We start from the raw sequence: 57,671 nt of genomic DNA, 5'->3' as shown, positions 1-57,671 counted from the left end.
AATCGTTTTAACGCGAACATCAAAGATTTCGGTTGCATCCGTTCCAGTTCCTAAACGATCATATTTCTTTCCCTGTTCCCAAATATCTAGATGAACAATTAAATCGACCTTGGTTTCTGAGCGAACTGCCCCAGTCCCAAACAGGGTCATCACATTAATAATTCCAATCCCGCGAATTTCCAACAAGTGATTTAAAATTTGGGGGGCTTGCCCGATCAAGGCTTGTTCGTCTTGCTGATAGACATCAACTCGATCGTCCGCAATTAGTCGATGACCTCGTTTAACTAACTCTAGCGCTGTTTCACTTTTTCCGATGCCGGAATCACCAGTAATCAGCACCCCTAGTCCATAAACTTCTACCAATACCCCATGAAGGGATTTACGTGGTGCTAACCGTGCTTCTAGAAAGTCGGTCATATTACTCAGCACCCGTGATGTATTTAATTTAGATGTTAAGATTGGAATTTGCGCTTGCTGGGCGGCCTTCACTAGCTGAATTGGAGGCTCTAGACTTGTCGATATCACAAAGGCAGGTGTATCAGGCTGGCACAAACGTGTCATATAATCGTCCAATTCTTGATCAGACAAATGCTTGGCAAAAGAAATCTCTGTAATCCCTAGTAATTGGATTCTTTCTGAGGGATAGTAAGAAAAATAGCCAGTTAACTCCAGTCCCGGTCGAGAAATATCACTAGTTGGAATCGGGCGGTCAAGATTATCTCCACCGGCAAAAACACTCAAATGAGTATTTGCTACTAATTCTTTAACACTTACGCTCTTATGCATGCGAACCCCTCTTCTTTTAGCAGTTTAATTCTGCCATGATCCCTTAGTAAACAAGGTGGTACATAAAGACATCAATAATGAAATACCCACTAACGCTGTCAGTGACGAAAACTGGAATTTATCGCCGAGAGCGAAAGACGTCAACCATAGCATTCCCGCATTAATCACAAATGTAAACAAACCAACGGTTAACAAGTTTAACGGTAAAAACAAAAGTAAACACAGTGGTCTAACCAGTAAATTAAAAATCACCAATACGACCGCTGCCAGCAAAGCAGTTTGCCAATTTCTGACAAAAAAGGCTTCGGGAAACACTCCAGAAAATGCCATAAATAGCAAAAAATTAAGTAAGATCCGTCCAAATAACCACATAGACCCTCCTATTTTTCATCACTAGGAAAAGTAACAATCCCGATTTCATGGGGTCCACCAGCAAAGATCGAAGACTCTTTTAACTCCAAGTCCCCCCGACGATTCTTAATTTTTAGCCGACAGAAGGTTGGACTGGTCTGTAACGCTCGATAGAGGCTTTGTTCATCGGTAACGTGGATCCCATTAACCACTTGAATCAGATCTCCAATTTCCAGCTTCATTTTACTAGCTGGGGTTTGTGGTTTCACTGCCAACACTCGTACGCCATCCAAGGCCTCTTCCACCTGGTTTTGATCCTTGCGATCGACCTTGCGAAAATGATACATAATTAAACAATAAACAACTGCCAAACATCCGATTGCTAGTACTTCAAATAAAGGACTCTTCCAGAAAAAAGCATCGATGGTAATTCCCAGAGCAGCAAAGGCTAACCAACCAATTGCATTTGCTAACCGTTGCATAATTTTTGCTGGTTGTTCGCCAATGAATCGAAAGTTCAGTCCAATTAAGAATGGCACAATCAAAATCGAAAGCTTTACTCCAAAAATTTTGAAAACCGGCCAAAAAGGACTGGTGGTTTCAAATAAATCACCTGGAACTAATAGCACTAACGGTACCACCGAGACCTTATCAAACAAATAAGTTGCCACCCGGTTCTCCCGAATATTTTTCCCAATCACAGGTGAATTAACTGATTTACGGTTAAATTTAATAAATAGGTATTGTAGAAATAGCAAAATCGTCAAAAGTGCTAAAAAATCAATCCCTTCTGGTAAGGGATTTTGTAAAACCATGTGTTTTTTACCAATAAAAGACAGCGTGTAGAATTTATCTCCAAACAACTGCACAATTAACATAGGTAAAAAGAGCGCTAAAAAAGGAAGCGTCGTGCCTGGTAAGAACAAAGCTACTACTGCTAGCAGCTCATAAAAAACAATCCAAGTATATGAAACCTCAACCCCTACCGCAAGCGAACACAGTGAACCAACAATCCCTAATACTATCATCGCAATAAAAAACGTCCGCATTTCGGAATTTTTAGGATTAATAGCACTTTCATACAAGTGACGTTCCCGCTTAACTCGCTGACGGTATTTATATTGCGTATGAAGCAGTCCTAACCAAAAGAGCGGAGAAATTATAAAAAAACCAAAATTAAATATTTCTTGCATAATTATTCACCTATTTTAAATTTTTATGCTGTAAATTCCACTGTAGATATGCCGTGATAAATGGATTTAAGTCCCCATCCATAACTGCCTTTCCGTTGGCAGTTTCATAGTTAGTTCGATGATCCTTAACTAAGGTATACGGATGAAAAACATAGGAACGGATTTGTGAACCCCAACCAATTTCGAGTTGTTTCCCCTCTAGTTGCGCTTTTTCCTGAGCCTGTTTCTCCAGTTCCAGTTCATACAGCTTCGATTTTAACATATTCATTGCAGTGACTCTATTCTGTAATTGGGAACGCTGAGCCTGACTACTAGTAACAATCCCCGTCGGTAAATGTGTAATTCGAACCGCCGAGGACGTTTTGTTAATATGTTGTCCTCCCGCTCCGCTTGAACGAAACACGTCAACTCGCAAATCATCCGGATTAATCGTTACCTGTACTGTCTCATCTAACTCCGGCAACACGTCAACCGAGGCAAACGAAGTATGTCGCCGACCAGCCGCATCGAACGGTGAGATCCGAACTAACCGGTGAACCCCCTTTTCCGATTTTAGATAGCCGTACGCATTATGACCAGTAACGGTGAGCGTTACCTGACTAATACCAGCCGTTTCTCCGGGCTGATCAGCGACCACGGCAACTTGAAACCCATTTTGTTCCCCCCAGCGAGTATACATACGCAGCAACATGGCAGTCCAGTCACAGGCTTCTGTTCCCCCGGCTCCTGAATTAATTTCTACAATTGCATTGTTAGCATCGTACTTTCCATTTAATAATAAGCTGAGGCGGTATTGATCGACCGCTTCCTGTTCTGTTGCTAACTCTTTGTTAAATTCAGCCTCTAATTCTGCATCCGGAAGCTCCGCCAAGACCTCCAAAGTGTCTTGCAAACTATGCAAGTTCTCTGCTAAGGACTGCAACTGATTATACCGTTCTTTATCATGATTAGTGACAGCAATCAGTGCTTGCGCCTGGGTAGGATTCTCCCAAAAATCAGGTGTCGCCATTTTTGCTTCGTTGATTGCAATATTTTCTTGCAGCTGATCTAAGTCAAAGAGACCCCCTAAAACCGTCAATTGCGGTTTGTAATTTATTTAACTGTGCTTGAACTGCATTAATTTCCATTTTAATTACTCCTAACTAGTAAAAACGAAGAACCGAAGTCCTTCGTCGTAATTACCGTTGCATATTTTGTCGAATTTCTGCTTTCATAAATAAACGAGTTACATCATAATCCGTATCCGCAATCATTTCTTCAAACATTCGGTAGCCTTCCCGTTGGTACTCAACCAACGGATTAAGTTGACCATAGCCACGTAACCCAATTCCTTCTCGCAGACGATCCATCGCATCAATATGATCAGTCCAGTGGGAATCAACCACGCGTAAGACAACAACCTTTTCAAATTCTAGCAATTGTTGTGGATCGCCCAGTTCTCGACCCTTGGCATCATAATTTTTTTCAGCCAAGGAGTTCAGAAATTGCTTAATTTCTGCCGCACTCTTATTTTTAAGATTACTTAACCCAATTTCATTAGGACTCACTAAGGCACTAATAGAGAAATCTAAAATCGTATCTAAATCCCAATGCTTTTGGTCACCTTGCGTATGCAAATCAACAATTCGAGAAATCGTTCGTTTGATCATTGGCATAATTACCCATTTCAGGGATTCGTTCTCTTCAATGACCCGGTTTCGTTCTCCATAAATCACATCTCGTTGTTCTGACATCACATTATCGTATTTCAAAACATTTTTTCGAGAATCGTAGTTATTTCCTTCGACCCGTTTCTGTGCGGATTCAACCTGCTTGGTAATCATTCGGCTCCTAATCACCGCATCATCATCCTCAACTCGGAGTCGTTTCAAAATGGCCTTGATCCGATCAGAACCAAAGCGACGCATCAGATCATCTTCCAGCGATAGGTAGAATTGTGAGTATCCCGGATCACCCTGGCGACCAGCCCGTCCTCGCAGCTGATTATCAATTCGTCGGGACTCGTGTCGCTCGGTTCCAATAACCGCTAAACCGCCAAGTGCAACTACTCCTGGCCCCAATTTAATGTCAGTTCCTCGTCCAGCCATGTTAGTAGCAATCGTGACTGCACCCTTTTGACCGGCATTTGCAACAATATCCGCTTCTTTAGCATGGTTTTTAGCATTTAAGACCACATGTTTAATATGAGCCTGAGTTAATCGTTGTGCTAAATATTCTGAAGTTTCAACCGCAACTGTCCCTAACAAGATCGGTTGCTGGCGTTCGTGTAATTCCTTAACCCGATCGATCACCGCATCAAACTTAGCTTGTAACGTCGGATATAAGATGTCAGCCTCATCCAACCTAATCACCGGTTTATTGGTTGGAATCGAAACAGCGTTCATATTGTAGATCTCACGAAATTCTTCCTGTTCGGTTTTAGCAGTTCCGGTCATCCCAGCTAGTTTTCGATACCGCCGAAACAAGTTTTGATAGGTAATGTTGGCCATCGTTTTACTTTCTTCCTGGATGGTAACACCTTCTTTTGCCTCCAAAGCTTGGTGTAGCCCATCTGAGAACCGCCGACCGTCCATAATTCGTCCGGTAAACGAATCGACAATTAAAACCTCGTCATCCTTAACCACATAATCCTTATCCCGCTCCATTACATAATTCGCACGAAGCGCCTGATCAATATGATGAGTCAACGCCGTATTATCAGTATCATAGATGTTTTTTAGATTAAAGAACTTGTCGGCTCGGTTAATTCCAGCTTCCGTCAACGAAACCGTTTTCGTTTCTAAATCAACTTTGAAGTCCGTCTCTGGCTTGAGCGTCTTAGCAAATTGATCTGTTTGCTGGTATAACTGGTTAGACCCTTGCGCGGGACCAGAGATGATCAGCGGGGTTCTTGCTTCATCAATCAAAATCGAATCAACCTCATCTACCAGTGCAAAATTTAGCGGTCGTTGAACACGGTCTTCTTTGTAGACCACCATATTATCACGAAGATAGTCAAATCCAATCTCACTGTTTGTCGAATACGTAATATCAGCTTGATAGGCCGCCCGCTTTTCTTCTGGAGTTTGATCGGCCTTGTTAATTCCAACCGAGAGTCCCAGCCAGTTATAAAGTTGTCCCATTTGCTCGGCATCTCGCTCGGAAAGATATTCATTAACGGTTACAACGTGCACCCCTTTACCTGAAAGGGCGTTTAAATAGACCGGTAACGTCGCGGTTAAAGTTTTACCTTCCCCGGTCTTCATTTCCGCAATGTTCCCCTCATGGAGGACAATTCCCCCCATAATTTGAACACGAAAAGGCGTCAGTCCCAACACTCGACGAGCTCCCTCACGGGCAACTGCAAAAGCTTCTGGTAACAATTCATCTAGCGTGGTTCCAGCTTGGTAGCGCTGTTGAAATTCTGGTGTTTTGGCTTGTAAGTCAGTGTCACTGAGCTTTTGATATTCTTGTGAATATTCACTAACTTGATCAGCTAGTTTTCCCAGCTGCTTAATCCGACGCTGGTCACTCTCCACCCACTTCTTTAAAACGTTCGTTGGCATTCCTGAAATTCTCCTTGTTTAATTCTCATATAGTGATTATTAGCTTACCAATTAGCCGATTGATGACCTCTGCCTGAGATCATTAATTTGTGGTGACAAACATCCTGCTAGTTGGCTAACTATCAAATGTTTGTATTGATTCCAATTATTGCCATCATTATTTTCATTATAATGAATTATTCGCCAAATAACAATTACTCAGTGAGCTAGGGTTACACTTCGAATGTGCCGAGCCCCCGCTGACTGCAATAACCAGGCAGCTTCATGTAATGTTCGTCCAGTCGTATAGATGTCATCTACAAGACAAATATCGCGGTTTAAGCACGCTGGCCGCAATTTTTCATTGACGACAAACCGTTGGGGACCACTTAAACGGTCATGACGTCCCTTGGCAGCCTGCGGTCGATCTTTTGGCAGGGCCAGTAGCGCTGGAAACAGCTGGTTCGAGCCAAACCAACCGCTAACTTGGTTAAACCCCCGTTGTTCGATTGTCGTAGCTGTTACCGGGATAGGAACTAGCATTTCATTGGTTCGAGCTAGGTTTGAAAACAACGGTTCCATAATTAAGCGCAACCGATAGTCCCCTCGTAGTTTGTACTGCTTAATATATTCCTTGATCTGATCCTTATATGGAAAAAAAGCACGATTACTAATTAAAGAAGCCTTCATCCGATCGTTCCAATGCCGGCAGTCTGAGCATTGCTGCGTAGTAGCTTGAAACTTACCACATTTAGGACAATGCGGGGCGGCAACCGGTGTAAATTGATCCAGACATCCTGTACATAAGCGCGTAGGCGCTACGCTACTAAAACTGACTAAAAAGTGAACTGAGAAATCATAGTTCAACGACCGTTGACACCATAAACACTGAAGTTTATTCACAATGAGCCCCTTTTCGATTTAAAAATGCAATCTGGGCGGTCGCTTCACAAAGTGCAGTTGAGTAATGTCCCAACAAACAATGAACCATTCCAGTAGGACGACTGCTGCTCCGTCCCACTCGCCCTGCAATTTGAACTAGGGTGGCAGCCGTAAACACCCGGTCATCTGCACCCAAAATAATTACATCAATCCCAGGGAAAGTTACCCCGCGTTCTAAGATGGTAGTGGTAATTAAAAACAGAACTTGCTGTCTTCTCATTTTTTCTACCTTAAGCCCCCGCTCTTCATCATTGGCATAAACGGTCGCCCACTTTGCGGTCGTTTTCAAGCGCATTCGCAAAACTCGATCAACAACGCTAAGATCCTTAATTCGCGGGACGAATAGTAAAAACCGCTGTCCCGCAGCAACTTTTTCCCGAATCAGGCGCAACAAGCGGGCTGGAATCTTGTGGCGAGATAGACAACGATTCCAACCCCAGCAGAATTCTAAGTGTAGCTGCGGTAACGGTTTTCCATGAAAACGGCGTGGCAAATAACTAATGGATTTCTGCCGTTGCAGTTTGCGATTTGGCGTAGCTGTCAGCCATAATTGAACCCCGGTCGCTTTTAACGAGCGCTGAGCTGCTAGTTCTAACATGGTATTATTAGCAAAGGGAAATGCATCTACCTCATCTAAAATCAACAAATCAAATGCCGCAACAAACCGCATTAACTGATGAGTTGTACAAATCGTTAGCTGACAATAACGATACTTCAATGGACTAGTGCCATGAAGCAGTACCATTTCAATGGAACGAAAGGCGGCTTGGTAGCGCGGAAATAGTTCTATACATACGTCGACGCGGGGACTAGCAATTGCAATCCGCCATCCTTGCGTCATCGCCCAAGCAATTGTGGGAAAGGTGATCTCTGTCTTCCCAGCTCCAGTAACCGCCCACAATAAATGGCTTTGTCCCTGCTGAACCGCAGTTAAAACCTCTGTAGCCACGCGATCCTGGATTTTAGTTAGCTGCCCTGACCAACTCAACGGCTGCCGTGAACTGGTAAAGTGGTTTGGTTCAGGAATGGTTAACAATTGCATATGTGAATCAAGTCGTCCTAGTTGGATACACTGATAACAGTAATAAGCGCCGTTCGGCAATTGGGTAAGCTTCGTGTCGCTCGCTTGCTGACACCGATTGCAGTACACCGACTGCTGACTAACTTGTAGTGCCGGTTGCAACTGTACGTTTACCCAGTCAGCTGGAACCGTTCCTCGCCAAGGGACCAAACGACCATACGCCAACTCTTGTTCCATCTTTTTCACCTCGCACTATAATACGCAAAATAAAAAGGAGCTTATTATGAAATCAACGTTTTTAACGATCAGCCAACCCGCGCGTGCCAGCTACGTGATCAAAAAATCAAAGTTCATTGCTGACATTGCTCCCGTCAGCAATGCGGTAGCCGCAAAGGGCATGCTAGCGCAGTTAACGGCTGCCACTCCTAAAGCGAATCATCATTGCTATGCCTATCGTCTGGTCGAAAATCCACCCGCAGAACGCTTTAGTGATGACGGAGAACCGGTGGGCACTGCTGGCAAACCGCTGCTTGAAATTCTGCACCATCACCAACTAGAAAATACTTTGATTGTAGTAACGCGTTACTTTGGTGGAATTAAGCTGGGGGCTGGCGGATTAATTCGTGCCTATGCGCAAGCTGCTAACGTCGCCGTTGCTCAAACAACCCTATGCGAAAAAACCTTAGCTCGGCAACTTACCATCAGTCTGGATTATCCACAACTTAATAAATTACGTTCATTTTTAGACCAGCAACAATTACCGATTTTAAAGACTACCTATACCGAACAAGTGACGATCACTACTGCCGTTCCCGTTGCGCAGGTTTCAACATTTCAAGCCCGTGTCACCGAACGTTTAACCGGTCAAGCCCACTACCAACTGGGAGCGGAATGTTATCTAACCTCTCCTCCACAACCTTAAATCCGATTGTATTTTGCGGTGTTTCTGCTATAATACATAGTGAAAAACATCACAATATGGAGGTAATTTTTATGCACATTCAGTCAGATCCTCAGAAAAAAACACCTATTATCACTCAAATGGGGATCTTCGCCGTGATTTTATTCGTGTCATACTGCTTGTCAAACCTATTTCCGGCTACTTTCCCCGTTCCGGCTCCGGTAATTGGATTGCTAATCCTTTATTTCTTATTAACCATCGGTCTGATTAAACCACAACAAATTGAAACGCTAAGCAATTTTTTGATCAGCTTACTGGCCTTTCTCTTTGTTCCATCGGGAATTCAGTTAGCCACTTCTCTGGATATTATGAAGCACAGTGGCTTACAACTGGTGGTAATGATTATTATTTCCACCGTTGTTATGTTAGTTTCGGTAGCGCTGGTTGCCACCGGCTTAATTTGGTTACGACAACGATTCTTCCCAATTAAAGATCAGCAGCAGGAGGACTAAAATGCAGGTAGAATTATTGAAATTTTTGGGCACCCCAATGTTTGGAATTGCACTTTCCCTTGTAGTCTATCTAATTGGAACGTGGTTGTTCAAAAAATCACATGGTTTTTTTCTTTTTCAACCATTATTTGTCAGCATGATTTTAGGTATTTTTTTGCTCTGGCTACTAGCTAAGAGCAGTAACCTCCCAATTACTTGGATCTACAAAAATTTATATAAGCCTGGTGGCGACATCATCTTTTGGTTCCTATTTCCAGCAACCATTGCTTTTGCCCTGCCACTCTATCGGCGAAACGATATTGTCAAAAAGTATTGGCTTGAAATTCTTTTAGCACTGATTATTGGTCTCTTAATTTCACTCATAATTATGTACTACGTTTCAAAATTACTTGGACTAAATCATGCGGCAATTGCATCGATGTTACCACAAGCAGCAACAACAGCGGTTGCTATGCCGATCGCTACTGGGATCAAAGGGATTCCTGCCATCACTGCCATGGCCTGCATCTTAAATGCCGTCATTATTTATGCCGCAGCTGATTGGATTATTAAAATTTTCCACCTAAAAAATCCGATCGGGATTGGTCTTGGGCTGGGAACAGCTGGGCATACCTTAGGTTCTGCCAAGGCACTCGAGCGAGGACCTATTGAAGGTTCCATGGCTGCCATCTCCGTTGTAATTATTTCCATTGTCGTTGATGTCATCGTACCAATTTTTGCCAAGATTGTCGGTCTCTAGATTTTTTACCAAACAACAATAAAAGAGTCTCGATTAATCATCGAGACTCTTTTATTGTTGTTAATTAATTCATTTTTATGAATGTTTCCGTTTTCTAAAGCCGAGGTAAGAAGCCAGCGTGATGAATCCAGTTCCCAATAGTTGCCAGAGACTAGCCTGATTAGTTTGACCAGTCTGTGGTAAGTGCTGTTGTCCTGAAGCTGATTTTGTTGCTGTTGGAGCTACTAAGCGTTGATTTACCGGCAAACTAGAATTTATGGTCGCCGGTGTCGTGCCCACTACTGTAATCATAATCGTGAACACTTGACCATCAGCCGTTGTAATTATTACTGGATAGGTTCCTGGAACTAATGGGTTTACCTGAGAAAAGTCTGCGGTAAATCGAACCGGGTTCCCAAATTGATCGGTTACATAAATTCCCAGCTCACTAGCTGTTGGCACTCGACTTCCAACATTAATCACAGCATTATTACCATGAATAATCAGACCGTTACGATTAACATCATTCTTTTTGGGAAGCACCGTAACTATCACTGTCTTGGTTTGTCCATCTGCAGTTGTTAGGGTCACTGGGTAATTACCAGGTACCTGATTATTGACTTGCGAAGTATCTACCGTTACGTCGATCGGATTCCCAAACTTATCCGTCGCCGAAACACCTAGTTCACTGGCCGTTGGGATGCGATCGCCGACGGTAATTGTCGCATTATTGCCGTCAATTTTCTGTTTATTTGGCAACACTGTAATCGTGATTGTCTTGGTTTGTCCGTCCGCGGTTGTTAAAGTGACTGGATAATCCCCAGGAACCTGATTATTAACTTGCGAAGTATCTACCGTTACATCAATCGGATTCCCAAATTTATCCGTTGCTGAAACACCCAGCTCACTAGCTGTCGGGATGCGATCGCCAGCGGTAATTGTCGCATTATTGCCGTCAATAGTTTGCTCATTTGGTACCACCGTAACCGTGACCGTCTTGGTTTGTCCATCCGCTGAAGTAATCGTAACCGGATAATCGCCAGGAACCTGATTGTTAACCTGCGAAGTGTCCACCGTTACATCAATCGGATTCCCATGTTTATCAGTCGCGGATGCCCCTAACTCAGCAGCCGTTGGCACCCGATCGCCAACTGCAATCTTAGCATTATTGCCGTCAATGGTTTGCTCATTTGGTACCACCGTAACTGTGACCGTCTTGGTTTGACCATCAGCTGAAGTAATCGTGACGGGGTAATCGCCAGGAACTTGGTTATTGACTTGTGAAGTATCAACGGTTACAGCAATTGGGTTGCCCTCAGGGTCAGTCGCTGCTGCTCCTAATTCTTCAGCCGTCGGTACCGCATCTCCAACCGTAATTGTTTTATTACTACCGCTAATACTACTCTGATCTTCAATATACTGGACCTGCGTATCAGTACCGGGATCATCAATTGCAACTGGATAGGGATCACCTGGTTTTAAGTACGTTTTTCCTGACGGATCGCGAGGATCTAAGGCTAAGAAACCGGGAATGTTCGGAATTTTTGGTGCTACAATTTTAGTGCGATCATTTGGATCCGTTTCATAGAGAACGTCGTCATCACCATTGTTAAATGGCTCACCGGTCGCTTTATTCACTGGGACTAGCTTGGCCAGCCGATTTACATAATAGACGATGTCATTAGACTGGGGAACGTAAATTGATCGAACGTTAATTGGACCTTCCGGGGTATCATAGTAATAATTAGTAGTATCCCCATTCTTTTGGTAGTTAGCATCAATTCGATAGGTTTGCCCCACTTTATTACCGGCATCATCATACAAATTGACATCCATGGTTCCCTTGCTGTCAACTTCGGTGTATACCAACGTATACTTTCCGCCTACAAAGGTCTTGGTCCACTTAGTCCCTGGAATCCCAAAAGAAGACACTAACCCCTGATGATTATCAGGAATACTTACAACATAATCCTGCGCCACAATTTCTTTTGGAATCCCGTCAATCAAGTAATCCTGACCAGACATCCCCGAAATATCTCGAGTTGAAACAACTTGGTTCGTATCTTTATCGATATACGTAACTTTTTGATTAATTAGTTTAGGCACGAAAAAACCAATGTTACTATACTGCGGACTAATCACGTTATCATCATAAAACCAGTCTTTGGAAAACCGTCCACTCCCCGCTTGACTGGCAGTAACACTGTATTCACTATACTTCGTGTAAGTAATTCCAGGATTACTCTTTGAAGTGACCGAATCCTTTTCACCAGTTAATGTATATGAATTTAATAAATTATTTTGCGCATCAAATTCATAAATATAAACAGTTCCATCACCATTGCGATTGGTCGAAAAGACAACGTTTTCGACCGGCTGACTCGTACCATCAGTTTTTAAATAACCGAACGTATAATGATCTGAATTCGGATCCTGCCACTTTCCTGCCGGATAATCCGGATCGGTGACATTTGCATTAAAGGTTTCCCCATTTTCAGCTGCTAGGGTCATTGTCGACGGCATTACTGACTTCTCGCTGGCTTGTGGTTGCTGAGAAGTTACTACCTGCGAACCCGTCGCTTCTGACTGAGTGGCACTAGCAACTGAGGCCTGTGAACTCGTAGTTTGTGAAACCGGTGCTGCCTGTGCAGATTCTACCGGAGCATTTGAAACTTGTTCGCTTGGTTTGCTTGCTGACACGGACGAAGTCTCGGTACTAGTAGAGTTTCCAATCGAATCAGTCGTTTGTGAAGTAGTTGCTTCCGAGGTAGCTGCTTGGGAAGTGGTTGCTTGTGATTGAACCGACAAATTTGCTGAATCAGGTTCCGCCGCAACACTTGTGGATGCTAAACTATCATTGCTTACCGTGCTACGATCAGACTGATCTTGCTGGGTGGCAGTTGCTTGGTTAGCTTGATCGGCATGGACTTTGGCGCCCTGATTCAAAAACAGGAATCCACCAGTTACTACCATGGTAGTTATCCCGGCATAAACCCACTTACCTTTAGCTTTATACATTTTGTAATGGATTTTATCATTTTGAAAATTCATGTTTATCACCTCGAAAAAACAAGACATTCATAGTAACATTAATCTTTCTATAATTAAGGTCACTATACCATTACTACTAATAAAAAACAAGTAATCATTATTAAAAGGGGCTTGTTTAAACAGGATTACTGTTTAAACAAGCCCCTTTTAATTATCTACTTTTTAATTATCTAAATGATAGTTATACGTTGAAACAATAATGTCTTGGCGTGAATTTAAGGCTGCCCGCAACCGCAAAGCAGTTTGATTATGCAAAACATGTTGCCAGTGTCGTCTTGGAACAAACTGTGGCACCAAAACCGTTGTGGAATAGTTTTGCTCCGTATCCTTTCGTGAAATCACATCACAAAATCTCAACACCGGATCATTAATTGAGCGATAAGAAGTATGCAAGTTAACGAAACGAATGTCCGGATACTCATCCCGAAATCGTTGTTCAATTTTAACCTCATGCTCTGGATTGGAATCAAAAGAAACATGAACGGCAATTACCATGTCACCAATTGATTTGGCATAGCTAATCGCTTCACGAGTAACCTGCGTGACGTTGCCAACTAGAACGATTACCGTTGAACCATCGTAATGATGTTCTAACTGTTTACTATCCAAATTCCGAATTCGAAGCTGTGCGGCTACCAATTTATAATGATTATGAATCAAGTTAAACATGTAGAGAATCAGTGGCATAATGATCAAATAAGGCCACACGTTTACAAAATGAAGAATAAACAAGAAGACTACTAAAATTGCCGAGATGGCAGCTCCGACTAAATTAATCAGGGCTTTCCCGGGCCAAAAACCATCTCGATGATGCAACCAATGAACAATCATTCCCGATTGTGACAAAGTAAATGGAACAAAGACTCCGACCGCATACAACGGAATCAATAAATTAGTTTTCCCATTGAAGATTAAAATCAGTACAATCGCACCAATTGCTAAAGAAATGATTCCGTTGGAATAGCCCAACCGATCACCCTTATCAAGGTATGCGTGTGGCAGATATTTGTCCTTTGCCATGTTAAAAGCCAGGATTGGAAAAGCGGAAAAACCAGTGTTCGCAGCAACTGCCAAGATCAAAGCAGTTGCCATTTGCAATACATAGTAGAAAAAGCCGTGTCCAAAAACGCCCATCCCAATTTGAGATAAAACGGTATCTTTGGCACTTGGTACAATCCCCATGTAATAACTCAAAAACGTAATTCCAGCAAAGAAAAGCGCCAAAATAATTGCCATCAACGCCAACGTATTGGCAGCATTTTTTCGTTTTGGATCCTTAAAATTAGGAACCGCATTACTAATCGCTTCCACCCCAGTTAACGAAGCTGACCCCGATGAAAATGCTTTAAAAAAGAGTAGTAAACTCATTCCCTGGACAGATGAAGTAACTGGTGCAGTTGCCCGATAAGTAATATTTCCATTCAGAATGTTGTAACCACCCCAAACAATCATTACCAGGATCATTAAAATAAATAGATACACTGGAATCACTAGAAAAGAGGCTGAATCGCTCATTCCACGAAGATTTAAGACCATAATAAAGAGCACAATAAAAATGGCAATGGGAACCTGGTAAGCATACAACGACGGAATCGCCGAGGTAATTGCTTCCGTCCCAGAAGTCGTTGACACAGCAACCGTCAACATATAGTCAACTAGCAATGAACCGCCGGCTACCAATCCAGCCCCCTCACCCCAGTTCGTCCGAGCAACCACATATGCACCACCCCCAGAAGGATAGGCATAGATAATCTGTCGATAAGAAAGGGTAATGGCGGCTAACAAGATGAGCACCAGCAAAGCAACCCACATCTGATACATCAACGCCGCAGTTGAAAGCGTAATCAGCACCGCCGTAATCTGTTCAGTTCCATAGGCCACCGAAGATAGCGCATCAGATGATAATAATGCTAATCCTTTGAATTTAGTTAGTGATTGTCCCGAAACATCACTACTTTTGAGCGGTCTACCAATAATAAGTCTTTTTAAATATCGCCACATGAACCTTACTCCCATAACTTTAGCTTTAAATTGGGTTAATCCCTGTTTTCCATTGTACTATACTACGTTCATTTTGCGGCAACAAGCTTAGAAAATAAAAAAAGCCCGCCATTGCGAGCTTTTCTTAATTTAAATTACATCATTCCTGGCATTCCTTGTGGCATTTGTCCGGGAGCACCGGCATCTGCTTTTTCTTCTGGTTTGTCAGCAACTACCGCTTCCGTTGTTAATAATAATGATGAAACAGAAGCAGCATTTTGTAGTGCCGAACGACTAACCTTGGTAGGGTCAACCACTCCGGCTTTAATCATATCTTCATATTTACCAGTGGCAGCATTGTAACCAATCCCTGCTTGTTCTTTCTTCAGGTGATCAACCACGACTGCCCCATCAACACCAGCATTTTCTGCAATTTGTTTAACTGGTGCTTCCAAAGCTCGTAGCACAATGTTGATTCCAGTTTGCTCATCGCCAGTAGCATCAAGGTTTGCAACATCTGACAAGATGTTAATGAAGGAAGTCCCACCACCAGGAACAAAGCCTTCTTCTACGGCAGCTCGAGTAGCGTTCAAAGCATCTTCGATGCGGTATTTACGTTCTTTCAATTCAGTTTCAGTAGCTGCTCCCACTTTGATGACAGCAACGCCACCAGCTAATTTAGCAACCCGTTCCTGTAATTTTTCCTTATCAAAGTCTGAGCTAGAAGCGGCAATCTGATTCTTGATTTCTGATACACGCTGTTGAACAGCATCCTGACCACCTTTGCCTTCAACGATGGTCGTGTTATCCTTCGTCACGTTAACTTTGTTAGCCTGACCAAGCTGATCAATGGTCGTGTCTTTTAGATCTAGACCCAAATCATCGCTAATTACTGTTCCGCCAGTCAAAACAGCAATATCATCTAGTTGCGCTTTGCGACGATCACCAAAACCAGGTGCTTTAACCGCAACAACGTTGAAAGTTCCCCGCATTTTATTCAAAACTAAGGTAGGCAATACTTCACCACCAATATCATCAGCAATGAGCAAAAGTGAACGACCTTGTTCAACAACTGACTGCAATAGTGGCATGATGTCTTGCATATTATTGATCTTTTTGTCAGTCAATAAAATATATGGATTATCAAGGTTTGCTTCCATTTTTTCTTGGTCGGTTACCATGTATTGTGACATGTAGCCACGATCAAATTCCATTCCTTCAACAACATCAAGACTGGTCTCAACACCTTTGGAGTCTTCAATCGTGATAACTCCATCGTTACCAACTTTTTCCATTGCATCCGCAATCAAACTACCAACTCGTTCGTTAGCAGATGAAATCGAAGCAATCTGTGCAATATCTTCCTTGCTGGCAACCTGATGGCTCATTTTGTGTAATCCAGCCACAGCTGCTTCAGTTGCTTTTTCAATTCCACGACGAACGCCAACGGGGTTTGCACCGGCAGTAACGTTTTTCATACCTTCTTTAACAATTGCCTGCGTTAGCACCGTCGCTGTCGTAGTTCCGTCACCGGCAACATCGTTAGTTTTAGAAGCAACTTCGGAAACTAACTTAGCTCCCATGTTTTCGAAATGATCTGGAAGTTCAATTGCTTTTGCAATCGTTACTCCATCATTAGTAATCGTTGGATCCCCAGCTGCTTCCTCTAAAACTACGTTTCGACCCTTTGGTCCCATCGTGGTTTTAACCGTATCTGCTAACTGATCAACACCATCTAGCATCTTGCTACGTGCGTCATCAGAAAATTTAATTTCTTTAGCCATTTTAATTCACCTCATAAAAATTTATTTTGAGTCTGATTTAATCTATTTTAAAATTGCCAACAAGTCATTCTCATGCATTACCAAGTATGATTCCCCTTGATAGTCGACGTTAGTCCCTGCATACTTGTCAAACATTACCCGATCACCAGTTTTAACAACTGGTGCAACGGTCTTTCCATCATCAAGGACTTTTCCAGCTCCGACTGCAATTACTTCGCCTTCCGTCGGTTTTTCTTTGGCATTATCTGCCAAAACAATCCCACCAACTTGTTGGTTTTCTGGTTCCTGAACCTTAATAATAATTCGATCTCCAATTGGCTGTAACATGCTAATCCCTCCAACAAATTAATTTTGGCACTCAAACTATTCAAGTGCTAATTACATTTTCTAATATAGTCTGCTTTTCTTAAAATTGCAAGAACTTTGTTCAGTAAAAAAGGCGAATTGTCTCTGACAGTTCGCCTTTTATTTCTGATCGTAGTGGTCAATAAAGTAGATTAAAGTTTGGAGCTCGTTCGTTAAATCAACGTTGTGGACGCGAATTCGATCTGGAACTGACAACCGGATCGACGTGAAATTCAAAATCCCCTTCACCCCAGTTTCAGCAACTTGATTCGCCACCTCCTGTGCTACTCGCGAAGGAACTGTGAGAATCGCAACCGTAATTTGCTGATCCTGTAACTGCGTCACTAGCTGCTCAATGGGATAGATAGGAACCCCGCTCTGAACCGTATTAATCTCTTGAGAATTAATGTCAAAAGCGGCCGAAATGCGGATGTTACTATCCTGATGAAAGCTAAAGTTAAGTAGAGCATGACCCAGATTACCAACCCCGACGAGTGCAACATTGGTTAGTCGATCCTGATCGAGAATATCCTTAAAAAATGCCAGCAAGTTATCAACATCATAACCATAACCGCGCTTGCCCAAAGCCCCAAAATACGAAAAATCGCGCCGAATGGTTGCTGAGTCAACTCGAATTGCATCTGCTAATTCATTCGATGAGACCCTTGTTTTCCCACCATCATGCAAAATATTAAGGTAGCGATAGTACAATGGTAACCGCTTGGCCGTTGCACGCGGAATCTTTGTTTCTGTCATTTAATTTCCTCCACCTGACTATTATCGAAAGCCTGATAAGAATTATTTTAACATAAAACAATTCTTTGTGAAAATATTTTCAAAAAATTACTGCCGTTCTGAACCTCCGTAAGAAAAACACTAGCCGCTGGACTAGTGTTTTTTTAATTGGATTCGTTCAAATTCTAAGCTAGGATTAGCATTTAAGTCTAGATCAGCTCGCACCTGATGCTTTTCTAACATCCAACCAGCGGCACCAATCATGGCAGCATTATCACCACAAAACTGTGCTGGTGCCATTACCAATCGGACTTGGTTGGCTACCGCGCTAGCGAGACGTTGACGTAATTCGTGATTAGCTGCAACTCCCCCAGCCAGGATCAGCTGCTGTGCTGGATATTCATGGAGTGCGCGGACCGTTTTATCAACCAAGACATCCACTGCAGCTGCTTGGAAACTAGCTGCCAAATCGACCTGAGAAAGCTGTTCGTGTACCTGTTCTGCATGATGAACCCGGTTAATAAAGGAGCTTTTCAGCCCACTAAAGCTAAAATCATAGCCAGCTTCATCCTGCATTGCTCTCGGAAAAGCAAAAGTATCCTGACCTTGCTGTGCCAGTTGATCGACTTGGGGTCCGGCTGGATAAGCCAACCCCATCGTCCGACCAACCTTGTCATAGGTCTCGCCAACTGCATCGTCTCTGGTTTCACCAATGATTTCAAACTGGTTCTCGGCTGGCATCCATACTAATTCCGTATGCCCACCAGAAACCACCAACGCCATGGCAGGAAATTTAATTGGTTGCACAAACTGAGCTGCATAAATATGCCCAGCAATGTGATTTACCGGTAAAAGTGGCAGGTGGTGCGCCCAAGCCACCGTTTTAGCTGCTGTAACTCCCACCAGCAAAGATCCCACTAATCCCGGTCCGTATGTAACTGCAACCGCACTCAAATCCGCATAGTCTACCTGAGCCGTTTGCAACGCCTGCTCTAGACAAATTGTAATCTGTTCGATGTGATGTCTGCTAGCGACCTCAGGAACTACTCCACCAAATCGTTGATGGCTTTTAATCTGCGTTGCCACTTCGTTAGCAAGCACTTTTCGACCATCACGAATTACGGCCACGCTGGTTTCATCACAACTCGTTTCAAAGGCGAGAATTAAACTTGTTTTGCTCTTCATTTTCAACTCACAATCATTATCTACCAAAATTTTTAGAAGCTAAAACATTCCGTTTTTCCAAGTTCAACTGAAATTCAGTCAGCCCAGTTTCAGCCCGATCCTGTTTAGCTTCTTCCTTGGTCACAAAGCCCAAATCAGTCAAAATACCCTGAGTTTTGTCATCATCATCTGAACAACAAACTAAAACTTGTTGTAACTCCATTTCACGCGCGCGTTCAATGCAAGTGGTAATTAAAAAGTAGCCTAAGCCATGGTGCTGGAACTCTGGTAAGATTGCCAATGAATCAATGATACAAAGCCGTTGGTCCCGTTTGATCACCGCATCGATAAAGCCTACCAATTCATCATGATACCGTAAGATGAAATAAAAGCGATCATGATCGTTACGTAATCCAAGTTGAAACCGTTTGCGACTCCATTTGAAATGTCCTCGGCCAGCTGCCCGACTAACCTTAACAATGTCTGGAAGATCCGTTAGCGTTCCTTTCCCTAAAAAATAATGATTCCCACAGATTTCAACCTGACGATTTTTAAAAACTAACGCGTTATCAATCTTGTTTTCCAAACGATCGTTAACGTTTTTACGATACCATTCTTTAAAGGTGCTCCACATAATTGTGCTGTTCCTCTCCTGGATGTTCTCGTTGCCAATCTGCTTCCGCCTGGGTCAATCGCAAGTATCTTGGCACAAAATGATCTACATCGGTAACCACTGCTTGTTTCTGCCCGGCTAATCCCAATTCTCCAGCTTGGGGAAGCGCTTTTGGTCCTGATACTACTACTGCCGTAGGAAAAGATTCCTTAATCTGATCCACAAAATGTAGCGTATCTTGACCGACAAACAACAAGTTATCATGGAATTTTTGTAGTTCTAAAATCCACCGCGAGAATGCCACATGTCGATCAAGGAGCACCGTTTTCAAACCAGCTGGTTCGGTTTGGTAAACTCCCGAAAATACCAAGTCATTACGCGCATCAAATAATGGAACAATCAAACGGTTAGTATCACTAAAGTTCAGCGCTAAGGTGGCTAAACTAGAAATTCCAACTAATTGAATCTTAAGGGTGGTTGCTAGTACTTTCCCAATCGTAACTGCAACCCGCAGACCGGTATATGAACCCGGTCCATTAGCTACGACGACTCGATCAAGGTCGGTTGGCTGCAAGTGCGCCCGCTCTAGCAACTCTGCTACTAAGGGCAAGGCAAATGCGGCATGTTTTCGTTCCGTTGTAATAGTCGTCGTTGCTAATAGCTGGTTGCCGTCCAACACCGCCGCGGTTAGCGGGCGGTTGGAGGTGTCCAGTGCCAATACTTTCATCATTATCACTTCTTATTCTAAGTTTTCCCATTTAATTTGGGCTGTCGCAGAAACTTGTTCTTGGACTAGTATTTGGTGAACCGACCAATCATAACCAGTTTCAGCAGGAAGGACTGTTGCTCGGCTGGTAACCGCGTCACCATAACGAACTTCATCAGCAAACTTAATGCTAAATCCGACCGCCCGATGCGCTTTTAAAAATGAAAACGGTAGGGTATCGACCATCCAACCAATATAATGAGTATTACTAACATGTCCATTAAAGTCAATATCCGAAAATCGAACCGGATAATTAGTACTAATAACCTCTTCTGACGGTAATTTTTGGATCTTTTGCATCCGCCCAATCCGATGAACTCGTTCACTGCCGTATGGCGTCACCATCTCCGGATTTATTTTTACCATCTTGCGAGTTTTTAAATCCATCGTTACCCAAAGGCTAGTAACCGAAACTAACAACTGACCATCAGTAGTACGAGCCCAAAAATTACGCCGCGCAAAATTATTGGTATATTCAGAGCCTTGGGTTGAAACTTCCAGACGTTCATTGGCGCGTGGCAAGCGCATAATAGTGACGTCGTATTGAATTACAACCCAGGTAGCCCCCGCTTGTTGGACTCGATTAATTCCAACTGCCAAATCATTAGACTGATCCTCAGAAACTTGCACAATGGTATCAATTAAATACTGCAGATTAATATCACCATGAAGATCTGTTTCAAAATTTGCAACCTGAACCGGTTCTGAAAAAATTTTTGCTACCATAATACATTAACGCTCCTAAGTAAGCTGATGATATTCATTGTATACATCTTGTCGAACTACCTGGTTTAACTTTGCTACTTGCTTAATGGCTTCATTTGGTTTTGCTCCGTGATTAATTAATGCTTGCACTTGTGCTCTCAAGGTCAGTTTAGCCATCGGGTTAACCGGCTGGTCCGGTTCTTGATTAGAATTACCTGCAACCAAAATCACAAACTCGCCCCGAATGTTAGTCGCTTCACTCCAGACCACGAGCTCACTTAAGGTTCCCCGCACATATTCTTCGTGCCGCTTAGTAAGTTCACGTCCCAACGCTGCATCCCGATCTCCCAGAACCTGCAGAAGTTGCTTTAATGTTTGCTTAAGTCGATGGGGAGCCTCATAAAAAATCAAAGTTGCTGTAATCGACTGTAAGTGTTGTAACTCGGTTCGTTGCTCTCGGGGTTTCCGTTTTAAAAAACCATAAAACATAAACGGTTGCGCCGGCAACCCGGAAGCAATTAAACTCGTTAGTCCAGCATTTGCTCCTGGCAGGCTCACCACTGGGATTTGGTGCGTTAGACATTGCTGCACCAAATCCTGCCCTGGATCACTGATTGAGGGCATTCCTGCATCACTAACTTGGGCAATCGTCTGCCCCATTTTCAATTTTTGGATTAATTCTGGAGTTCGTGTGGTTGCGTTATGCTCATGAAAACTAATTTGTTTAGTTTTAATCTCAAAATGATTTAATAGCTTTTGCGTGTTGCGGGTATCTTCTGCAGCAATTAAATCTACTAATTTTAAAATCCGTAAAGCCCGCAAGGTAATGTCTTCGAGGTTGCCAATCGGAGTGGGGACTAAATATAAAGTTCCCATCGTCATGGACTTAAAACTAGATTGCGTCTGAAGCGTCATCAGCTATCGCTCCCCGTAAATAATTTCCGTACAAAAGATACAACTTTCATTTTGTAATCGGCTTTTACCATAATACTGATTACAAATATGATAACCGTCATTATAAAGTTTCTCTAAATTTTGCTTTGATTTGGAAAGTACTTGCACACCCTGATGCTTTTTTTCATGGGCATCCAATAAATCATGCAGGTGCTGGTTTTCAATCCGAAGCTCCTCATTTTCTGCCAACATCTTCACCACCTGGTGCTGCATGGTTGCGAGATTGGCAGTCAACTGCTTGAACTCCATTATTAAATCATCAGTGTTTTCAGTCGGCAAAATTGGTCATTCCTTTCACATTACTGAAATTCCCTAAGGCTTTTAAGCGTAATTGCTTCTAAAATATTTTGAAAACTAACGTTATTTTGCTGAAAACGACTAATGGTTAAAACATTTTCAATAATAGCGATTAGTTGCTGATCAGACAAGGAGTTTGCTGCTTGCTGCATCATTTTGTAATCATCACCAAAAGCCAGCTGTTCCGAACCAGTGCCTTGATATTTAACTTGAAGGACCTCTTGAAAGAGGAAACAAATCATTTGAATTGTAACGTCTTGATCATTACGATCTCTCATCAACGGCACCAGATTGGTTTGAACCGTTAAAAAAGCCTGCCAATCACCCTGTAGCAGCCAGCGAAACCAACGCTCTAACCCCTGCTTGCTTTTTACAATCCAGTCGTCCTCTGTGAGTCGCTCAATTTGTCGAGCATCACTAGTCAAGTTTAACAGTAATTGGATTGTACTGTGAGGTAAGGGACCCTGCTTTAACTTAGTTTTTAGCTCCGCTTGATCTTGAACAGCTAATTCCACTACTTGCGTCCGTGAAATAATGGTTGGCAATAAGCGGTGGTAATTATTTGTCAACAAAAAGACCGTTACGTGCGTGGGGGGTTCTTCTAATGATTTTAATAAACTATTAGCCGCTTCCGTCGTCATGGTTTCGGCTTCAGAAATAATAAACACCTTTTGTTGTCCTTCAACCGCACTCTTAGAAAATTCGCGGCGAACCTCTCGAATCTGGTCAACTTTCAAACTGCTCCCGGTTGGTTCCACCATTAAAACATCCGGATGCTCTCCAACTGCAATTCGCAAACATTCGTTGCATTTACCGCAAGGAACCCCAGTTGCTTGCACATTACTACAAAATAGTCGCATGGTGAGTAGCAACGCCAAATTTTTTTTACCGACGCCACTAGTTCCGCTAAACAAATAAGCATGACTTAACTCATGCTTAGCAATTACTTGTAAGAAGTGACGCTCTAACTCCGGTTGTTGCATTTCTACTGCCGTCAACACTTGAGCCGCTTTCATGGTCTCGTCTCCTAAAAATGATAAAAATTATCCATGGGCAACACCATGACTGTTGCTCCGCCAACTTGTACTTCAACCGGGTATGACGTATCACTAATACTTCCGACTAGGTTAATCGGTGGGGTCACATACTGTGAGCGTGCCTGACAAACTTCCTTAATGGTATCTAGGACTTCCTTAACCCGTTGATCCTCAATTCCAATTAAATACGTGATATTTTTAGCCTTCAAAAAACCACCCTTAGTTGCTAACTGCGTGGCAATGATTTTTTGGTGGTTAAGCTGATTTTGTAGCTTGGTAGAATCTTTTTCCTGAACAATTGCTACCACAAGTTTCATAAGCGTCTCCTTTACAAAAAATAGGATGCAAACTGTTGCGAAATTACCGCTAAAACTTTTTGAGTTACTACTGCAACTGGCTGCGTGGCATCAATCACAACCATTCGCTGGGGATTATTAGCGGCAATTTTATCATAGGCTGTCTGAACCCGCACATAAAAATCACGTTGTTGCTGATCTAATTGATTTTGCTGCTTTGTTTCTCGGGTTTGAATGCGTTCCAGTGCCACCGCAACGGGTAATTTTAAGTAAAAAGTCAAGGTTGGCAGCACTCCCTCCGTCGCGAACTGATTCATTTCCAGGATGTTTTCAATGCCTAGCTGCTGACCACCGCCTTGATACGCTAGTGAACTATCGAGATATCGGTCACATAAAATTAGTTGATTATTATGAAGCGCTGGTAAAATCCGCCGTGTAAGGTGTTGTCGGCGAGCTGCTGCAAAGAGGAGTGCCGTGCTCCGTGGATCCAATGCGTTATTGTGATCAAAAATAAAAGAGCGAATCTGTTCGGCCAGTTGATCTCCGCCAGGTTCCCGAGTGGTGACCAGCTGCGCCCCCAATCGGGGAATTAGATCCTGAACAACCTGCTGCATTACCGTCGTTTTTCCAGAGCCATCGAGACCTTCAAATGTGATAAGCTTCCCTGTCATCTGTTTTGCCGTCCAATCATTAATCTAACCTAATTGTACTTTAAAATCGTTGTCTATTCTAGTTAAACTGTTTCCAAACAAAAAAGGCTGATTAATCTCAGCCTTTTTAAAATCATTCTGCACTTAAGCTTACCACTGGATCAACTCGCGCAGCCTTTAATGCAGGTGCTAACGCTGCCAGTAAACAAATTACCACCGAAACAATTACTCCAAAGAGTACATTTCCAACACTAATTTGCATTAGTGAGTAGTGAATCCCAGAATTAGTGAGATGATTAATCCCCAATTCTAAAACATAGGCTAAAATCACTGCGATAATTGATGCAAAAAATCCTAGGATGGCCGCCTCAAAAATAAAGAGGTGCCGAATATTTCGTTTAGTAAAGCCCAAAGCCCGTAAAATTCCAATTTCTTGGGTTCGTTCAGAAACACTGATATATAGAACTACAATGATCATAATGGTAGAAACCAATAATGAGATCGCAGCAATTGAAGTCAACACTCCCACTGCAATGTTAACATACGTATTCAAAGTCGATACAATGCTACCAGCTCCAGTAATTTGAAAATCAGCTTTGCCGGTACTACTGTGTAAAGCTTTTATTTTATTTTGAACCGGCTCCACATTTTTTACTCCGCCGGCAATATCAACCGACAAAAAGTTTGGACTAAAGTCCACCCCACCGGCACGATACATCGAAGCCAACGTATCATAAGAAATCACTGCTGGCGTGCCACTTAAGCTATCAGAAACGCCACTTATTGTAACTTCTTGCTGTAAAATTTTAGGTTGCGTCTGACTGCCCCCTGCATTAATGTACAGCATCAGCTTGTTTCCTTTAACAGCGTATGGATTCTTTTTGTTGATTTTTTGGGCGTCGCCCTTACTAATGAGAATTTCATTTTTACCGGGGATTTTCCCAGTCTTGATATTCTTCGTCTTGATGGTGTGATCGTAAGTTTGAATGGTTTGCAGATGGATATTCTTGTTGCCTTGGCGAAGCTGACCACCAGTGACTGCAAAATAACCCTTTGAAACACTTTTTACATGCTTAATTTTTTCTAATTTTTTCTGGTCCTGGTTGGTTAGTTTGATCTGTTTTGTCTGATCGTCCCCCGTTTTTTTAGTCACTTGAATCGTGTTAGGGTTGATTTGCGAGTAAATCTCATGGTTAATATATCCCTTTGCTCCATTACCCAGCCCCAACATGATAATCACACTAAAAATACCAATGGCTGAACCAATCATAATCAAAATATTTCGTTTCAGATTATAGCAAAAATGTTCCCAGGCCATCCTGAACATGGCGAATGAGCTAGCTACCTTAGAATGGAACGAGTTGTTTTCTTGAACAACTGGGAATGGATCTTTTAGCTGACGATCACTATCAATCACTCCATTTGCCAGATGGACAATTCGCGTCCCATAGTCGGCTACGATTTGTGAATGAGTAACCGCAATGACTAACTTGCCAGACTTAGCAATGTCATTCATCAGCTTCAAAATCTCATCAGTATTCTGGGCATCGAGCGCTCCAGTAGGTTCATCTGCGATAATGATTTCAGGATCTGCTGCTAACGCTCTCGCAATCGAAACTCGTTGCTTTTGACCTCCCGAAAGCTGGTTAGGATATTTATTTTGATGATCAGCCAGCCCAACTTGTTTTAACAAATCACGAGCCCGCTGTTCTTGTTCTTGTTTATTCATCGTAGTCATCTCAAGCGCTACGATTACATTTTCTTTAACCGTTAGATGACTAACTAAATTAAAACTTTGAAAAATGAACCCAATGGTACTCCGCCGGTACTCATCCAACTGTTGGCTAGTCTCGCGTTTGAGCGACTTTCCATTTAACAGCACATCTCCTTGATAGTTACCATCGAGACCAGCAATGATATTCATTAAAGTGGTCTTTCCCCCACCAGATTCGCCTAAGATGGAGACAAATTCTCCCTTAGAAAACTGGAGGTTGATTCCATTTAAAACTTGAAAATGTTGATTATCAACTTCATAACTTTTCTTAATATCCTTTAGTTCTAGATACGCCATTACTTGCTCCTTTAATTATCGTAGACACTGGGTTGAATCCGAGTATTTTTTAAACGTCGTTTACGTGATTGTCGGTACATAAATTCGTACTTTTGTTTGGCGAGTTCCGTCTGGGCAATAACTTGCGGATCAACATCAGCAACCGCCTGTTCCGTTTGCTGAGCTTGATCCCAGTCCTGCTTGAGCAGATTAATTGAAGTTAACAATGACTCATCATACATTTGTTTGAAGTTTTTTTGTCTAAATTTGAACATACATCACCTACATCTCGGTGCGTCCTTCCACCGCTTTATATAATGTCATTTCATCAGCATATTCAATATCACTTCCTACAGAAAGCCCCCGCGCTAGTCTGGTTACCCGTAATCCTGCTGGTTTTAATAACCGAGCTAGGTACATTGCCGTCGCATCTCCTTCGGGAGTGGCATTTGTTGCAATGATTACTTCTTTAATCGCTTCATTTTTCTGCAGTCGCTGAATTAATGAACTAATGTTCAATTCTTCTGGACCCCGACCCTCAATTGGTGACATTACTCCATGCAAGACATGATATAAACCGTGGTAATCTTTCATTTTCTCCATCGTCATCACATCTTTAGCTTGTTCGACCACAACCACCTGACTCTGATCTCGAGTCGGATCAGAACAAATTGCACAAGGGTCATGTTCAGTTAAGTTACCACAAATCGAGCAAAATGTCAGTTTATCTTTTGTATCCAATAACGCTTGAGAAAAATTTTTCACAACATCGGCATCCATATCAACTGTAAAGAACGCCAGCCGGGTGGCTGTTTTTTCCCCAATTCCCGGAAGATGCATATAACTATCAATCAATTTAGCAACTGGTTCTGGGTACTGCATATAAATCACTCCCTACATTCCGGGAATGTTCATTCCCTGGGTATACTTACCCATTTTTGATTTTGTAGTTTCTGCAATCTGATTTAAGCCATCATTTACAGCACTAATAACTAAATCAGACAACATTTCAGTATCACTCGAATCAATGGCCTCTGGCTTAATTTGTAGATCTTTCAATTGGCGATCACCAGTAAAAGTTGCTGTAACCAGTTCCTTTGGTGCCTTGCCAACAAACTCTGTCTGATCAATCGTCTCCTGTTCAGAAGCTAATTTTTTTTGCATCTCTTGCGCCTGCTTCATCAATTTTCCCATGTTCATGCCATTCATTCCCATTGTGTAATTCCTCCATCTTAGTTATTTTCAATTTTAATTAATTCACTACCGAACAAATCCTTAGCCTTTGTAACAAGCGGAGTTTCTACCGTCTTTTCTGTCGTCGGAATCGCTTGCTTGGGCTGCTTTCGATCAAGATATTCTTGTCTGATCTTGGGCCATTCAGCTTGGGTCACAAATAATAACGGAACGGTCGTGCCAAACACTTGCTCTAAACCAGTTTGCAGGGCTGTTTGCAATTCTTGATCATGTCCAGCTTTTTCATACAAAAAGTCATAATCAAATGCCACGACAACCCCCTGATCACTGGCAGCTACCGGTTTAGAAACGTGCATAACTGCCCGTTGTGTTACTGATAAGGAACCTAACAGCTGCTCCCAGTGTTGCTGATAATTTGTCAACGCTTTGCGCGTTGCCGTTTGGAGGACCTGAAAAATTGCAGTAAGATCTGCCTTAAGCGGGCGTGGTTTTTCAGAAACAGTCGTCCGTGGAGCGGGCGTTGCTGTAGTTGAAGTAGCCGGTTGCTCGTCTCGTTTTGCTTTTTGCAAATCAGGTTTAAGTTGCTGCTGTAAAGTCGTCACTTGCTGTTGGAGTTGGTGCACCTCGGCTACTAAATCATTTGGTTTTGGATGTGCTAACTTAACGGTTAATAATTCTAAATACACATCCGGTTGATAGGTTGCACGCAACTGCTGCTGCACCTGCCCCATGATCTCGATTGCCTGATAAATCACTGTTGCATCCGTCGCTTGCGCCATTGTGGGGAAGCGTTCCCCGAGCATTGCTAGTTCGTTTGCGGGAATCATCGTTTGATCCTGCTGGTACAGCAACATTTTTTGCGCATAATCAATTAGATCCTCAATAAACTGGTGGGCATCCTTCCCTTGGCTTAAAATCGTCTGCACCATCGCTAACCCCGTGGCCACCTCATGCCCAAAGACAGCCACAAAATAATTTTGCAATTCCACCCGAGCGACGCTCCCAGTGACCTGTAACGCATTCTCATACGTAACCCGATCTTGCTGATAAGCTAGCGCCTGGTCGAGCATGCTGAGCGCATCTCTAAGACCACCTTCAGCACTTTGAGCAATCACTTTAAGACCTTGGTCATCGTAAGTAATTTGTTTAGCTGCCAAAATTTTTTCTAACTGCGCTACAATTGCGGTTGCTGAAATTCGTTTAAAGGAAAAGCGCTGAACCCGTGAAATGATAGTAGCAGGTAACTTATGCGGTTCCGTCGTAGCTAGAATAAAAATCACCTGTGCCGGCGGTTCTTCCAGTGTCTTTAGTAGCGCATTAAACGCTCCTGTAGAAAGCATATGAACTTCATCGATAATGTAAACCTTGTAGGCTGCCTCAGTAGGAGCATATTTTGCCTTATCACGAATATTACGGATCTCTTCAACCCCATTATTAGAAGCCGCATCAATTTCGATCACATCATTGAGTGCTCCTTGATTAATTGCTAAACAAATCGGACATTGGTTACAGGGTTCCCCATCCTGCTGTTTTGGGCAGTTAACCGCTTTGGCTAAAATTTTAGCTGTCGAGGTCTTACCAGTACCTCGAGGGCCGCTAAAGAGATAGGCGTGACTAATCTGTTTTGTAATCAATGCATTTTTCAAAGTCTTGGTAATCACCGGCTGACCGACAATCTCATCGAAACGTTGTGGTCGCCAAACCCGATATAAAGCCTGATAGCTCAAAAAGCACTCCTTTCCATCTGTAAAATCACAGATAAGTTAATCACTAGCTCCATTTTAACACGTTCATAATTTTTCTATAAAAAAATCTCTCGATCAATTTGATCGAGAGTTAGTTAGCTATAACGAGAAGCACAGGACGAAACAAACTTAGTGCTGCTTCCTTCCGGACCTGACACGGTTCGTAAGTCCATCCTTGCCTCAAGGCCTTACGGCACTTAATACTATAATCCATTCCGACTAGCTTGTCTAGTCCTTAGAGCCTCGTTGGCGCTTATTTTTAAAAAATGACTGCATCAATCGACGGGATGCTACCGTCTGAACCCCGCTGCGCACACTCACTTGATGATTTTGGCGAGAATCCGTCAAGCAGTGGTACAGACTCTTTACCGCTCCCGCTTTAGGATTCATTGCTCCATAAACTACCCGTGCCACTCGGGCATTCAGGATTGCTCCCGCACACATCAAACAAGGCTCAATCGTGACGTACAAAGTACATTCATCCAACCGCCAACTATGAAGTTTTTGACAGGCCATGTCCAAAGCGATCAGTTCAGCATGTTGAGTTGCTAGCTGGCTATGTTCCCGTAAATTATGTCCCGTTCCAATGATTTGGTCGTGGAAAACGACCACTGCTCCAATCGGTATTTCTCCGACCTGACCAGAAAATTCTCCTAACTTTAATGCCTGCCTCATATAATAATCATCATTCATTTTTAGAACCATCCCGGCGCTCACTCACTAAAATATAATAACCCTTGGAACGCTTAACAATCCGGACATTCCCAAAGACATTTTTCAACGTTTGCTGAGCAGATGGGGCTCCTTGTTTTTTTTGCAAAACGACCGTAATCGTTCCCTGTGGCAACAAATGATCATAGGCTCCTGCAAGCATCCGTGTTACCACCGCTTTCCCAGCCCGCACTGGTGGATTCGTCACAATGGCGGCGAATTGCTCGCTAAGCGCTTGATAACCGTCGGATTGCTTCACTAAAACGTTCTCCAGTTGATTTGCCCGGGCATTTCTTGTTGCGAGACTAAGCGCTCGCTGATTGACGTCAGTTAACAAAAACTGCCGATTAGGGGCTTGCCGCGCCAAGAAAAGCCCAATTGGCCCATAACCACAACCCAAATCCAAAATTGGTCCAGCGGGGATCTGTTCTAAATTAGTATTCTCAATCAGCAGTCGGGAACCATAATCAATCGTATTTTTAGAAAACACTCCGTTGTCTGAGATGAAACTTAACGTGGTTTGCTTCAGCGTAAAATCCCAGTGCTTTTCATTGTGCGCAACCGTCGGATTAGTACTATAGTAAAAACTATTCAAAATCTCATCCCTTTCAAAAATTTTTTTATGTTTCACACACCATATATAGCGTGTTTCTCAAATGCTTGACCCCACATGTAGGGGGTTCAGTAGTTGAAAGATTCACTTTTCGTAGTAAACTTTAAAACAGTAAGTAAAAAGGAGCTGATTACTATGGAAAAAGTTACTGTTTTCACAAAAGATAATTGTATTCAATGTAAACTGACAAAACGTTTTTTAAAGGAACACAACGTGACCTTTACGGAGAAAAACACCTCCACTAATCCGGAGCTAATTGGACACTTAAAAAAGCAAGGATTTCAAGCGGTTCCAGTCGTTGAAAGTCAGTTCATCGAATCATTCAGCGGATTTCAGCCGGCTAATCTCAACAAATTACTAGCCGCCTTTCAATCAGCCTAGTCCTGACTTCATTATACACGCAAATATCACTTCTAAATTTCTGAAGTTAGTAATTACTAATACTAACGCGGATTTTTTTATCTAGATTAAAATATTGAGGGGAATTCAGAATCATGTCACTAAAAGACCACCAGGATGTTTCTTATTTCAGTTTAAACAACGAAATTAACATTCCCACTGCCGATGGAAAAATCCAATTGGAAAAAGATCGCGAGGCACTAGCAGCCTTTCTAGAAGAGAACGTACGCCCCAATACCAGGCACTTTAATTCCTTACGAGAACGCTTCGATTACTTAATTGAACATGACTACGTTGAGGCTCGTACCATCAAGAATTACCCGTTTACCTTTATCGAACAACTCTATCAGTATCTCGAAACCCAAAACTTTCACTTCCATTCTTTTATGGCAGCTTACAAGTTTTATGCTCAGTATGCATTAAAGACCAATGATGGTAATCAATACCTCGAAAATTATCTCGACCGAACGGCTCTTAATGCCCTATACATGGCTGATGGTAATCAACAACTAGCCATGGACTTGGCTAGCGAACTGATCAACCAGCGCTTTCAGCCCGCTACTCCTACGTTTCTAAATGCCGGTAAGAAACGGCGTGGTGAATTAATTTCCTGCTTTTTAATTCAGACAACCGATGACATGAATAGTATCGGTCGGACAATTAATTCAGCGCTGCAACTCTCAAAAATCGGTGGTGGGGTTGGAATCAACTTATCTAATCTCCGCTCGGCTGGTGATCCTATCAAAGAGATTGAAGGTGCTGCTAGCGGAGTTTTACCCGTCATGAAACTTTTAGAAGACAGCTTTAGTTACTCCAATCAACTAGGGCAGCGTCAGGGAGCCGGCGTCGTTTATCTTAGTGTTTTTCACCCCGATATTATCGACTTTTTGTCTGTTAAACAAGAAAATGCCGATGAAAAGATCCGGGTTAATACCCTTTCGTTAGGCGTTACCATTCCAGATAAATTTTATGAGTTAGCTAAGCATAATGACCAAATGGCGTTATTTAGCCCTTATGATGTAGAAAAAGTTTATGGCGTTCCTTTCTCATACGTTGATCTCACCACCGAGTACGACCGAATGGTGAATAACTCTGCAATTCACAAAAAATATATCAAGGCTCGTGATCTAGAAACTGAACTAGGTAAACTCCAACAAGAATCAGGATATCCGTATGTCATGAACATTGACACCGCTAATCGTGATAATCCGATCGAGGGTAAGATCGTGATGAGCAATCTTTGTTCCGAGGTTATGCAAGTTCAAACCCCCTCGATTATCAACGATCTTCAGGAATATGAAAAACTCGGCACCGATGTTTCTTGTAATCTAGGCTCGACTAACGTTGTTAACTTGATGCGCTCAACTAACTTTGGCAAATCAATTACCACCATGGTGCGCGCCCTGACCTTTGTCTCTGACTCCAGTAAAATCAATGTTGTCCCTTCGATTCGCCATGGGAATGACCTCAGTCACTCGATTGGACTCGGCGCTATGGGACTCCATTCCTATCTTGCCTTACATCATTTATACTATGGTGAGCCTGACTCCGTTGAATTCACCAGTGTTTATTTTATGTTACTTAATTACTGGACCCTCGTCGCTTCTAACCAGCTCGCAAAAGAACGGGGCGTAACCTTCGATAATTTTGAAAATAGTAAATATGCTGACGGTAGCTATTTCGATAAATATACTAGCAAAGACTGGGGGCCACGTTCCGAGCGGGTTAAATCACTATTTCAGAACATCGACATCCCAACCCCAGACGATTGGCAACAACTCCAAGCAGCGGTTCAAGAATTTGGTCTGTACCATCAAAACCGCATGGCGGTTGCTCCTAATGGTTCGACAGCCTACATTGGTGATGCCACCGCTAGCTTAGCTCCGATCGTTAGCCGGATTGAGGAGCGCCAAGAAGCCAAAATTGGAACTATTTTTTACCCTGCGCCTTACCTTTCGAATGAAACTCTCAAATACTATCAGTCCGCCTATGATCTTGACATGCGCAAGGAAATTGATATTTATGCCGCAGCACAACAGCACGTCGATCAAAGTCTCAGCATGACGATGTTCTTACGTTCCACCATTCCGAAGGGCTTGTACGAATGGAAAAATGGACGTTCGGAAAAAATGTCAACCAGAGACCTGTCCATTTTACGCAACTATGCCCACCAAAAGGGGATTAAATCCATCTATTATGTCAGAACTTTTACGGACAACAACGATACGGTGGGTGCTAATGAATGTGAAAGCTGTGTCATTTAGAGGAGGATTTTACCATGAACTTAAACGAGGTCTTAACTGGCAAATTAACTGGCGCATATCAAGCCATTAATTGGAATCAGGTTAGTGATCAGATTGACCAAGCTACTTGGCACAAGTTAACTGAACAATTTTGGCTGGACACTCGAGTACCAGTTTCTAATGATTTAAAAGACTGGCGGGAATTAGATGATGATCATAAGTGGTTGGTCGGACATGTGTTTGGAGGATTAACCCTTCTAGACACACTCCAGTCACAAGATGGCATGGCCGCCCTACGCAATGATGCCACTACCCAACATGAAATTGCAGTCCTTAATAATATTCAATTTATGGAATCGGTTCATGCTAAAAGTTATTCCACTATTTTTTCAACATTAAATACACCGAGTGAAATTAATGAAATCTTTGCTTGGAGTGATTCTGAGGAATTTTTGCAAAATAAAACTAAGCGCATCTATGAACTATATCATAGCGAAGGTGATCCATTAAAAAAGAAAATTTCGAGTGTTTTCCTAGAAACCTTTCTCTTTTATTCCGGATTTTTCACTCCCCTCTGGTACCTAGGAAACAATAAGCTCACAAATGTAGCCGAAATCATCAAACTAATCATTCGTGATGAATCAGTTCATGGAACTTACATCGGCTATAAATTTCAGGTTGCTTTCAACAAGCTTGACAACCAGCGTCAACAAGCTCTGAAGGATTGGATGTACAATTTCTTGTATGATTTGTACGATAATGAGGAAAAATATACCCACCTCTTATATGATCAAGTTGGACTAACTGAAAAAGTTTTAACATTCATTCGCTACAATGCCAATAAAGCACTCATGAATTTAGGTCAAGATCCTATGTTTCCAGACACTGCTGCCGACGTAAACCCCGTCGTCATGAATGGAATTTCAACTGCCACCGTTAACCATGACTTCTTCTCTGAGGTTGGCAATGGTTATCGTCTTGGTAATGTTGAAGCAATGAGTGATCAAGATTATCAGCTTAGTTCCTGGGAAGCTCATCACCAACCTAAAAAATAACGTCATCTAAAAAGGATTTGCGCTTGAATCATTCAAGTACAAATCCTTTTTTTAACCTAAATATTTTGCAACATTACTCTTAATAAAGTCAGCAGAATGTTGTAGTTGTTCTAGTTCTTGTTTCGTTAACTGTAGCGTATTATCCTGCAAGACTCCATCACGTCCAACCATAACTGGATATGATAAGTAGACCTGGTATTCTGATCGAAAATTAGAAATCGGTAAAACCAGATGCGCATCACTCATAATCGCTAGCGCTAGCCGAACCGCAGCCGTTGCCACTCCGTAACTAGTGTACCCTTTCCCTTTAAAAACCGCAAACCCTCCTCGGCGAGCTTCACTATCAAGCTCAGCTAAGTCTAGTCCTCTAGCTGGCGCTAACTTTGTTAAGGGTTGGTCAAGAGCATAAACGGTGGACCAGGCCGTAAATTGAGAATTGCCATGCTCGCCCAAATTATAGCCACTCACTGCCCGTGGATCAAGCTTCAGGCGTTCTGACACCGCACGTTTCATGCGAGCTGAATCTAGTAAGGTTCCCGTTCCTAAAACATGTTTTTGCGGCAATCCCGTCACTTGCTGATAAATTTGAGTGATGACATCGACCGGATTAGTTATCGCAATAATAATTCCATTAAAACCGACATCACGAATTCGAGCAGCCACCTGTTTGACGTTCTCACTATTAAACGGCAATTCGACAAACCGATCCTCGTTAGCTTGATCATTCAACCGAATATTTCCTAAGGCTGAGATAATGATATCTGCATCACGTAAAGCACCATAGTCATTCACAATAATTTCCGTATGGAATGGTAAATTTGGCATCGCTTCACGAAAATCAAGCGCATCGGCTTCAACTTTCTTTGTATTAGTATCAATCAAAACTAATTCATCAGTGAATCCATTTGCAACTAAATAGTGGGCAACGGTACTCCCAACATGACCAACGCCAATGATTCCAATCTTTCTTGTCATTTTAAGACCTCCTCATAATTGTAAATATTGTAACAGTTACAAACTTGTTTTCCTAGTTAATCTTGATTAATAGCAAATAAATTATGTTCCTCACTAATTTAACCCAATTAAAAAGCCTGCAAATAAAAATTTGCAGGCTTTTACCTAATTTAACCGCTGTGGTTTTTCGTTGACTACTACCAATAGTTGTAACATGGTAAAGACCAACGAATTATGGCGACGATAAACGAAGTACTTCGATTCCCAGCGATCAACATATTTTTGCTTATAGGACCGTAATCCCTGAAAACTATAAAACGCATCGCCATATTCATAAATCAAATGCGCGATTTTTTCGTTAATAAAACTAAACCGTGAATTCCCAACGTTGGCTAGCGGTGCCATCCCAAGATTAAACCACTGGTAGCCAACTTCTTTTGAGTAGTTAAATAAATTAATGAAAATTGCATCCATAATTCCAGAAGGTGCTGTTCCCCCTGACCGCATTAAATCGATCGAGGTCGTTTGATGATCACCAGTTGGCATCAGATTAGCAAAGGCCACAATTTCATCATCCTGATCGTGAATTACCGCAATCGGAGCTTGATTTAAATAATAGTCATCAAAGAACCCAAGTGAAAAGCCTTTTTCCTCCCGGCCTTCGAGCCATTCTTCAGAAATTAACCGTAGTTTAGCAAGCGTGTTCTCTGAAAAGGGCGGTTGTAAGATGTCAAAGTGGTATCCATCCCGACTAAATTTATGCATCAACGCGCGTTCACCACGATGTCGCTTCCCTACAAGGGTGAAATCTTTCAGATTGACATACCCCTCTTCTCCAGCCTTGATAAAATCAAAGCCCTTGTCATGTAACAACATCGTCAGCGACTCGCTTACCTCATAGAAAACCAAGGTCAAATCAACATTATCAGCATCTAACATAAACTGATCAATAGCTGCTTCTAACTTTTCCTGATTACCAAAGGGTTCTCCCATTACGATTAGCTTATTCGCTTTTTGGCGATACATAAATACCATCTGGTCTTGATGATCCTCTTGATAAAAATATAATTTCTTATCCCGTAAAAAAGCCAGGTGACTATCTTCATTTCCACCGAAGTTATTAATCACTGTGCGCACGCGCTCGGCATCAAATTTTTGATAAAGCCAGGCCGTCTTACTTGGACTAGAGTAACTTAAATAGCGATAGAGACCGTATAGAATACAAATTGCGATCACAAAGCCAATTAAACCAATAATCCAAACTTGTTGGGAAGGTAATAGGTAGGCATTGGTTAGTTTAATGACCGACCGTCCATTTCCCATCAGTAACCCAACCAAAACATAAATCACAAAAGTAGCAATAAAAATCCCGGCATCCGTTAGTAGTGCCCCCCACGAATAGGTGAGGCGCTCGCGATACATTCCTTTCCGAGCAAACCACAAACAAACCATAATCACAAACAAGAAAATTGCTAGGCCCTTGGGGAAATCTTCCTTCCATAAAGTATTTCCAATCGCAAAGACTAGTAGCGCAACCGTTGGCCAAAAGGCTTTTTTGACCTGTGAACCAACCCCGCGCGCCAAGCCAACTAGTAAACAACCAATTACCACATTTGAAAGTTGTCCCAGAAAATACAAAGTATAGGGAGCTAGCGATAAATATAATCGGTTGGTTAAGACCACATTAGGAACCGTGGCCAGTAAAATCATCATAATCCCAGAAAAATACATGAAAATGGTAATAATAATCTGAGCTGACCGTTGCACGATACTCATTGGGATGTCATCCAAAAAATGGTTAACCCGAGCTAACAGCTCTTGGGCAAAAAGGAATACCCCAACTGCAAACGGTAAAAAGTAGTAAAAAATCCGATACAGTAGCACCCAGACAGTTGCTAATGTCGGTGATACTCCTAACAATCCCAAGCCAATAATCATGGTGCCATCAAAGGTCCCAAGTCCCCCTGGTAGCATCGAAACAACTCCGATTACGTTTGCCGCGATAAAGAGCGGAAAGACATTAAAAACATTGATTGGCAACGACATAAAACTTCCAATGATCAAAAATAGGCTCGCACAGGAACTCCACTCTAAACAAGAACCCACAATCAATTTTAATTCCCGTTTAATGGTTAAATCTGCAAAAAATTCAGAATTATTCAACCGTGTAACCATAAAAATAATTGGAAAATAAACACCACCGCCTGCTAACCAAAACCAGTAACCGGCATATTGGCGACCAATGCCAAATCCAAACAACAAAATAAGTGCTAACAAACACAACATCGATAATCCAGCCAATAAGAATAAAGCAATTTTAGAAATCGCATATAAAATCTGCTTCTTAGTCGCTCCTTTACTATAAAAGCTGGCCCGTAAGCTAGCTCCCAAGAAGCCTCCAAAACCAGCAATGTTCGTAAAAGAATTCGTAATCCAACCACTTTTTATTACATACAGTGGTTTGAATTTAGTTGGCAAGAATTCTGTAAACGTAAAATCATAAAACAACATGGGGGTGACTGCTAAAAATCCTAAAATAGTCATCCACAATAAATTGCTAGGGGACTGTGATGCTAAACTTTGGCGCATCTGCTGTCCATTAATCTCATGAATGATTTCACGACCTTCGATAATCACAAAAATGATAATGACTAACAAAAAAACGGCCTTAATCCAGTTCAAATATCGATTAAATAGATTCACCAAGCGCTTAATAAAATTTTTCAAAGGTTGCCTCCAATTGATTAGGTCCTTTTTATTATCTCAATTTCCTCGTTATTCTACAAGAAAAGCAAAAAGGACGCATGGCCAAAACCACACGTCCTTTTGCTAAGAAAACTACTTCAAAGTAACAGTTGCGCCCTCGGCTTCAAGCTTTTCCTTGATGTCGTTAGCATCTGACTCAGAAAGTCCTTCTTTAACGATTGATGGAGCACCATCAACCATTTCCTTACATTCTTTAAGACCTAGCCCGGTAATATCCTTTAAGGCCTTGATAACCTTAATCTTACCAGAACCACCAGCAGTTAATTCAACATCAAAAGTACTCTTAGCAGCACCTTCACCACCAGCAGCACCGGCAGCAGCAACTGGAGCAGCAGCTGATACATCGAATTCATCTTCGATTGCTTTTACCAAATCATTTAAATCGGTAATCGAAGCATCTTTTAATTGTGCAATAATACTATCTTTATCAAAAGCCATGATTATTCCTCCTAATAGGACGTTTTTAAATTATAATTAAGCAGCGTCGCCGTCATCAGAATCAGCATCTTTTTCAGAAACTGCCTTAACAGCATATGCAACTTGGCGGATTGGAGCTTGTAAAATATTGGCAAGCGTTGATAGTAATTCTTCTCGACTTGGCAAGGTAGCAAACTCATTAATCTTATCAAGGGAAGCAACTTCACCTTCGATAATTCCACCCTTAATCTCCAAAGCCTCATGCTCTGAAGCAAACTTCTTTAATACTTTAGCGGGGGCAACCGGATCCTCTTTAGAAAAAGCAACGGCACTTGGTCCCTTGAAAATTGATTTCAAATCTGCTTGACCAACCTGGTCAGCAGCCCGTTCTAAAACTTTGTTCTTGATAACTACTAATTTAACATCGTTGGCACGAAGTTCTTTACGAAGCTCGGTATCCTGAGCTACGGTCAAACCACGAGAGTTAACTACGATAGCGGAAATAGCAGCTTTAAAATCATTGGCAACTTCGTCGACTTGGGCAGCTTTAGCAGCAATAACATCTTTCTTTGGCATCACATTCACCTCCTGTATAGTTAGTAAATCGCATAAAAAATCCCCATGCTCGCTAAAACACAGGGAAAAGTCGTTAAACTCCTCGGCAGGCAAAATTAAGACCAATCGGTCACCTGAGTCTTAGGCGATTCATATATTAATAATCTATCACACTAGTGATCAACCGTCAAACTCTGTAACTAGTCACTAAAAAGATTCTGGTGCGACCTTAACTCCAGGGCCAAAAGTTGATGAAACTGAGATGTTTTGCACATACGTTCCACGAACTGATGCAGGACGATTTTTAATGATGATATCTTGAATGGTTTTAAAGTTTTCGACTAACTTGTCAGCTGAGAAAGAAGCCTTCCCGATCGCAGCGGCAACGTTGCCGTCTCGATCAGTCCGGTACGTAACTTTGCCGGCTTTAGATTCCTGAACTGCTTTAGTAACGTCCATAGTAACCGTTCCCGTTTTAGGATTTGGCATCAAACCCTTAGGTCCTAATACTCGTCCCAAACGACCAACCTGAGCCATCATATCTGGAGTTGAAATGGCAACGTCAAAGTCAAGCCAACCATCCATAATTTTTTGAGCTAAATCTGCTTCACCAACCACGTCAGCACCAGCTGCAGTTGCTTCTTTCGCTTTATCACCCTTGGCAAAAACAATTACTTTTTGATCTTTACCAGTTCCGTTTGGTAAAACGACAGCACCACGTAGCTGTTGATCAGCTTGTTTGGTATCCACATTTAATTTAATAACTGCTTCAATTGAATCATCAAAGTTAGCCGTATCCAATTTTTGGACTAAAGCAACTGCTTCTTCAACTGTGTAAGCTTTGTTTTTATCGACCTGCTCTGCAGCTGTACTGTATTTTTTTCCTCGTTTACGACTCATGTTTTTCCTCCTTGCAAATGTGGTGTTGACGGAAAGAAAATCCTCCCACTTTCAAATATTATCTTTTGATAATACCGCGACTACTCTCAGTTAAAATTAGCCTTCAACTGTAAAGCCCATGCTGCGAGCAGTTCCTTCGATCATCCGCATTGCTGCTTCAACATCAGCTGCGTTTAGATCCTGCATTTTAGTTTCGGCGATTTCCTTTACTTGATCCTTAGTTACCGTAGCAACTTTTTTAGTGTTAGGTTCGCCAGAACCGGATTCCACTCCTGCTGCTTTTTTCAACAGAACAGCGGCTGGTGGAGTTTTAGTAATGAAGTCAAAGGAATGATCTTCATAAACTGTGATGACAACTGGAATCAGCATTCCAGCTTGCTCGGCTGTCCGAGCATTGAAATCCTTCGTGAATTCCATGATGTTAACTCCAGCTTGCCCTAAAGCGGGTCCAACTGGAGGAGCAGGGGTTGCTTTCCCCGCTGCAATCTGCAATTTGACAATATCAGCTACTTTTTTAGCCACGAGACATACCTCCTCTGAGTCCGTGTGTGGTCAATGAAGATAAATTTTCTTCTCCCACGTTGATCATGCAAAATACACTTGACAACCATAACACAATCACTGTGATTTAACAACTGTTGCTGCTCTAAATAGCTAGTGGTTTAACTTGGTGGAAGTCTAGTTCTGTGCTGGTTTCTCGACCAAACATGTCAATATTAACCTTGAGCTTTCCTTTTTCGTTGTCAATACTGGTGATTTTACCTGAAAGACCATTAAAAGCTCCTTCAGTAATTGTGACCGTATCACCAACTTGGCTTTCCAGTGGCGTCACGTTTTGTTTAACCCCAAGGCTTGCCATTACTTGGTCAACTTCTTCTGGCAAAAGTGGGTTCGGCTTAGAACCCTGTCCATGTGAACCAATAAATCCGGTCACTCCTGGAGTATTTCGTACCACGTACCACGCTTGATCGGTCATCACCATCTGAACCAAGACATATCCGGGAAAGGTTTTATCCATTACGACTTTTTCTTTGCCGTTTTTTACTTCGCGTTTTTCTTGTTCGGGAACTACCACATCAAAAATGTAGTCTTGCATCCCCATCGAATCTTTTCTAGAAGTCAGATTTTCCTTTACTTTGTTTTCATAACCGGAATAAGTATGTAATACATACCACTGTTTTTCTGCTGACTCTACCATTTGTACATATCTCCTTGTGGAAGCATTGCTTTAAAACCAAAATAAAAAACCTCGCCGCAACGAAGTTAGTATCCATACTATAACAAATTAATTATGAAAATGCGAATTACCAGATTAAAGTAAGACTTGCTGAATCACCCAATCAATTACTCCCAAAAAGATCGTGAAGAAGATCGTAGTGCCAATCACCGTCAAAGTATCATTTCTCGTTTGTCGAACATTTGGCCAGGTAACTAGTTTCATTTCCCGCCCAACACTTTTAATAAAATTAAATAATCTTTTCATTTCATTTTCTCCTAAATCGATGCGTGGTGAAGCGTTACCCGACGACAATGCTTACAATACTTTTTTAACTCCAAGCGTTGGGTAGTCCTAGACGAGATACGAATTCGGTAATTACGCATTCCACATATCGAACAGGCTAAAACTGCCCGCTGACTTCGCATAAAACCACCCCTAATCGTGGCTACTTTACCATTAATTCAAGCTCACGTCAAACAATGTTGTTGAAAATACTTCTTGCGACATCGTAACAGTGCACTGCTAACCTGACTAACACTAGTCGCCGTTCGGGTCGCAATTTGTTGTGCCGTCTGCTGTCGCAGTGCCCCGGATAGTACGCTACGCTCAAACTGTGAACAGCGAAGCAATACCGTTTGTAAGTCCTCATAGGCCTCATACAACAATAATGGATCAGGAGCCCCATCGTCCTGAACAGTTTCTGCATAGTATTCCGCATAAGCACTAAAAGATGCCTGACAACGAGCCGGAATTCGTTTTTTGGCCCGTTTTTTTCGCAAAATATCAAACAAATGGTTGCGCAAGCTGGTTTTATAAAAACTGCCAAATGTCACCTGCTTGGCTAAATCATACTTTCGAATTGCATGATAAAAAACAATCGCTGCTTCCTGACTCCAGTCGCAAAGTTCCATGTCAGTTAAATAAAAATCATGCCACAACTTTAAATAAACTGGAGCAAATTGGTGAAACAGCTTTGTGAACGCCTCATCATCCGTTTGAGCGGCAATGATTAATTGCGGATTACACTTACAATTGTGCTTTGTTTTTATTTTCATTCCGTGCTCCTTTAAAACTAATTTCATAACAATTTAGCGACAAATAAATCCAGCTCACAAGAGAACGATTGTTCTATTAACATATTTTTTATCAAACCAATTAAATCTTATGTTTTTCCAAATTATTTTTTATTGCAAAAAAAATAAGACCTGCTTTCAGCTGGTCTTATATTATTAGTTATCATCTTCTCGAAAGGAAGCCTGCAACTGTTCTAGCTGTTTTGACGTAAACTGCAGTCGATTCCCCGATAAAAATCGATGCTTTTCTCTCGCCGTTTGCCTAATGTCAGACTGCTCCATGCGAATTGCAGTTGCTAATTCACGGGCAGAAATCCGCAGCGCCCCATTACTAAAAATCGTCCATTGCTCTGCATGGTCACTCGTTGCTACTTCAACTTGCCGACCCTGGTTTTTAATTTTAGCTATGAGCGCCTCGATGTAACTATCTGCTGTTTGATTTTCGGCTGAAAAAACCACCATTAGATTACGTTCTTGCTGTTTTTGAACCGGTCCAGCAGCATCCATGGCATCAAAAACCACCACAATCTCTTTTTCACTATACTTTTGGTAATTAGAAAGAGTTTCTAGTAATTGTTGTCGAGCTGCAGCCAAACCATGCTGCTTCCCTAATCGTTGCAACTCCGGCCAAGCTCCAATGATATTATAGCCATCAACGACTAATAAGGGCTTTTCCATTACATTTCTCCCGCTAACGGGTGCCGACAATCATAGCCACGATACATAACCAAGCCAGCCGCTACAGAAGCATTCAAGCTCTGAATCTTTCCAATCATTGGGATGGTTAACATTTCATCCACCTGTTTCTTCAACAGGGGGGCCATGCCACTACCCTCACTACCAATGATTAACGCACTAGCTCCCTTGGCATCCCAGTGCCGATAGTCCGTCCCTGAAAGATCGGTACCAAACACCCATACTCCACGTTCCTTAAGCTCCTTAACCGTCTGCACTAAATTAGTTACCCGTGCAACTGGCACTCGTTCAATGGCTCCTGCTGCCGTTTTAGCCACGGTTGCGGTCAGTCCAACCGCCCGGTGTTTAGGGATGATAATCCCATGAAACCCAGCTGCATCAGCCGTTCGCAACATCGATCCTAGATTGTGTGGATCATCAATACTGTCCAGTAACAAAAAAAGGGGAGGTTCGTGAAGGGCTGCCGCACGAGCGAACAAATCGTCAAGGGTCGCATACCGAAACGCCGCCACTGCTAGCACCACTCCCTGGTGATTTTGATGATTGGTTAGCTGGTCTAATTTAGACTTTGGCACCATTGAAACCACCAACTGCCGCTTTTTAGCGAGTTGCACAATCTGGCGTAGCGTCGCATCCTGCTGGTGAAGCCCGCTCTGTAAGAACAATTTGTTAATTGACTGTTCCTGATTCTGTAAGGCGGCTACTACCGGATGCCTTCCCATAATGAAATCATGTTTATTTTCCATATTCTACCCTTCCTGCGTCAACTTGCTCAATACACCAATGCGCAAGTTCTGTCACCCGTTGCCGTTGATTACTAAGTTCAAGGTACCCAAAAAGCGCTTCAAAACCAGTCGATACCCGATAAGTAACTACTGACGTATTTTTAGCATGGGTATAGCTTTTAGCATTGCGTCCTCGTTTAAAAAAATCCCACTCCGTTACACTCAGGAGTTGATCCTGCTCCATGAGCTTCATCAATCCAGCCTGTGCCTTGGCAGAAACATATCTTGTGGCCGTCCCCTGTAGCTGGTTTGCTTTCGTGAGCCCCGTTGTTAACAAATGTTTCCGAATATAGACTTCATAAACTGCATCACCAAAGTACGCCAAAGCAATCCCATTTAATTGCTTGTAGTCCGGCGTCGTGCCTTTTTTCATGAGTGAAATTCCCTTCTATACCTGGTCCCTTGCGCAGTATCTTCTAAAATAATCCCCTGACTGGATAATTGATCACGAATTTGATCACTTTTGGCGAAATCATGGCGGGCTCGGGCTGCTTCTCTTTCTTTCAGTAACTCTGTAATTGTTTCGTCATCAATCTGATCAATTTTTAACTGAATCCCAAAGATGCCAGCCAGGCAAGCCAAATCATGCAAGATTAAATTAAGACTATCTGCAAACACAGTTGGTTCACCGGCGTACACGTTGCCTAATTTAGCTAATTCATAAACCTTTGCGATTCCATTTTGGACATTAAAGTCCAGATCCATGGCATCCTGAAAATCTGCCTGCAACTGGCGAACCTTTTGATCAAATTTGAAATCGGTTCCAACCAGTGCTCCTGCTAAGCGGTAGTGGAGGTTTTGATATGCTGTTTGCAATTTCTTTAAATTGATCGAAGCTTCGTCCAGGGCCGCTTGTGAAAAGCGAATTGGCCGGCGATACTGCGTAGTTGACATCATTAGCCGTAACGCTTGCGGGTCCACTTTATTTAAAAGTTCATGCACTGTAACAAAGTTTCCCAATGATTTGCTCATTTTTTCATCGGTTGCTCCCACTGTGACAAAACCATTATGCAACCAGTATTTCACAAATTGCTGACCCGTTTTGGCCTCACTTTGCGCCCGCTCATTTTCATGATGCGGAAATTCTAAATCGATTCCACCACCATGAATGTCAATTGTCGATCCTAAATATTTAGTTGCCATTACCGAACACTCAATGTGCCAGCCTGGCCGGCCCGTCCCCCACGGCGTTTCCCAGGAAATTTCTCCGGGTTTAGCTGCCTTCCAAAGCGTAAAGTCAATCGGATCTTCTTTTTGATTCAATTCCGTTTTAGAAACATGTTGACTAGCACCCGTTTCCAAATCCGCCAATGCCTGATGACTCAATTGTCCATAGCTAGGAAAACGGCGCGCCCTTATATAGACATTTTGGTCAACCACATATGCATAGCCCTTGTCCAACAATGATTGGATGAAGGTGATAATTTCAGGAATATTTTCAGTTGCCCGCGGGTTATTAGTCGCCGGTTTCACGTTCAGTGCATTAGTGTCAGCATAAAAAGCTGCGATGTATTTTTTAGCAATCTGTTTCACACTGGTCTGATCTGCCGTAGCCGCTTGAATCATCTTATCGTCAACATCAGTAAAATTAGAAACAAAGTCCACCTGATAACCGAGATACTCTAAATAACGACGAATGGTATCAAATGCTACCACACTACGGGCATTGCCAATATGAATGTAGTTATAAACGGTCGGACCACAGACATACATTTTGATTTTTCCAGCTTCAAGTGGTTCAAAAACTTCTAGCTGATTATTTAATGAATTAAATACTTTCAATACCATAATTATCCCGCCCCTTATTGTCCTGCCATTCTACCACAATTGACCCGCCACAAAGAAAAAGGTCTAGTGCTAACACTAGACCAATTATTTTAAAAATATTTTAATTATGCTTCAATTTGGTCCAGGGTTTCTTGTAAATGCTGCATCGTTTGTTCTCGACCAATCAATTCAATTGATTCTGGCAACTCTGGTCCTTCCATTTCATGAGAAACCGCAATCCGAATCGGCATCCAAAGTTTGCGACCCCGAATCCCCGTTTCTTGTTGTACTGCTTTAATCGTTTGCAGAATTGCTGTTTTGTCAAAAATTGGTAATTTTTGAATCTTGTCACGAAAAGTGTGCAGCACAATGGGCGCAGTGTCATTTTGAATTTCAGCGAGGGTTGCTCCAGAAATTTGTTCTGGTTCGGTAAAGAAACCAGCCGCCATTTCGTTGATTTGAGCCATATAACTCATTTGGCGGCGATAGACATCAATTAATTTTCTTGCCCATTCGATGGTAGGTGCATCTGGATCAGCGGGCAGGTTTCCTGCTTTAATCAATTGCTGGAGAGCTAAATCGACGATCACGTCTTCATCAGAGTTTTTAACGTACTGGTTGTTTATCCATTCCAGTTTCTTCCCATCAAAAGTTGCGGGTGACTTACTCAAACGTTTTTCATTGTACATTTTGATAACTTGTTTTTGGGTGAATAATTCATCTTCTCCGACTGGAGACCAGCCGAGCAGAACGATAAAATTAAACAGTGCTTCTGGTAAGTATCCAAGTTCGCGATACTGCTCAATAAACTGCAACACCGTTTCATCACGCTTACTGAGTTTTTTGCCAGTATCTGCACTCACAATTAAACTCATGTGCCCAAACTTAGGTGGCTCCCAACCAAAAGCTTCATAAATCATTAGTTGCTTTGGCGTGTTGGCAACGTGATCATCACCACGGAAAATATGACTAATCTGCATGTTATGGTCATCAGCCACCACCGCAAAGTTATACGTTGGCATGCCATCTCGTTTCACAATAACAAAATCTCCGCCAATGGTATCAGAATCAAAAGAGACATGTCCCTTTACCATATCATCCCACTCATATGTCCGCTGCTTAGGGACACGGAATCGAATTACCGGCTTTAACCCTTTAGCTTTGGCAGCAGTAACAGCTGCAGCCTGCTCAGCTGGAGTCATACCAGCATACTCATATTCATAATGGGGCATGACCCCACGGGCTTTTTGTTCCTCACGATCAGCTTCTAGTTCTTCTTCAGTCTTATAAGAATAGTATGCCAAATCCTCATCCAACAGTTTTTGAATCAAAGGTTGGTAGGTGGCTTGTCGCTCTGACTGCCGATACGGACCATAATCACCACCGACATCTGGACCTTCATCCCAATCGAGACCTAACCACTTCAAATTATCTAACTGACTTTTTTCTCCATCGGCAACGTTTCGTTTGGTATCAGTATCCTCAATCCGAATAATGAATTTTCCTTGATACCGCCGTGCAAATAAATAGTTAAAGATTGCCGTCCGAGCGTTTCCAATATGCAAATGTCCCGTAGGACTAGGCGCATACCGAACGCGAATTTTTTCATCTGCCACAGTTTTCGCTCTTTTCTATCATTAAATTTAGTTTTTCAGTTTATTTTACAATTATCAGCCCTAAAAATAAAGTTAGGACCTACTATTTTTTCAAGCTTAGCTGGAGGGCTTCTTTAAGGGTTGTCACTCCAACAACTTGTAGCCCCTGAGGAATTTCCACCAGATCTAAATTATGCTTAGGGACCAGCACTCTTTTAAATCCTAATTTGGCTGCTTCTCGCAAACGCTGTTCAATTCGATCAACCCGCCGAACTTCACCAGTCAAACCAAGTTCACCAATGTAGCACTCTTTTACATCGGTACTGATATCTTCATAACTTGATGCAATACTGATTGCCATCGCTAAATCAATCGCCGGTTCATTTAGTTTAACGCCGCCCGCAGCCTTTAAATAAGCATCTTGATTCTGCAATAGCAGTCCTGCCCGCTTTTCTAAGACTGCCATAATCAATGAAACTCGATTTCGATCGACCCCGCTAGCCGTCCGCTGTGCGTTTCCAAAGACCGACGGAGTAATCAAGGCTTGCAACTCCACTAAAATTGGACGTGTGCCTTCCATAGCTACCACGATGGCGGAACCAGTTGCATTTTTCAACCGCTCTTCCAAAAAAATCTCTGATGGGTTTTGCACTTCTTGTAAGCCGTGATCAGCCATCTCAAAAATGCCTAGTTCGTTAGTCGACCCAAATCGGTTTTTAACCGCCCGCAATAGTCGATAAGCATGGTGCTGATCTCCTTCGAAATACAGCACCGTATCAACCATATGTTCTAACGTCTTCGGTCCGGCAATCGCTCCGCCCTTGGTCACATGCCCCACGATAAAAATTGTGATGTTATTCGTTTTAGCAATGTTCATCAAATCACTGGTTACTCCACGAACTTGTGCAACCGATCCGATCGCTGAGGTGACGGTACTTTCCTGCATTGTTTGTACGGAATCAACGATTACAACGTTTGGCTTCAGATCGGCAATTGCATCGCGAATCGCTGTCATGTCAGTTTCTGGAAAAACATACAGGTCTTCATTCTGGGGGATTTGTAAGCGATCTGCCCGCATTTTGACTTGATCAGCACTTTCTTCTCCCGTCACGTAGAGCACTCGTTTTTGCAGTTGGCTTAGTTCACCAGACACCTGCAGTAATAAGGTGGATTTCCCAATCCCCGGGTCTCCACCAATTAAGACTAGTGAACCAGGAACAATTCCACCTCCCAATACGCGATTAAGTTCTTGAGAACCAACTGTAAACCGAGGCGCTGCTGCGGCATTAACCTGATCAATTAACTGGGGTTGAACCTGCTTACCAGAAAAATTAACCCGAGTTGGATTAACTGCACCTGTATTTTCCTTGGCAATCGTTTCTTCTACAAACGTATTCCATTCACCACAGTTGGGACACCGTCCCAAATAAGTCGGTGACATGTAGCCGCAATTACTACAACTAAATTGTGTTTTTGCCTTACTCATCTAAGCTCCTAACTTACTTGCCAGAGGAACCAAACCCACCTTGTCGCTTCTTAGTCGGAAATTTTTCTTGATCTGCTCGCAAATACGGCATAAAAATTCCCTGGGCAATGCGTTCTCCCTTTTTAATTTTTCGATCAGTTAAACCCACGTTGACCATTTGAACAAAAATTTCACCCTCATTTTTTTCATTATTATAGTAATCCGCATCAATTATTCCAATCCCATTAGGAATGACTAACGACCGTTTTAACGGGTTGCTGGAACGATTGGCGACCACTAACACCTCATCTGGCTGCATATAAGCTTTAATCCCCGTAGGAATCAAAACTGGTTTTAGAATTTTTTGAGCGTTTTCAAGCTGCTCTTCGTCTAATGCACGAGCTTGGGCCAGTAATCGGATTGCTCGAAAAAAGCCGCGCTTCCAAATGGAAGGTAGTGTCATGTCAACTGAACTTGCCAAGTCGTAGCCAGCTGCTTGCTGGGTAGCTCGTTGGGGTAGTTCTAAATCCAAGGGAAGCGCCTTGGTAACAATTTCAAACCCACGTTTCACGATTAAATCCCTCCTTTTTCAACAATTTGATATTGCCATTTTACCAGTATTTGCCATCGATTAACACGACTTGACAAACTACGAAAATCCAGCCAAAATTAACTTCTGTAGATTATTAATCATTTATCATTGAAGGGAAACATCGATGGACAGCGAAACCATACAAAAACAAAAGGCCGAAGTTGCACAAGCCGCCGTCAAATATATCCAAAACGACATGGTAATTGGAATTGGTAGTGGTTCAACCATGTGGTACCTAATTGAAGAACTCGGCAAACGGGTGCAAGCCGGACTCCGAATTACGGGAGTGCCCACCTCGATTGCCACCAAAGCGCATGCTGAAAAACTTCATATCCCCTTAAAAACCCTTGATGAGATTGATCAAATTGACCTCACAATTGATGGTGCCGATCAAATTGATGATCACTATCAGGGAATTAAGGGCGGGGGAGCGTCCCACTTAATGGAGAAAATTGTCGCAACTAATTCCAAACGAAACATGTGGATTGTTGACGAAAGCAAACTAGTCCCCACCTTAACCTATCCTGTTCCACTTGAAGTCATCCCCTACGGTAGTCGCCAGCTGGAAAAACGGCTGCAAGCCCTAGGTCTCCATGCTAAAATCAGAAAAACAACTGATCAGCAATTTGTTACTACCGACTCTGCCAACTATATCATTGACTTATCTATAACTGCCGTTCCTAATCCAGCAGCCTTAGCCGACCAGCTCAATCAACTAGTTGGCATTGTTGAACACGGACTTTTCTTAGATATGGTCAATACCATTATTGTGCAACATGAAGACGGTCCGCAGATCATCAACGTTCGTTAGTTCAGGAGGAAATATCTATGAAGAAAGCAATTAAACCCGACCAAATTAAGCAGTATGCCCAAAAGCTTCGTCAGGATCCCACAGCGAACCTCGTGCGCCGAGCTGTTTCCCAAAATGGCATCTTAAAAAGTGCGGTAGAGCAGCGCCGAAAACCCGCCCTGACTCCTGTTTTTTCAATTGATGTGACTAATCAAAGCGTTTCTGATCAAAAACGCAGTGGGCGTTGCTGGCTATTTGCTGCACTAAATACGATGCGGAGCCAAATTGAAAACCAATTTAATGTGTCAAAAGACTTCGAACTTTCTCAAGTATTTGTATTCTTCTGGGATAAATTTGAAAAAGCAAATTATTTCTTAAATAACGTGCTTGCGACTGCTGATCGACCACTGACTGATCGCAAAGTCAACTTTCTTTTGCAACAACCACAACAAGATGGTGGTCAGTGGGATATGTTATGTGCTCTCGTTGAAAAGTATGGCATTGTTCCCAAAGATGCCATGCCAGAAACTGCTAACAGCGCTAATTCCAGCGAAATTAACCGAACGCTCAATACCAAGTTGCGCCACGATGCTGTTATTTTAAGAAAGATGCAGGCAGCTAATGCCACTGCTTCAGAAATTGCACATCAACAAGAAAGTATGTTGGCCGAAGTTTATCGTATGCTGGTTCTAGCATTTGGCGAGCCGGTCGAAAGCTTTGATTTTGAATATCGTGATCAACAAAATCATTACCAGATTGATCGTCATCTGACTCCCAAAACTTTCTTTAAAAAGTATATTAACCTTGATTTAGAGGATTATCTTTCAATTATTAATTCACCAACCGCCGACAAACCATTTGAAAAAACTTACACGGTTGAGTTATTAGGTAACGTCGTCGGTGGTCGTCCCGTTAAACATTTCAACCTCAGTATCGAACGACTCAAAGAACTTACCATCAAACAACTCCAAGCTAATGAAACGGTCTGGTTTGGCAGTGACGTTACTCAAGCATCTGATCGACAAGCCGGACTGTTGGATCCCGAACTATACCAGGTTGACGAACTAATGGGGACAAATCTCTCGCTCTCAAAGGCAGAACGATTAGATTACGGCGAAAGTGTTATGGATCATGCCATGGTAATTACTGGGGTTGACCTGGTCGATGGTCAACCCACCAAGTGGAAAATCGAAAACAGTTGGGGTCCCAAAGTTGGAACCAAGGGCTACTTCGTAATGAGCGATCAGTGGTTCGAGCAATTTGTTTACCAAGTTGTAATTAACAAAAAATATTTAAGTGCTACCGAACAAGCTGCTCAGCAGCAAGAACCAACGGTGCTTGCCCCTTGGGATCCAATGGGAACGCTCGCTTAACTAACGCTATCAGTTTTTAAGCAATTTTTCGCAAATTAAATTAAGGTTAACCGCAATCAGGCGGCTGCTTACTGACATTACGTCGATAAGTAGTCGCCTGTTTTTCGAAGTCATAAAAAACCGCAAAGTTAGCCATTTAACTTTGCGGTTCCGTTGACAAGCTAACCATCCTAATAGCATTGCTGCCTTTATGATAATACCTGTTTATCTAGAATTTGGAGCTGAGGATCAAAAGTATACACGATTGGCACCGCATTCAACACTTCAACTCCATCAATCCCGCAATCACTAATTTCCTCAATCCATTTTACTAAGGCCCGTAATGAGCTCCCATGGGCCACCACTAATTGATCCTGACCTGCACGTAATCGTGGGGCTAATTGATCCTGCCAATAAGGTAGTAGTCGATCTGACGCCATTTTTAAACTTTCAGCCCGGGGTTCGCGAATGCCTGCCATCTGATAACGTCGCAATCGAGGAACCTGATCCAACTGCGGTGGCACCGCCGCATAACTTCTTCGCCACTGTTGAAACTGCCAATCGCCAACCGCTTGACGCACCGTTGCTTTTTTTTGCCCCCGTAATGCTCCATAGTGGCGTTCATTTAGGCGCCAAGTCTTGTATTGCGGAATCTCAAGTTGGTGGATAGCTTCCAAAATTAGATTCTCAGATTCAATCGCCCGTTTTAAATAGGAAGTATGTGCTGCTTTAAACTGGATTTGTAACCGTCCCAATTTTTGCCCAGCAGTAAAGGCCGCTGCCCGCCCCCGTTCAGTCAGAGCAACGTCACTCCACCCCGTAAAGGTCTTCGTATAATTAGCCGTACTCTCACCATGCCGCACTAAAACTAACCGACTCATGATCCGTTCACTCCCTTCAATCCCATTAATTTTAGCATATCTTCGAGCATTTTTTTTAAAAGCAATTTGTTAAGATAAAGTTAAGTTAAAGGCTTTAGTGCCAACGTTTCTAGGAATAGTTTATAATGGTAAATAGACTAATTAAGAATGAGGTTAAATAATGGAAAATCAGGAGCATCCAAAACAAAGTAACCGTCGAACTGGTCAAAATCATTTCATCAAAAATAATCATGATGACCAATCAAATCCCTCTAAAACATCTTCCCCAAATGAGCGCGAACATCATCCGCTGGCTTGGACGATCATGGCCGTCATGTTACTGCTTTCAGTTTGTGGCGTGGGCTTTGCGTACAGTCAATACAATAACGCACAATCGTCCTTTAATGATTCTTACATGGCCGGAGGTAAAGATTCTAGAGACGTTAACTCCATCTTGAAAAATAAAAAACCTTTTTCCATTCTCTTAATGGGGACCGATACCGGTGAGCTTGGTCGTCACGATAAAGGACGAACTGATTCGATGATTCTCGCAACGGTTAATCCAAAAACCAACAAGACTTATTTCACTAGTATTCCTAGAGATACTAAAGTCGTTGTTCCAGGTGACTCACAACCTTATGAGAAAATTAATGCTGCTTATACAATTGGGGGACCTAGCAGCGCAACAGAAGTCGTTCATAAACTATTAAACGTTCCCGTTGATTTCTATGCCGTGGTTAACATGAAAGGCATCAAACAGATGGTGTCTGCCGTTGGCGGTGTTGATATTACTCCTAATCTAACTTTCCAATATGAAGGGATTAGTGTTAAAAAAGGAAAAACCGTTCACATGGACGGGCAAACTGCCTTACAATACACGCGTATGCGGCACGAAGACCCCTTAGGTGACTATGGACGCCAAATCAGACAACGACAAGTTTTACAAGCCGTTTTGAAAAAAGGACTCGCAATTTCTTCTGCACCACGTTATAGCGAAATTCTCAAGTCCATGAGCAAAAATCTCAAAACTGATTTAACGTTTAATGACATGATGACGGTTGGCTTTAATTATCGAGATGCCACCAAACACGTTGTTGAAAACGCCCTTCAGTGTGACAACGCAACTGTCGATGGTATTAGTTATCAAGTTGCTCCTGACCATGAACTCCTGCGAGTTTCTAACTACGTCAGAAGTTCGTTGAATCTCCCCACCGCTGACAAATTAACTGAGCAGCAACGGGCGATCAATTCCAACGAGGAAGCCTCCGCTGGAGACAGTCTTTTCACCAATGGCGAATCAGTTACCAAAAATCAGGAACTAGTCAAATAATTTAGCAATTAAAACCCCTGTTAAGTAGATAAAATTCTACCTAGCAGGGGTTTTAGTTTGCTAACAGCTCCATAGTCGCCAGTAGTTATCAAAAAAAAGAGATGTCAGCAGACATCCCTCGAATCTAACTATTCAATCGCTGTAACTAAAAATTACTAAGCTATTTTTTAATGCGGCCAAGAAGACTCGAACTTCCACCGAGAATAATCCCGACAAGATCCTTAATCTTGCGCGTCTGCCAATTCCGCCATGGCCGCAAATCAACATTTATAACTATATCAGTCTTTTGGCAAAAACACAAGGTTAAAATTTTGCTGCTGGCAGCAGAACTAACCTTCCCCGACAGCGACTACAAACATATTTTGTAACGTTTAACCGTCGTTGGCGATTATACTGTCGACCACAATCAGAACATTGGTAGCAATACCGATAATTTTTAGTTAAACGAGGAGCGTAGCGACTCCCTCCAACCTGCTGCAACAGGTGTTTAAATTCCGGTGTATTGTGTTTTCCAGAATAACCGGCCAGATGCAAATGATAGTGAACCAGTTCATGCTTAATAATCCCAGTTAAATTGGGGATTGAATCGGCCATTTTAGGGTTAATATCGATATCGTGACTGCGTAAATGATAACGACCACCAGTCGTTTGTAACCGCTGATTAAAGTATGCGCGATGTTGAAACGGCTTATTAAAAAATGTGTAAGAAATTTTTTCTACTAACTGTTGCAATTCTAGATTACTCATGGTTAGTTCCTCCCGCCGAACTTGGCATCCGTTACTCCGACCATTGCTACTAGTTAGAATACGTAACCTCCCAAGAACGCTAACAAAAAAACCTCGGTTTCCGAGATTTTAGCGGGTTTTCCAAAAGGTATCAAAAACAGTAACCGGTGCGTGGCGTTTGTGTGCCGTCCTTTGGTAAAGATTTTCAATGATTGCGGCCGGGCGCTCTGCAATGTCATGTCCCTCTAAGAAATCATCAATTTCTTGATAAGTTACCCCCAGTGCTGCTTCGTCGGGAAGCGCTGGACGCTGATCTTCTAAATCTGCCGTCGGAATCTTTTTATACAACCGTTCAGGAGCCGCAAGCATTTGCAACAGCTCTTTTCCCTGGCGCTTATCCAACCGCCATAACGGAGTTAAATCGCAGGCTCCATCACCAAATTTGGTATAAAAGCCTGTCACTGCTTCGGCTGCATGATCGGTTCCAAGAACCAGTCCACGCTGCGCTCCTGCAATCGCATACTGAGAGATCATCCGCTGGCGAGCCTTGATATTTCCTTTATTAAAATCAGAAACGGTTGCCCCGCTGGCTGTGACCGCTGCAACAGCAGCATCAGTGGCTGGCTTAATATCTATCCGAACCACTTGATCCGCTCCAATATATTCAATGGCTGCCATCGCATCCGATTCGTCCGCCTGTTCTCCATATGGCAACCGCACTGCAATAAATTGATAGGCTGTCGAGTACGTTTCTTGCCGTAGTTCATTCATTGCCAGCTGAGCTAATTTCCCTGTTAAGGTCGAATCCTGCCCGCCAGAAATTCCCAAAACTGTCGTCTGCATTCCAGTTGCTTTGACATATTTCTTAATAAAGTCAATGCTTCGCCGTAACTCAGCCTGTGGGTCAATCTTTGGCTGAACTCGGAGCGCCGCAATAATTTTTTCTTGCTGTTGTCGTTGTGCTAGTTGCAAAATTATCACCTACTGTAATTTATGTTCCTGCCCATTATGAATTTCTGTAATCAAGTTCATTTTGTGATCCCATAATTTTTTTGAGAAATCAACTGGATACTCTTGTGGATTTAACATCCGTTTGTACTCAGGCCAAAGTTGTTCTTGAACCCGCTGGGCATGCTTTTTAATCTCCAGCAAGGTTGGTTGTTGATAAACTAATTGTCCATCAATAAAGATGTCTTTTAAGAGTGGTTCGGCATTAAAATCATGGATTGTTTTATTAATGTACGTATACTGCGGATGAAACATGTAAAGCTGGTCTGCATCCTGAGGATGTTCGGTTGCCAAAGCGACATAGTCACCCTCTGACTTTCCATCTTGTTTTTCCGTAATCCGCCATACCTGTTTTTTCCCAGGGGTCGATACTTTTTCAGCATTATTCGAGAGCTTAATCGTATCAATCATTTGCCCTCGATCATTTTCTACTGATACCAGTTTATATACAGCACCAAGCGCTGGCTGATCAAAAGCCGTAATTAACTTAGTTCCTACTCCCCAGGTGTCAATTTTTGCTCCCTGCATTTTCAAACTACTGATGGTATTTTCGTCTAAATCATTAGAGGCATAAATTTTTGCTGCTGGAAAACCTGCTCGATCAAGCATTTCTCGCACGCGCTTAGAAAGATATGCCATGTCTCCAGAGTCAATTCGAACCCCTTTAAAATTAATTCGATTTCCCATTTCTTGAGCCACTCGAATAGCAGTCGGAACTCCACTTTTTAATGTATCAAAAGTATCTACTAAGAAAACGCACTCATAATGTGTCTCAGCATAAGCTTTAAAAGCATCATAATCATTACCGAAAGCCTCAACTAATGAGTGCGCATGGGTTCCTGAAATCGGAATTCCAAATTTTTTCCCAGCTAAAACATTGGACGTCGCATCAAAACCACCGATGTAAGCCGCACGGGTTCCCCAGACGGCCGCAGCAACTTCTTGAGCCCGCCGACTGCCAAATTCAAGGAGCGGATCATTCCCAGCGACACTCCGAATCCGAGCGGCTTTGGTGGCAACTAAAGTCTGATAGTTAACAATGTTAAGTAAGGCCGTCTCGATCAGCTGACATTCCGCAATGGTTCCTTCAACCTGCAAAATTGGCTCATTATTAAAAACTAAATCGCCCTCTTTAACACTCCGAATATTGCCATGAAATTCAAACTGGCTGAGATAGTCTAGAAAAGCTGCCGAATAGTCCTGGTTGGCAGCTAAATATTCAATGTCAGCTGCAGAAAAATGAAGTTGTTCAAGATACTCAATTACATGTTGCAAGCCCGCAAAAACTGCATAGCCATTTTGAAACGGTAGCTTTCGAAAATATACTTCAAAAACGGCTCGACGTTGCTGCATTCCCTTTTCAAAATAAGTCGCCATCATATTAAGTTCATAATCATCCGTATGCAGCGTTAGATTATCCGAAACATCCCTTTTCATGCCTATCCTCCCAGCCGTAACTAACGATCGCTTGCCATTATTTTACCACATCTATGTTTTTCATAAGCGCTATGCTTGATTGAGATAAAATTCATACCGTGCAGCGGCATATTCTGATTCAACAATCTCAAACGGCTGGTGATTTTTCAAATAAGACTGCTGCCGTAATTTCAAAATTGGATCATGCAGTTTGATCTTCAATAGTGACGCAACTTCTTTGGAAGCTAATCCAGCTGAGATTGATTGTTTCACCCGAGCCGGCACAAGACCCTTTTTTTGTTCTAACGAGCGATATAGAGATTCTGTTATTTCTGATTGATCAAGACCGTTTAAAAAAGTGGCATTCACTACGGTGGTTTCTAGACAAATTGGTACCTGATCTCCAAATCGTAATCTCTCCATCCGTAAAACTCGTTCATGCGCCGGTAGCGCTAATAATTCTGCTTCGCGAAATGATGGTTCACTAAATTTATACGATAACGTCTGACTAGCAGGTTGTTTTCCTTGAGCTAACATTGTTTCCGTAAAGCTCGAGATGTTCGCCATGTGTTCTCTAATTTTTTGGCTGGTAACATAGGTTCCCGAACCGACTGCGCGCCGGAGTAATCCATCATCGATTAAATTTTGGACCGCTTGGCGTAAGGTCATTCGGCTGACTCCATAATCCTCGGCAAGCTTTCGCTCTGAAGGAATCCGGCTACCAACTTGCCATGCTCCCGTCGTAATCTTAGTCTTCATATCGTTATGAATTTGAATGTAAACTGGTACGGTCATGACTTTCTCCTCGTCGGTTAACCCAAGTGTCCTGAATCTCATTATAAATCACCACATCTGCTGATAATCTATCACAATTACTGGGGCTTTTGGCATGATAAACCTAATAAAAAAGCCGTCATAACCAGTGTTATAGCGACTAATCAAACTCTATAAAAGATAATAATTGGGCTAGCTGGGTTCGAACCAGCGCATACCAGGATCAAAACCTGGTGCCTTACCACTTGGCTATAGCCCAAAAATAAATGGAGGGGAGTGGATTCGAACCACCGAAC

At 42.4% G+C, this 57,671-nt stretch carries 59 protein-coding genes, 2 tRNA genes, 1 other RNA gene and 1 other annotated feature (1 of these 63 running past the window's edge); of the genes, 9 read left to right on the top strand and 53 right to left on the bottom strand.

Annotation, left to right across the window (positions count from 1 at the left end):
• The 7 genes from hprK to B808_RS03945 form a co-directional block, all read right to left on the bottom strand.
• Positions 1-786, bottom strand: the 5' portion of a protein-coding gene (hprK, locus tag B808_RS03975) for an HPr(Ser) kinase/phosphatase (RefSeq protein ID WP_009166944.1). It extends 180 nt beyond the left edge of the window; 786 of the gene's 966 nt are visible here — the first part of the coding sequence; the start codon lies at positions 784-786; its stop codon lies off the left edge, out of view.
• Between the two features lie 24 nt (positions 787-810).
• Positions 811-1,158 carry a phage holin family protein gene (locus tag B808_RS03970; RefSeq protein ID WP_035422074.1) on the bottom strand — a complete coding sequence of 116 codons (348 nt, stop codon included), beginning with the start codon at positions 1,156-1,158 and terminating at the stop codon, positions 811-813.
• An 8-nt stretch (positions 1,159-1,166) separates the two neighbouring features.
• Positions 1,167-2,330: a PDZ domain-containing protein gene (locus B808_RS03965; RefSeq protein ID WP_035422072.1), complete on the bottom strand. Its 1,164-nt coding sequence runs from the start codon at positions 2,328-2,330 to the stop codon at positions 1,167-1,169.
• Positions 2,331-2,340: 10 nt separating this feature from the next.
• Positions 2,341-3,457 (bottom strand): peptide chain release factor 2 gene (gene prfB / locus B808_RS03960; RefSeq protein WP_225349221.1). Its coding sequence is split into 2 segments (ribosomal slippage): positions 2,341-3,384 and positions 3,386-3,457, totalling 1,116 coding nucleotides; the frame shifts between segments, so codons are not numbered across the junction.
• Positions 3,458-3,508: 51 nt separating this feature from the next.
• Positions 3,509-5,875 carry a preprotein translocase subunit SecA gene (gene secA, locus B808_RS03955; protein WP_035422070.1) on the bottom strand — a complete coding sequence of 789 codons (2,367 nt, stop codon included), beginning with the start codon at positions 5,873-5,875 and terminating at the stop codon, positions 3,509-3,511.
• A gap of 198 nt (positions 5,876-6,073) precedes the next feature.
• Complete coding sequence (locus tag B808_RS03950; RefSeq protein WP_155830456.1) at positions 6,074-6,757, bottom strand: ComF family protein; 684 nt, start codon at positions 6,755-6,757, stop codon at positions 6,074-6,076.
• On the bottom strand, positions 6,750-8,054 hold the full coding sequence (locus B808_RS03945; protein ID WP_035422069.1) for a DNA/RNA helicase: 1,305 nt from the start codon (positions 8,052-8,054) through the stop codon (positions 6,750-6,752). Before B808_RS03945 ends, B808_RS03950 begins: the two co-directional genes overlap by 8 nt.
• A gap of 46 nt (positions 8,055-8,100) precedes the next feature.
• Here B808_RS03945 and B808_RS03940 point away from each other — a divergent pair, with 46 nt between their 5' ends.
• The 3 genes from B808_RS03940 (at position 8,101) to lrgB (ending at position 9,969) form a co-directional block, all read left to right on the top strand.
• Positions 8,101-8,739, top strand: a complete 639-nt coding sequence (locus tag B808_RS03940) for a YigZ family protein (RefSeq protein WP_035422068.1) — start codon at positions 8,101-8,103, stop codon at positions 8,737-8,739.
• 71 nt (positions 8,740-8,810) lie between these two features.
• A complete protein-coding gene (locus tag B808_RS03935; protein ID WP_035422065.1) occupies positions 8,811-9,230 on the top strand; it encodes a CidA/LrgA family protein in 420 nt (139 codons plus the stop codon).
• A 1-nt stretch (position 9,231) separates the two neighbouring features.
• Positions 9,232-9,969, top strand: coding sequence for an antiholin-like protein LrgB (lrgB, locus tag B808_RS03930; RefSeq protein ID WP_035422063.1), 738 nt, complete (start codon positions 9,232-9,234; stop codon positions 9,967-9,969).
• Between the two features lie 75 nt (positions 9,970-10,044).
• Here lrgB and B808_RS03925 read toward each other — a convergent pair whose 3' ends face one another.
• The 22 genes from B808_RS03925 to B808_RS03825 form a co-directional block, all read right to left on the bottom strand.
• Positions 10,045-12,999: an LPXTG cell wall anchor domain-containing protein gene (locus B808_RS03925; RefSeq protein WP_035422061.1), complete on the bottom strand. Its 2,955-nt coding sequence runs from the start codon at positions 12,997-12,999 to the stop codon at positions 10,045-10,047.
• Positions 13,000-13,161: 162 nt separating this feature from the next.
• Positions 13,162-15,000, bottom strand: a complete 1,839-nt coding sequence (locus B808_RS03920; protein WP_035422059.1) for an APC family permease — start codon at positions 14,998-15,000, stop codon at positions 13,162-13,164.
• A gap of 134 nt (positions 15,001-15,134) precedes the next feature.
• Positions 15,135-16,763 carry a chaperonin GroEL gene (groL, locus tag B808_RS03915; RefSeq protein WP_035422057.1) on the bottom strand — a complete coding sequence of 543 codons (1,629 nt, stop codon included), beginning with the start codon at positions 16,761-16,763 and terminating at the stop codon, positions 15,135-15,137.
• Positions 16,764-16,805: 42 nt separating this feature from the next.
• On the bottom strand, positions 16,806-17,090 hold the full coding sequence (gene groES / locus B808_RS03910; protein ID WP_035422055.1) for a co-chaperone GroES: 285 nt from the start codon (positions 17,088-17,090) through the stop codon (positions 16,806-16,808).
• Between the two features lie 138 nt (positions 17,091-17,228).
• Positions 17,229-17,864, bottom strand: a complete 636-nt coding sequence (locus B808_RS03905; protein ID WP_009167386.1) for a redox-sensing transcriptional repressor Rex — start codon at positions 17,862-17,864, stop codon at positions 17,229-17,231.
• A gap of 132 nt (positions 17,865-17,996) precedes the next feature.
• Entirely contained in the window at positions 17,997-19,028 is a 1,032-nt protein-coding gene (tsaD, locus tag B808_RS03900) for a tRNA (adenosine(37)-N6)-threonylcarbamoyltransferase complex transferase subunit TsaD (RefSeq protein ID WP_009167387.1), read from the bottom strand.
• Positions 19,029-19,044: 16 nt separating this feature from the next.
• Complete coding sequence (locus B808_RS03895; protein ID WP_009167388.1) at positions 19,045-19,641, bottom strand: GNAT family N-acetyltransferase; 597 nt, start codon at positions 19,639-19,641, stop codon at positions 19,045-19,047.
• A complete protein-coding gene (gene tsaB, locus B808_RS03890; RefSeq protein ID WP_009167389.1) occupies positions 19,625-20,350 on the bottom strand; it encodes a tRNA (adenosine(37)-N6)-threonylcarbamoyltransferase complex dimerization subunit type 1 TsaB in 726 nt (241 codons plus the stop codon). Before tsaB ends, B808_RS03895 begins: the two co-directional genes overlap by 17 nt.
• Before the next feature lie 9 nt (positions 20,351-20,359).
• The gene (locus B808_RS03885; RefSeq protein ID WP_009167390.1) at positions 20,360-21,112 is read right to left on the bottom strand and encodes an acyl-[acyl-carrier-protein] thioesterase; all 753 of its coding nucleotides are present in this window, start codon (positions 21,110-21,112) and stop codon (positions 20,360-20,362) included.
• A gap of 15 nt (positions 21,113-21,127) precedes the next feature.
• Positions 21,128-22,006, bottom strand: coding sequence for a 16S rRNA (cytidine(1402)-2'-O)-methyltransferase (rsmI, locus tag B808_RS03880; protein ID WP_009167391.1), 879 nt, complete (start codon positions 22,004-22,006; stop codon positions 21,128-21,130).
• 3 nt (positions 22,007-22,009) lie between these two features.
• On the bottom strand, positions 22,010-22,324 hold the full coding sequence (locus B808_RS03875) for a DNA replication initiation control protein YabA (RefSeq protein WP_009167392.1): 315 nt from the start codon (positions 22,322-22,324) through the stop codon (positions 22,010-22,012).
• Between the two features lie 20 nt (positions 22,325-22,344).
• Positions 22,345-23,358, bottom strand: coding sequence for a DNA polymerase III subunit delta' (holB, locus tag B808_RS03870; RefSeq protein WP_035422050.1), 1,014 nt, complete (start codon positions 23,356-23,358; stop codon positions 22,345-22,347).
• Between the two features lie 11 nt (positions 23,359-23,369).
• Positions 23,370-23,696: a cyclic-di-AMP receptor gene (locus tag B808_RS03865; RefSeq protein ID WP_009167394.1), complete on the bottom strand. Its 327-nt coding sequence runs from the start codon at positions 23,694-23,696 to the stop codon at positions 23,370-23,372.
• Between the two features lie 11 nt (positions 23,697-23,707).
• Positions 23,708-24,346, bottom strand: coding sequence for a dTMP kinase (gene tmk / locus B808_RS03860; protein WP_035422048.1), 639 nt, complete (start codon positions 24,344-24,346; stop codon positions 23,708-23,710).
• A gap of 112 nt (positions 24,347-24,458) precedes the next feature.
• On the bottom strand, positions 24,459-26,396 hold the full coding sequence (locus B808_RS03855) for an ABC transporter ATP-binding protein/permease (protein ID WP_035422046.1): 1,938 nt from the start codon (positions 26,394-26,396) through the stop codon (positions 24,459-24,461).
• 11 nt (positions 26,397-26,407) lie between these two features.
• Entirely contained in the window at positions 26,408-26,650 is a 243-nt protein-coding gene (locus tag B808_RS03850) for a YaaL family protein (RefSeq protein ID WP_009167397.1), read from the bottom strand.
• Positions 26,651-26,657: 7 nt separating this feature from the next.
• Positions 26,658-27,257, bottom strand: a complete 600-nt coding sequence (recR, locus tag B808_RS03845; RefSeq protein ID WP_009167398.1) for a recombination mediator RecR — start codon at positions 27,255-27,257, stop codon at positions 26,658-26,660.
• Positions 27,258-27,269: 12 nt separating this feature from the next.
• On the bottom strand, positions 27,270-27,590 hold the full coding sequence (locus tag B808_RS03840; RefSeq protein ID WP_191975881.1) for a YbaB/EbfC family nucleoid-associated protein: 321 nt from the start codon (positions 27,588-27,590) through the stop codon (positions 27,270-27,272).
• Between the two features lie 17 nt (positions 27,591-27,607).
• Complete coding sequence (gene dnaX / locus B808_RS03835) at positions 27,608-29,296, bottom strand: DNA polymerase III subunit gamma/tau (RefSeq protein WP_035422043.1); 1,689 nt, start codon at positions 29,294-29,296, stop codon at positions 27,608-27,610.
• 118 nt (positions 29,297-29,414) lie between these two features.
• An RNA gene (gene ffs, locus B808_RS06455) (signal recognition particle sRNA small type) lies at positions 29,415-29,501 on the bottom strand.
• A gap of 41 nt (positions 29,502-29,542) precedes the next feature.
• Positions 29,543-30,007: a nucleoside deaminase gene (locus B808_RS03830; protein WP_081716736.1), complete on the bottom strand. Its 465-nt coding sequence runs from the start codon at positions 30,005-30,007 to the stop codon at positions 29,543-29,545.
• Positions 30,000-30,620: a class I SAM-dependent methyltransferase gene (locus tag B808_RS03825; protein ID WP_035422039.1), complete on the bottom strand. Its 621-nt coding sequence runs from the start codon at positions 30,618-30,620 to the stop codon at positions 30,000-30,002. Before B808_RS03825 ends, B808_RS03830 begins: the two co-directional genes overlap by 8 nt.
• A gap of 153 nt (positions 30,621-30,773) precedes the next feature.
• Here B808_RS03825 and nrdH point away from each other — a divergent pair, with 153 nt between their 5' ends.
• The 3 genes from nrdH (at position 30,774) to nrdF (ending at position 34,335) form a co-directional block, all read left to right on the top strand.
• The gene (gene nrdH / locus B808_RS03820; protein WP_035422037.1) at positions 30,774-31,019 is read left to right on the top strand and encodes a glutaredoxin-like protein NrdH; all 246 of its coding nucleotides are present in this window, start codon (positions 30,774-30,776) and stop codon (positions 31,017-31,019) included.
• A gap of 113 nt (positions 31,020-31,132) precedes the next feature.
• Entirely contained in the window at positions 31,133-33,301 is a 2,169-nt protein-coding gene (nrdE, locus tag B808_RS03815) for a class 1b ribonucleoside-diphosphate reductase subunit alpha (protein ID WP_035422034.1), read from the top strand.
• 14 nt (positions 33,302-33,315) lie between these two features.
• Complete coding sequence (gene nrdF / locus B808_RS03810; RefSeq protein ID WP_035422032.1) at positions 33,316-34,335, top strand: class 1b ribonucleoside-diphosphate reductase subunit beta; 1,020 nt, start codon at positions 33,316-33,318, stop codon at positions 34,333-34,335.
• A gap of 51 nt (positions 34,336-34,386) precedes the next feature.
• On the opposite strand, the gene B808_RS03805 is transcribed toward nrdF, so the two are convergent.
• The 17 genes from B808_RS03805 to B808_RS03730 all read right to left on the bottom strand — a co-directional run bounded on the left by B808_RS03805 (position 34,387) and on the right by B808_RS03730 (position 49,098).
• Complete coding sequence (locus B808_RS03805; RefSeq protein WP_035422030.1) at positions 34,387-35,310, bottom strand: L-lactate dehydrogenase; 924 nt, start codon at positions 35,308-35,310, stop codon at positions 34,387-34,389.
• Between the two features lie 144 nt (positions 35,311-35,454).
• A complete protein-coding gene (mprF, locus tag B808_RS03800) occupies positions 35,455-38,016 on the bottom strand; it encodes a bifunctional lysylphosphatidylglycerol flippase/synthetase MprF (protein WP_081716735.1) in 2,562 nt (853 codons plus the stop codon).
• 111 nt (positions 38,017-38,127) lie between these two features.
• Positions 38,128-38,493, bottom strand: a complete 366-nt coding sequence (gene rplL / locus B808_RS03795; protein WP_009167408.1) for a 50S ribosomal protein L7/L12 — start codon at positions 38,491-38,493, stop codon at positions 38,128-38,130.
• Positions 38,494-38,529: 36 nt separating this feature from the next.
• Positions 38,530-39,048: a 50S ribosomal protein L10 gene (gene rplJ, locus B808_RS03790; protein WP_035422028.1), complete on the bottom strand. Its 519-nt coding sequence runs from the start codon at positions 39,046-39,048 to the stop codon at positions 38,530-38,532.
• 25 nt (positions 39,049-39,073) lie between these two features.
• Positions 39,074-39,191: a sequence feature (ribosomal protein L10 leader region), on the bottom strand.
• Between the two features lie 43 nt (positions 39,192-39,234).
• A complete protein-coding gene (gene rplA / locus B808_RS03785; protein WP_009167410.1) occupies positions 39,235-39,927 on the bottom strand; it encodes a 50S ribosomal protein L1 in 693 nt (230 codons plus the stop codon).
• 96 nt (positions 39,928-40,023) lie between these two features.
• On the bottom strand, positions 40,024-40,449 hold the full coding sequence (gene rplK / locus B808_RS03780; RefSeq protein WP_009167411.1) for a 50S ribosomal protein L11: 426 nt from the start codon (positions 40,447-40,449) through the stop codon (positions 40,024-40,026).
• 124 nt (positions 40,450-40,573) lie between these two features.
• Positions 40,574-41,125 (bottom strand): transcription termination/antitermination protein NusG, encoded by a 552-nt coding sequence (nusG, locus tag B808_RS03775; RefSeq protein WP_009167412.1) that lies wholly within the window; start codon positions 41,123-41,125, stop codon positions 40,574-40,576.
• A 114-nt stretch (positions 41,126-41,239) separates the two neighbouring features.
• On the bottom strand, positions 41,240-41,410 hold the full coding sequence (secE, locus tag B808_RS03770; protein WP_009167413.1) for a preprotein translocase subunit SecE: 171 nt from the start codon (positions 41,408-41,410) through the stop codon (positions 41,240-41,242).
• An 11-nt stretch (positions 41,411-41,421) separates the two neighbouring features.
• Positions 41,422-41,571, bottom strand: a complete 150-nt coding sequence (gene rpmG / locus B808_RS06450) for a 50S ribosomal protein L33 (RefSeq protein ID WP_081579377.1) — start codon at positions 41,569-41,571, stop codon at positions 41,422-41,424.
• A 42-nt stretch (positions 41,572-41,613) separates the two neighbouring features.
• A complete protein-coding gene (locus tag B808_RS03765; RefSeq protein WP_035422027.1) occupies positions 41,614-42,201 on the bottom strand; it encodes a sigma-70 family RNA polymerase sigma factor in 588 nt (195 codons plus the stop codon).
• Between the two features lie 174 nt (positions 42,202-42,375).
• A complete protein-coding gene (locus tag B808_RS03760) occupies positions 42,376-42,897 on the bottom strand; it encodes a YacP-like NYN domain-containing protein (protein ID WP_035422026.1) in 522 nt (173 codons plus the stop codon).
• The gene (gene rlmB, locus B808_RS03755) at positions 42,897-43,661 is read right to left on the bottom strand and encodes a 23S rRNA (guanosine(2251)-2'-O)-methyltransferase RlmB (protein WP_035422024.1); all 765 of its coding nucleotides are present in this window, start codon (positions 43,659-43,661) and stop codon (positions 42,897-42,899) included. The genes B808_RS03760 and rlmB overlap by 1 nt, the downstream gene beginning before the upstream one ends.
• Positions 43,651-44,073 carry a Mini-ribonuclease 3 gene (locus B808_RS03750; RefSeq protein ID WP_035422022.1) on the bottom strand — a complete coding sequence of 141 codons (423 nt, stop codon included), beginning with the start codon at positions 44,071-44,073 and terminating at the stop codon, positions 43,651-43,653. The genes rlmB and B808_RS03750 overlap by 11 nt, the downstream gene beginning before the upstream one ends.
• Positions 44,070-45,488 carry a cysteine--tRNA ligase gene (gene cysS, locus B808_RS03745; protein ID WP_035422019.1) on the bottom strand — a complete coding sequence of 473 codons (1,419 nt, stop codon included), beginning with the start codon at positions 45,486-45,488 and terminating at the stop codon, positions 44,070-44,072. Before cysS ends, B808_RS03750 begins: the two co-directional genes overlap by 4 nt.
• A gap of 104 nt (positions 45,489-45,592) precedes the next feature.
• Positions 45,593-47,083 carry a glutamate--tRNA ligase gene (gltX, locus tag B808_RS03740; protein ID WP_009167419.1) on the bottom strand — a complete coding sequence of 497 codons (1,491 nt, stop codon included), beginning with the start codon at positions 47,081-47,083 and terminating at the stop codon, positions 45,593-45,595.
• An 82-nt stretch (positions 47,084-47,165) separates the two neighbouring features.
• Positions 47,166-48,548, bottom strand: coding sequence for a DNA repair protein RadA (gene radA, locus B808_RS03735; protein ID WP_009167420.1), 1,383 nt, complete (start codon positions 48,546-48,548; stop codon positions 47,166-47,168).
• Positions 48,549-48,561: 13 nt separating this feature from the next.
• Positions 48,562-49,098, bottom strand: a complete 537-nt coding sequence (locus tag B808_RS03730; protein WP_009167421.1) for a dCTP deaminase/dUTPase family protein — start codon at positions 49,096-49,098, stop codon at positions 48,562-48,564.
• Between the two features lie 145 nt (positions 49,099-49,243).
• On the opposite strand from B808_RS03730, the gene rpiA reads away from it, so the two are divergent.
• Together rpiA and B808_RS03720 are read left to right on the top strand one after the other, a co-directional pair.
• Entirely contained in the window at positions 49,244-49,930 is a 687-nt protein-coding gene (gene rpiA / locus B808_RS03725) for a ribose-5-phosphate isomerase RpiA (RefSeq protein ID WP_035422016.1), read from the top strand.
• Between the two features lie 17 nt (positions 49,931-49,947).
• Positions 49,948-51,282, top strand: a complete 1,335-nt coding sequence (locus tag B808_RS03720) for a C1 family peptidase (protein ID WP_009167423.1) — start codon at positions 49,948-49,950, stop codon at positions 51,280-51,282.
• A 188-nt stretch (positions 51,283-51,470) separates the two neighbouring features.
• On the opposite strand, the gene B808_RS03715 is transcribed toward B808_RS03720, so the two are convergent.
• Positions 51,471-52,142 (bottom strand): 2,3-bisphosphoglycerate-dependent phosphoglycerate mutase, encoded by a 672-nt coding sequence (locus B808_RS03715; RefSeq protein WP_035422013.1) that lies wholly within the window; start codon positions 52,140-52,142, stop codon positions 51,471-51,473.
• 160 nt (positions 52,143-52,302) lie between these two features.
• Here B808_RS03715 and B808_RS03710 point away from each other — a divergent pair, with 160 nt between their 5' ends.
• Complete coding sequence (locus tag B808_RS03710; protein ID WP_035422011.1) at positions 52,303-53,451, top strand: LCP family glycopolymer transferase; 1,149 nt, start codon at positions 52,303-52,305, stop codon at positions 53,449-53,451.
• A 171-nt stretch (positions 53,452-53,622) separates the two neighbouring features.
• Here B808_RS03710 and B808_RS03705 read toward each other — a convergent pair.
• The 6 genes from B808_RS03705 to B808_RS03680 all read right to left on the bottom strand — a co-directional run bounded on the left by B808_RS03705 (position 53,623) and on the right by B808_RS03680 (position 57,634).
• Positions 53,623-53,708, bottom strand: a tRNA-Leu gene (locus B808_RS03705).
• Positions 53,709-53,754: 46 nt separating this feature from the next.
• A complete protein-coding gene (locus B808_RS03700; RefSeq protein ID WP_035422008.1) occupies positions 53,755-54,198 on the bottom strand; it encodes a SprT family protein in 444 nt (147 codons plus the stop codon).
• A 108-nt stretch (positions 54,199-54,306) separates the two neighbouring features.
• Positions 54,307-55,149: an ammonia-dependent NAD(+) synthetase gene (nadE, locus tag B808_RS03695; RefSeq protein WP_035422006.1), complete on the bottom strand. Its 843-nt coding sequence runs from the start codon at positions 55,147-55,149 to the stop codon at positions 54,307-54,309.
• Positions 55,150-55,158: 9 nt separating this feature from the next.
• Complete coding sequence (locus B808_RS03690) at positions 55,159-56,622, bottom strand: nicotinate phosphoribosyltransferase (protein WP_009167428.1); 1,464 nt, start codon at positions 56,620-56,622, stop codon at positions 55,159-55,161.
• Positions 56,623-56,691: 69 nt separating this feature from the next.
• A complete protein-coding gene (locus B808_RS03685) occupies positions 56,692-57,396 on the bottom strand; it encodes a GntR family transcriptional regulator (protein ID WP_009167429.1) in 705 nt (234 codons plus the stop codon).
• Positions 57,397-57,562: 166 nt separating this feature from the next.
• Positions 57,563-57,634, bottom strand: a tRNA-Gln gene (locus tag B808_RS03680).
• Between the last annotated feature and the right edge of the window lie 37 nt (positions 57,635-57,671).

The sequence above is a fragment of the Fructilactobacillus florum 8D genome (genome assembly GCF_000512295.1).
Lineage (GTDB): Bacteria > Bacillota > Bacilli > Lactobacillales > Lactobacillaceae > Fructilactobacillus > Fructilactobacillus florum.
Note: the sequence above shows the minus strand (reverse complement) of the source record. Positions and strands in the feature narration are given on the sequence as shown.

Excerpts from the sequence above, each read along its gene's own strand:
- B808_RS03970 (WP_035422074.1), bottom strand. The coding sequence starts at position 1,158 with ATGTGGTTATTTGGACGGATCTTACTTAATTTTTTGCTATTTATGGCA.
- B808_RS03965 (WP_035422072.1), bottom strand. The coding sequence starts at position 2,330 with ATGCAAGAAATATTTAATTTTGGTTTTTTTATAATTTCTCCGCTCTTT.
- secA (WP_035422070.1), bottom strand. The coding sequence starts at position 5,875 with ATGCCAACGAACGTTTTAAAGAAGTGGGTGGAGAGTGACCAGCGTCGG.
- B808_RS03945 (WP_035422069.1), bottom strand. The coding sequence starts at position 8,054 with ATGGAACAAGAGTTGGCGTATGGTCGTTTGGTCCCTTGGCGAGGAACG.
- B808_RS03940 (WP_035422068.1), top strand. The coding sequence starts at position 8,101 with ATGAAATCAACGTTTTTAACGATCAGCCAACCCGCGCGTGCCAGCTAC.
- B808_RS03935 (WP_035422065.1), top strand. The coding sequence starts at position 8,811 with ATGCACATTCAGTCAGATCCTCAGAAAAAAACACCTATTATCACTCAA.
- lrgB (WP_035422063.1), top strand. The coding sequence starts at position 9,232 with ATGCAGGTAGAATTATTGAAATTTTTGGGCACCCCAATGTTTGGAATT.
- B808_RS03925 (WP_035422061.1), bottom strand. The coding sequence starts at position 12,999 with ATGAATTTTCAAAATGATAAAATCCATTACAAAATGTATAAAGCTAAA.
- B808_RS03920 (WP_035422059.1), bottom strand. The coding sequence starts at position 15,000 with ATGTGGCGATATTTAAAAAGACTTATTATTGGTAGACCGCTCAAAAGT.
- groL (WP_035422057.1), bottom strand. The coding sequence starts at position 16,763 with ATGGCTAAAGAAATTAAATTTTCTGATGACGCACGTAGCAAGATGCTA.
- groES (WP_035422055.1), bottom strand. The coding sequence starts at position 17,090 with ATGTTACAGCCAATTGGAGATCGAATTATTATTAAGGTTCAGGAACCA.
- B808_RS03905 (WP_009167386.1), bottom strand. The coding sequence starts at position 17,864 with ATGACAGAAACAAAGATTCCGCGTGCAACGGCCAAGCGGTTACCATTG.
- tsaD (WP_009167387.1), bottom strand. The coding sequence starts at position 19,028 with ATGAAGAGCAAAACAAGTTTAATTCTCGCCTTTGAAACGAGTTGTGAT.
- B808_RS03895 (WP_009167388.1), bottom strand. The coding sequence starts at position 19,641 with ATGTGGAGCACCTTTAAAGAATGGTATCGTAAAAACGTTAACGATCGT.
- tsaB (WP_009167389.1), bottom strand. The coding sequence starts at position 20,350 with ATGATGAAAGTATTGGCACTGGACACCTCCAACCGCCCGCTAACCGCG.
- B808_RS03885 (WP_009167390.1), bottom strand. The coding sequence starts at position 21,112 with ATGGTAGCAAAAATTTTTTCAGAACCGGTTCAGGTTGCAAATTTTGAA.
- rsmI (WP_009167391.1), bottom strand. The coding sequence starts at position 22,006 with ATGACGCTTCAGACGCAATCTAGTTTTAAGTCCATGACGATGGGAACT.
- holB (WP_035422050.1), bottom strand. The coding sequence starts at position 23,358 with ATGAAAGCGGCTCAAGTGTTGACGGCAGTAGAAATGCAACAACCGGAG.
- B808_RS03865 (WP_009167394.1), bottom strand. The coding sequence starts at position 23,696 with ATGAAACTTGTGGTAGCAATTGTTCAGGAAAAAGATTCTACCAAGCTA.
- tmk (WP_035422048.1), bottom strand. The coding sequence starts at position 24,346 with ATGACAGGGAAGCTTATCACATTTGAAGGTCTCGATGGCTCTGGAAAA.
- B808_RS03855 (WP_035422046.1), bottom strand. The coding sequence starts at position 26,396 with ATGGCGTATCTAGAACTAAAGGATATTAAGAAAAGTTATGAAGTTGAT.
- B808_RS03850 (WP_009167397.1), bottom strand. The coding sequence starts at position 26,650 with ATGTTCAAATTTAGACAAAAAAACTTCAAACAAATGTATGATGAGTCA.
- recR (WP_009167398.1), bottom strand. The coding sequence starts at position 27,257 with ATGCAGTACCCAGAACCAGTTGCTAAATTGATTGATAGTTATATGCAT.
- B808_RS03840 (WP_191975881.1), bottom strand. The coding sequence starts at position 27,590 with ATGGGAATGAATGGCATGAACATGGGAAAATTGATGAAGCAGGCGCAA.
- B808_RS03830 (WP_081716736.1), bottom strand. The coding sequence starts at position 30,007 with ATGAATGATGATTATTATATGAGGCAGGCATTAAAGTTAGGAGAATTT.
- nrdH (WP_035422037.1), top strand. The coding sequence starts at position 30,774 with ATGGAAAAAGTTACTGTTTTCACAAAAGATAATTGTATTCAATGTAAA.
- nrdE (WP_035422034.1), top strand. The coding sequence starts at position 31,133 with ATGTCACTAAAAGACCACCAGGATGTTTCTTATTTCAGTTTAAACAAC.
- nrdF (WP_035422032.1), top strand. The coding sequence starts at position 33,316 with ATGAACTTAAACGAGGTCTTAACTGGCAAATTAACTGGCGCATATCAA.
- B808_RS03805 (WP_035422030.1), bottom strand. The coding sequence starts at position 35,310 with ATGACAAGAAAGATTGGAATCATTGGCGTTGGTCATGTTGGGAGTACC.
- rplL (WP_009167408.1), bottom strand. The coding sequence starts at position 38,493 with ATGGCTTTTGATAAAGATAGTATTATTGCACAATTAAAAGATGCTTCG.
- rplJ (WP_035422028.1), bottom strand. The coding sequence starts at position 39,048 with ATGCCAAAGAAAGATGTTATTGCTGCTAAAGCTGCCCAAGTCGACGAA.
- rplA (WP_009167410.1), bottom strand. The coding sequence starts at position 39,927 with ATGAGTCGTAAACGAGGAAAAAAATACAGTACAGCTGCAGAGCAGGTC.
- nusG (WP_009167412.1), bottom strand. The coding sequence starts at position 41,125 with ATGGTAGAGTCAGCAGAAAAACAGTGGTATGTATTACATACTTATTCC.
- secE (WP_009167413.1), bottom strand. The coding sequence starts at position 41,410 with ATGAAAAGATTATTTAATTTTATTAAAAGTGTTGGGCGGGAAATGAAA.
- rpmG (WP_081579377.1), bottom strand. The coding sequence starts at position 41,571 with ATGCGAAGTCAGCGGGCAGTTTTAGCCTGTTCGATATGTGGAATGCGT.
- B808_RS03765 (WP_035422027.1), bottom strand. The coding sequence starts at position 42,201 with ATGAAAATAAAAACAAAGCACAATTGTAAGTGTAATCCGCAATTAATC.
- B808_RS03760 (WP_035422026.1), bottom strand. The coding sequence starts at position 42,897 with ATGGAAAAGCCCTTATTAGTCGTTGATGGCTATAATATCATTGGAGCT.
- rlmB (WP_035422024.1), bottom strand. The coding sequence starts at position 43,661 with ATGGAAAATAAACATGATTTCATTATGGGAAGGCATCCGGTAGTAGCC.
- B808_RS03750 (WP_035422022.1), bottom strand. The coding sequence starts at position 44,073 with ATGAAAAAAGGCACGACGCCGGACTACAAGCAATTAAATGGGATTGCT.
- cysS (WP_035422019.1), bottom strand. The coding sequence starts at position 45,488 with ATGGTATTGAAAGTATTTAATTCATTAAATAATCAGCTAGAAGTTTTT.
- radA (WP_009167420.1), bottom strand. The coding sequence starts at position 48,548 with ATGAGTAAGGCAAAAACACAATTTAGTTGTAGTAATTGCGGCTACATG.
- rpiA (WP_035422016.1), top strand. The coding sequence starts at position 49,244 with ATGGACAGCGAAACCATACAAAAACAAAAGGCCGAAGTTGCACAAGCC.
- B808_RS03720 (WP_009167423.1), top strand. The coding sequence starts at position 49,948 with ATGAAGAAAGCAATTAAACCCGACCAAATTAAGCAGTATGCCCAAAAG.
- B808_RS03715 (WP_035422013.1), bottom strand. The coding sequence starts at position 52,142 with ATGAGTCGGTTAGTTTTAGTGCGGCATGGTGAGAGTACGGCTAATTAT.
- B808_RS03710 (WP_035422011.1), top strand. The coding sequence starts at position 52,303 with ATGGAAAATCAGGAGCATCCAAAACAAAGTAACCGTCGAACTGGTCAA.
- B808_RS03700 (WP_035422008.1), bottom strand. The coding sequence starts at position 54,198 with ATGAGTAATCTAGAATTGCAACAGTTAGTAGAAAAAATTTCTTACACA.
- B808_RS03690 (WP_009167428.1), bottom strand. The coding sequence starts at position 56,622 with ATGAAAAGGGATGTTTCGGATAATCTAACGCTGCATACGGATGATTAT.
- B808_RS03685 (WP_009167429.1), bottom strand. The coding sequence starts at position 57,396 with ATGACCGTACCAGTTTACATTCAAATTCATAACGATATGAAGACTAAG.